This is a genomic window from Nitrospirillum viridazoti CBAmc (genome assembly GCF_000730165.1).
GTDB classification, from domain to species: Bacteria; Pseudomonadota; Alphaproteobacteria; order Azospirillales; family Azospirillaceae; genus Nitrospirillum; species Nitrospirillum viridazoti.
In genome coordinates this window covers 172,375-229,736 of sequence record NZ_CP022111.1, presented here as the reverse complement: position 1 = coordinate 229,736, position 57,362 = coordinate 172,375, and the positions used below count along the sequence as shown (strand labels likewise).

General features: G+C 68.9%; 51 protein-coding genes and 1 tRNA gene. 26 read left to right on the top strand and 26 right to left on the bottom strand.

The window, feature by feature from the left end; genetic code table 11:
* Positions 1-44: 44 nt before the first annotated feature.
* From tnpB to Y958_RS14460, 10 genes are all read right to left on the bottom strand, one after another.
* Complete coding sequence (tnpB, locus tag Y958_RS14505; RefSeq protein ID WP_088870542.1) at positions 45-392, bottom strand: IS66 family insertion sequence element accessory protein TnpB; 348 nt, start codon at positions 390-392, stop codon at positions 45-47.
* Positions 389-823 (bottom strand): IS66-like element accessory protein TnpA, encoded by a 435-nt coding sequence (gene tnpA, locus Y958_RS14500; RefSeq protein WP_088870543.1) that lies wholly within the window; start codon positions 821-823, stop codon positions 389-391. Before tnpA ends, tnpB begins: the two co-directional genes overlap by 4 nt.
* A gap of 36 nt (positions 824-859) precedes the next feature.
* Positions 860-1,144 (bottom strand): hypothetical protein, encoded by a 285-nt coding sequence (locus Y958_RS14495; RefSeq protein WP_088872793.1) that lies wholly within the window; start codon positions 1,142-1,144, stop codon positions 860-862.
* A gap of 84 nt (positions 1,145-1,228) precedes the next feature.
* Positions 1,229-1,304: transfer RNA gene (locus Y958_RS14490), tRNA-Glu, on the bottom strand.
* 133 nt (positions 1,305-1,437) lie between these two features.
* Entirely contained in the window at positions 1,438-2,946 is a 1,509-nt protein-coding gene (locus tag Y958_RS14485) for a hypothetical protein (RefSeq protein ID WP_145727878.1), read from the bottom strand.
* A gap of 615 nt (positions 2,947-3,561) precedes the next feature.
* A complete protein-coding gene (gene recJ, locus Y958_RS14480) occupies positions 3,562-5,412 on the bottom strand; it encodes a single-stranded-DNA-specific exonuclease RecJ (protein WP_088872791.1) in 1,851 nt (616 codons plus the stop codon).
* A gap of 1 nt (position 5,413) precedes the next feature.
* Complete coding sequence (gene glpX, locus Y958_RS14475; RefSeq protein WP_088874000.1) at positions 5,414-6,385, bottom strand: class II fructose-bisphosphatase; 972 nt, start codon at positions 6,383-6,385, stop codon at positions 5,414-5,416.
* A gap of 125 nt (positions 6,386-6,510) precedes the next feature.
* Positions 6,511-7,806: a homoserine dehydrogenase gene (locus Y958_RS14470; protein WP_088873999.1), complete on the bottom strand. Its 1,296-nt coding sequence runs from the start codon at positions 7,804-7,806 to the stop codon at positions 6,511-6,513.
* 32 nt (positions 7,807-7,838) lie between these two features.
* Positions 7,839-9,056, bottom strand: coding sequence for an LL-diaminopimelate aminotransferase (locus tag Y958_RS14465; RefSeq protein WP_088873998.1), 1,218 nt, complete (start codon positions 9,054-9,056; stop codon positions 7,839-7,841).
* Between the two features lie 203 nt (positions 9,057-9,259).
* Positions 9,260-10,006 (bottom strand): hypothetical protein, encoded by a 747-nt coding sequence (locus Y958_RS14460; RefSeq protein WP_145727879.1) that lies wholly within the window; start codon positions 10,004-10,006, stop codon positions 9,260-9,262.
* Between the two features lie 899 nt (positions 10,007-10,905).
* Between Y958_RS14460 and Y958_RS14445 the strand changes: the two genes are divergently transcribed.
* The 3 genes from Y958_RS14445 to Y958_RS32385 all read left to right on the top strand — a co-directional run bounded on the left by Y958_RS14445 (position 10,906) and on the right by Y958_RS32385 (position 13,656).
* Positions 10,906-12,783 carry a PHA/PHB synthase family protein gene (locus Y958_RS14445; RefSeq protein ID WP_088873997.1) on the top strand — a complete coding sequence of 626 codons (1,878 nt, stop codon included), beginning with the start codon at positions 10,906-10,908 and terminating at the stop codon, positions 12,781-12,783.
* 312 nt (positions 12,784-13,095) lie between these two features.
* Positions 13,096-13,350: a hypothetical protein gene (locus Y958_RS32390; RefSeq protein ID WP_244909521.1), complete on the top strand. Its 255-nt coding sequence runs from the start codon at positions 13,096-13,098 to the stop codon at positions 13,348-13,350.
* 123 nt (positions 13,351-13,473) lie between these two features.
* The gene (locus tag Y958_RS32385) at positions 13,474-13,656 is read left to right on the top strand and encodes a hypothetical protein (protein WP_244909520.1); all 183 of its coding nucleotides are present in this window, start codon (positions 13,474-13,476) and stop codon (positions 13,654-13,656) included.
* A gap of 3 nt (positions 13,657-13,659) precedes the next feature.
* Here the strand turns inward: Y958_RS32385 and Y958_RS14435 are convergent, their stop codons facing one another.
* A complete protein-coding gene (locus Y958_RS14435) occupies positions 13,660-14,229 on the bottom strand; it encodes a CGNR zinc finger domain-containing protein (RefSeq protein ID WP_211098653.1) in 570 nt (189 codons plus the stop codon).
* A 135-nt stretch (positions 14,230-14,364) separates the two neighbouring features.
* Between Y958_RS14435 and Y958_RS14430 the strand changes: the two genes are divergently transcribed.
* The 4 genes from Y958_RS14430 to Y958_RS14415 all read left to right on the top strand — a co-directional run bounded on the left by Y958_RS14430 (position 14,365) and on the right by Y958_RS14415 (position 19,390).
* A complete protein-coding gene (locus Y958_RS14430; protein WP_088872786.1) occupies positions 14,365-14,868 on the top strand; it encodes a lipocalin-like domain-containing protein in 504 nt (167 codons plus the stop codon).
* Between the two features lie 75 nt (positions 14,869-14,943).
* A complete protein-coding gene (locus Y958_RS14425; RefSeq protein ID WP_088872785.1) occupies positions 14,944-15,963 on the top strand; it encodes an MraY family glycosyltransferase in 1,020 nt (339 codons plus the stop codon).
* A gap of 533 nt (positions 15,964-16,496) precedes the next feature.
* Positions 16,497-17,852 carry a type III PLP-dependent enzyme gene (locus Y958_RS14420; protein WP_088872784.1) on the top strand — a complete coding sequence of 452 codons (1,356 nt, stop codon included), beginning with the start codon at positions 16,497-16,499 and terminating at the stop codon, positions 17,850-17,852.
* Between the two features lie 116 nt (positions 17,853-17,968).
* Positions 17,969-19,390, top strand: a complete 1,422-nt coding sequence (locus Y958_RS14415) for a homospermidine synthase (protein WP_088873996.1) — start codon at positions 17,969-17,971, stop codon at positions 19,388-19,390.
* A 29-nt stretch (positions 19,391-19,419) separates the two neighbouring features.
* On the opposite strand, the gene Y958_RS14410 is transcribed toward Y958_RS14415, so the two are convergent.
* Positions 19,420-19,845, bottom strand: coding sequence for a putative toxin-antitoxin system toxin component, PIN family (locus Y958_RS14410; RefSeq protein ID WP_088872783.1), 426 nt, complete (start codon positions 19,843-19,845; stop codon positions 19,420-19,422).
* 7 nt (positions 19,846-19,852) lie between these two features.
* Entirely contained in the window at positions 19,853-20,119 is a 267-nt protein-coding gene (locus Y958_RS14405) for a ribbon-helix-helix domain-containing protein (protein WP_088872782.1), read from the bottom strand.
* Positions 20,120-20,354: 235 nt separating this feature from the next.
* Between Y958_RS14405 and Y958_RS14400 the strand changes: the two genes are divergently transcribed.
* From Y958_RS14400 to Y958_RS14355, 10 genes are all read left to right on the top strand, one after another.
* Complete coding sequence (locus Y958_RS14400) at positions 20,355-21,506, top strand: ATP phosphoribosyltransferase regulatory subunit (protein WP_088872781.1); 1,152 nt, start codon at positions 20,355-20,357, stop codon at positions 21,504-21,506.
* An 84-nt stretch (positions 21,507-21,590) separates the two neighbouring features.
* On the top strand, positions 21,591-22,883 hold the full coding sequence (locus Y958_RS14395) for an adenylosuccinate synthase (RefSeq protein WP_040847901.1): 1,293 nt from the start codon (positions 21,591-21,593) through the stop codon (positions 22,881-22,883).
* 120 nt (positions 22,884-23,003) lie between these two features.
* Positions 23,004-24,269 (top strand): 3-phosphoshikimate 1-carboxyvinyltransferase, encoded by a 1,266-nt coding sequence (locus tag Y958_RS14390; protein ID WP_088872780.1) that lies wholly within the window; start codon positions 23,004-23,006, stop codon positions 24,267-24,269.
* Between the two features lie 110 nt (positions 24,270-24,379).
* Positions 24,380-24,676: a hypothetical protein gene (locus tag Y958_RS14385; RefSeq protein WP_088872779.1), complete on the top strand. Its 297-nt coding sequence runs from the start codon at positions 24,380-24,382 to the stop codon at positions 24,674-24,676.
* 43 nt (positions 24,677-24,719) lie between these two features.
* Positions 24,720-25,544, top strand: a complete 825-nt coding sequence (locus Y958_RS14380) for an IclR family transcriptional regulator (RefSeq protein WP_211098652.1) — start codon at positions 24,720-24,722, stop codon at positions 25,542-25,544.
* Positions 25,545-25,631: 87 nt separating this feature from the next.
* On the top strand, positions 25,632-25,961 hold the full coding sequence (locus Y958_RS14375) for a PadR family transcriptional regulator (RefSeq protein ID WP_088872777.1): 330 nt from the start codon (positions 25,632-25,634) through the stop codon (positions 25,959-25,961).
* A 3-nt stretch (positions 25,962-25,964) separates the two neighbouring features.
* Positions 25,965-26,765: a hypothetical protein gene (locus Y958_RS14370; RefSeq protein WP_088872776.1), complete on the top strand. Its 801-nt coding sequence runs from the start codon at positions 25,965-25,967 to the stop codon at positions 26,763-26,765.
* 83 nt (positions 26,766-26,848) lie between these two features.
* Positions 26,849-27,532 carry a hypothetical protein gene (locus Y958_RS14365; protein WP_088872775.1) on the top strand — a complete coding sequence of 228 codons (684 nt, stop codon included), beginning with the start codon at positions 26,849-26,851 and terminating at the stop codon, positions 27,530-27,532.
* A gap of 186 nt (positions 27,533-27,718) precedes the next feature.
* Positions 27,719-29,842, top strand: coding sequence for a 3-hydroxyacyl-CoA dehydrogenase NAD-binding domain-containing protein (locus Y958_RS14360; RefSeq protein ID WP_088872774.1), 2,124 nt, complete (start codon positions 27,719-27,721; stop codon positions 29,840-29,842).
* A gap of 12 nt (positions 29,843-29,854) precedes the next feature.
* On the top strand, positions 29,855-31,015 hold the full coding sequence (locus tag Y958_RS14355) for an acyl-CoA dehydrogenase family protein (protein ID WP_088872773.1): 1,161 nt from the start codon (positions 29,855-29,857) through the stop codon (positions 31,013-31,015).
* 3 nt (positions 31,016-31,018) lie between these two features.
* Here Y958_RS14355 and Y958_RS14350 read toward each other — a convergent pair whose 3' ends face one another.
* Positions 31,019-32,149: a JmjC domain-containing protein gene (locus tag Y958_RS14350; protein ID WP_088872772.1), complete on the bottom strand. Its 1,131-nt coding sequence runs from the start codon at positions 32,147-32,149 to the stop codon at positions 31,019-31,021.
* 57 nt (positions 32,150-32,206) lie between these two features.
* Positions 32,207-35,632 carry a YhdP family protein gene (locus Y958_RS14345; protein WP_186291407.1) on the bottom strand — a complete coding sequence of 1,142 codons (3,426 nt, stop codon included), beginning with the start codon at positions 35,630-35,632 and terminating at the stop codon, positions 32,207-32,209.
* 197 nt (positions 35,633-35,829) lie between these two features.
* Here Y958_RS14345 and Y958_RS14340 point away from each other — a divergent pair, with 197 nt between their 5' ends.
* A complete protein-coding gene (locus Y958_RS14340) occupies positions 35,830-38,805 on the top strand; it encodes a bifunctional [glutamine synthetase] adenylyltransferase/[glutamine synthetase]-adenylyl-L-tyrosine phosphorylase (RefSeq protein WP_088872770.1) in 2,976 nt (991 codons plus the stop codon).
* Between the two features lie 95 nt (positions 38,806-38,900).
* The gene (gene bcp, locus Y958_RS14335; protein ID WP_088872769.1) at positions 38,901-39,365 is read left to right on the top strand and encodes a thioredoxin-dependent thiol peroxidase; all 465 of its coding nucleotides are present in this window, start codon (positions 38,901-38,903) and stop codon (positions 39,363-39,365) included.
* Positions 39,366-39,421: 56 nt separating this feature from the next.
* Here the strand turns inward: bcp and Y958_RS14330 are convergent, their stop codons facing one another.
* From Y958_RS14330 to parA, 5 genes are all read right to left on the bottom strand, one after another.
* The gene (locus tag Y958_RS14330) at positions 39,422-39,847 is read right to left on the bottom strand and encodes a VOC family protein (protein WP_088872768.1); all 426 of its coding nucleotides are present in this window, start codon (positions 39,845-39,847) and stop codon (positions 39,422-39,424) included.
* A gap of 77 nt (positions 39,848-39,924) precedes the next feature.
* Complete coding sequence (locus tag Y958_RS14325; protein WP_088872767.1) at positions 39,925-40,824, bottom strand: helix-turn-helix domain-containing protein; 900 nt, start codon at positions 40,822-40,824, stop codon at positions 39,925-39,927.
* A gap of 76 nt (positions 40,825-40,900) precedes the next feature.
* Positions 40,901-42,190 carry a phytanoyl-CoA dioxygenase family protein gene (locus tag Y958_RS14320; protein WP_244909519.1) on the bottom strand — a complete coding sequence of 430 codons (1,290 nt, stop codon included), beginning with the start codon at positions 42,188-42,190 and terminating at the stop codon, positions 40,901-40,903.
* Positions 42,191-42,221: 31 nt separating this feature from the next.
* The gene (locus Y958_RS14315) at positions 42,222-43,484 is read right to left on the bottom strand and encodes a phytanoyl-CoA dioxygenase family protein (RefSeq protein WP_244909518.1); all 1,263 of its coding nucleotides are present in this window, start codon (positions 43,482-43,484) and stop codon (positions 42,222-42,224) included.
* A 106-nt stretch (positions 43,485-43,590) separates the two neighbouring features.
* Complete coding sequence (gene parA / locus Y958_RS14310) at positions 43,591-44,259, bottom strand: ParA family partition ATPase (protein ID WP_088872766.1); 669 nt, start codon at positions 44,257-44,259, stop codon at positions 43,591-43,593.
* A gap of 209 nt (positions 44,260-44,468) precedes the next feature.
* Between parA and Y958_RS14305 the strand changes: the two genes are divergently transcribed.
* The 5 genes from Y958_RS14305 to Y958_RS14285 all read left to right on the top strand — a co-directional run bounded on the left by Y958_RS14305 (position 44,469) and on the right by Y958_RS14285 (position 49,061).
* Positions 44,469-45,431, top strand: a complete 963-nt coding sequence (locus Y958_RS14305) for an L-threonylcarbamoyladenylate synthase (protein ID WP_088872765.1) — start codon at positions 44,469-44,471, stop codon at positions 45,429-45,431.
* A 100-nt stretch (positions 45,432-45,531) separates the two neighbouring features.
* On the top strand, positions 45,532-46,071 hold the full coding sequence (locus Y958_RS14300) for a DinB family protein (protein WP_088872764.1): 540 nt from the start codon (positions 45,532-45,534) through the stop codon (positions 46,069-46,071).
* Entirely contained in the window at positions 46,068-47,507 is a 1,440-nt protein-coding gene (locus tag Y958_RS14295; protein WP_088872763.1) for an FAD-binding oxidoreductase, read from the top strand. Before Y958_RS14300 ends, Y958_RS14295 begins: the two co-directional genes overlap by 4 nt.
* A 165-nt stretch (positions 47,508-47,672) precedes the next feature.
* Positions 47,673-47,885: a hypothetical protein gene (locus Y958_RS14290; protein ID WP_088872762.1), complete on the top strand. Its 213-nt coding sequence runs from the start codon at positions 47,673-47,675 to the stop codon at positions 47,883-47,885.
* 72 nt (positions 47,886-47,957) lie between these two features.
* Complete coding sequence (locus Y958_RS14285; RefSeq protein ID WP_088872761.1) at positions 47,958-49,061, top strand: sensor histidine kinase; 1,104 nt, start codon at positions 47,958-47,960, stop codon at positions 49,059-49,061.
* On the opposite strand, the gene Y958_RS14280 is transcribed toward Y958_RS14285, so the two are convergent.
* Positions 49,058-49,975 carry a transglycosylase SLT domain-containing protein gene (locus tag Y958_RS14280; protein ID WP_244909517.1) on the bottom strand — a complete coding sequence of 306 codons (918 nt, stop codon included), beginning with the start codon at positions 49,973-49,975 and terminating at the stop codon, positions 49,058-49,060. The genes Y958_RS14285 and Y958_RS14280 overlap by 4 nt on opposite strands.
* 316 nt (positions 49,976-50,291) lie before the next feature.
* Here Y958_RS14280 and Y958_RS14275 point away from each other — a divergent pair, with 316 nt between their 5' ends.
* Complete coding sequence (locus tag Y958_RS14275; protein WP_088872759.1) at positions 50,292-52,079, top strand: acyl-CoA dehydrogenase; 1,788 nt, start codon at positions 50,292-50,294, stop codon at positions 52,077-52,079.
* A 57-nt stretch (positions 52,080-52,136) separates the two neighbouring features.
* Here Y958_RS14275 and Y958_RS14270 read toward each other — a convergent pair whose 3' ends face one another.
* The 4 genes from Y958_RS14270 to Y958_RS14255 all read right to left on the bottom strand — a co-directional run bounded on the left by Y958_RS14270 (position 52,137) and on the right by Y958_RS14255 (position 56,027).
* Positions 52,137-53,249 (bottom strand): L-dopachrome tautomerase-related protein, encoded by a 1,113-nt coding sequence (locus Y958_RS14270; RefSeq protein ID WP_088872758.1) that lies wholly within the window; start codon positions 53,247-53,249, stop codon positions 52,137-52,139.
* A gap of 121 nt (positions 53,250-53,370) precedes the next feature.
* Positions 53,371-54,156: an ABC transporter ATP-binding protein gene (locus Y958_RS14265; protein WP_088872757.1), complete on the bottom strand. Its 786-nt coding sequence runs from the start codon at positions 54,154-54,156 to the stop codon at positions 53,371-53,373.
* Between the two features lies 1 nt (position 54,157).
* Complete coding sequence (locus Y958_RS14260; protein WP_425600682.1) at positions 54,158-54,997, bottom strand: ABC transporter permease; 840 nt, start codon at positions 54,995-54,997, stop codon at positions 54,158-54,160.
* A gap of 10 nt (positions 54,998-55,007) precedes the next feature.
* Positions 55,008-56,027, bottom strand: a complete 1,020-nt coding sequence (locus tag Y958_RS14255) for an ABC transporter substrate-binding protein (RefSeq protein WP_088872756.1) — start codon at positions 56,025-56,027, stop codon at positions 55,008-55,010.
* 824 nt (positions 56,028-56,851) lie between these two features.
* On the opposite strand from Y958_RS14255, the gene Y958_RS14250 reads away from it, so the two are divergent.
* Complete coding sequence (locus tag Y958_RS14250) at positions 56,852-57,169, top strand: hypothetical protein (RefSeq protein ID WP_088872755.1); 318 nt, start codon at positions 56,852-56,854, stop codon at positions 57,167-57,169.
* Here the strand turns inward: Y958_RS14250 and Y958_RS14245 are convergent.
* The gene (locus Y958_RS14245; RefSeq protein ID WP_088872754.1) at positions 57,151-57,354 is read right to left on the bottom strand and encodes a hypothetical protein; all 204 of its coding nucleotides are present in this window, start codon (positions 57,352-57,354) and stop codon (positions 57,151-57,153) included. The two genes, Y958_RS14250 and Y958_RS14245, sit on opposite strands and share 19 nt — an antisense overlap.
* Positions 57,355-57,362 lie beyond the last annotated feature (8 nt).

Here is a 57,362-nt window from a genome sequence, read left to right as displayed (position 1 = left end):
CGAGTCACTATGACGCGCCGGGGGCCGCACGGGACCGAGCGCGCTCAGCAGGCCGCGTCCGGCTGCCAGGTTCGCACCGGCGTCCGCCAATCGATCCCTTCCAGCAGCATGGAAACCTGGGCGGCGGTAAGCGCGACCGAGCCCTCCCGGGCCTGTGGCCAGACGAACCGGCCACGCTCCAGCCGCTTGGAGAACAGGCAGAGGCCCTGGCCGTCCCACCATAAAATCTTGATCAGGTCACCCCGCCGCCCCCGGAAGGCGTAAAGCGCGCCGTCGTGGGGATCAAGCCTCAGCATCGTCTGCACCTGAGCGGCCAGGCTGTCGAACCCACGGCGCATGTCGGTCGCGCCGCACGCCAGGTAGAGGCGGACATTGCCCGGAAGGCCGATCACGACAATGCCGCCAAAACCCGGCGCAAGGCCGCCTCACCGACATCGCCGGTGATCCGCAGGCGCACGCCGGTCGGCAGCTCGACCTCGACCACGCCGACGGCAACGGGCGTCTGCTCCGCCACTTCAGGTACGACAGCCGGTGCGGGCAACGCCGCATCGGCAACAACCGAGACCGGCACGAACCCCGTCAGCTCACCCGACCGGAACTGCTTGCGCCACGTCGATAGCTGACCGGTGCTGATACCGTGCATGCGGCACGTCAGGCTCGGCGACGACCCCGGCGCCACGCTCTGCGCCAGAACCCGCAGCTTCTCTTCGGTACTCCAGCGCCGCCGACGCTCCGGCCCGCTCAAAACTTCGCCGTGCAACTCCGAAGCGCTCGTATGAGCACTTCGAAGCGCCTCCTTGCCGATCACCGTCACGTCATCCATGCGTCCACCACTCAAGCCGAGCGGCAAGCATGCCCATCAATAACGCCATGGGAAGGCGGGGCTGCGCTGACGCTTACGCTTGGTGGGTGTGATCTCCGCCTGATAGCGGCGTATCAGGTCGCCTAGGGTGTTGCGCTCCGCCTCGCTGCGATCGACGAAGACGCCACGGGAGATTTCCGATTCCATCTCGGCGGCCCAACGCTTCGCGTCGGTCCTGGTCTCGAAGGTTTTGGATTGGGTGGGGAAGCCGGTGCGCCGGATCTTCACCTGGTAGCCAATGACCTGGCCTTCCCGGTTCTTCCGGGGAGCGATGGTAGCCATGGGAAAGCTGTCTCCGCTGGATGTCCCGCGGATCCCATTTGTCCCCAGATTGTCCCGCAAAATCCAGCCCAAACGCTGGAAGCGTGGCGTCCCCTACGGGATTCGAACCCGTGTCGCCGCCGTGAAAGGGCGGTGTCCTAGGCCTCTAGACGAAGGGGACAGCGGGGTGGATACATAATGATCCGGCCCCGATAAGGCAAGCGGATAAAAAGTCCCGCCCACCGGTTTTCGCGCATAGGGGGTCTGCCTGTTAGCGCGGCCGGATCGGGCGGGAAAACGGTGATGGTTCCTGGTCAGCGAAAGCGTTCGATGGCGCGTTCCGCCTTCAGGATCAGGTCCAGCATGGGTTCGGTCTTGGGCATGGAGCGCAAGACCTTCTCCAGCGCCTGCAGTTGGGCGGACACGGCCTTGTTCTTGCCGCGCGCCCGCAGATATTCGAAGCGGAAGGTGATGGCCGTCTGGAAGGTGGCCTCCAAATCCGCCTCCTTGGCACGGATGGACCGGTCGAAGCCCTCCTTTTCCGCCACCTTGCGGCAGGCGGTGAATAGGGTGGCGGCCGCCTGGGCCACCGACACCTCGTCATCCGTGGGGCTGTGGGCCATGTCAGGCACCAGCCGCACCTCCAGCTTCTCGCGCACTTCCCTCTGGGGCAGCACCAGGGCCGCGTCGCGAACCGCCACGCTGGCGAACTGGTCGGCCGCCTGCGTCACCTTCTGCCGGGCCTCGACCATCATGGTCTCCCATCCGGCGTTGCCGAACTCCCTCACCTCTTCCGCCATGCCCTGCACCATGGCGCCGGCGTCGGAGATGAGGCGGGCGCAGGTCATCAGCCAGACCCGCCGGGTCATGCCCCGGTCGCCCGCCGCCGTGCGCCCGATCTCCGCCAAGGTGCGGGTAAGGTCGCCGAACAGCTTGGCCGGAATCATCTGCAGGCCGGCGTTGTCGCCGCCGGCACGCAGCAGATCGGCCGACAGGAGGCGCACCAGACGCAGCGACTGCCACGGCTGGGTCAGCAGGCGCAACAGGCCGTGGAAGTAATAGTCGACCACCTCGCGGTCGGCGGCGTGCAGGTGCATGTAGCCGTTCTTGGCGATGACCGTGCCCTGGGGATTGAAGTCGTGCACCCGGCCGTCCGCCGTGCGCGGGCACACCGCGCGGATCTGGTCGAACCAGGGGGTCAGCAGCGGATCCAGGCCCAGGATGCGCGCGATCTCGGCCGCGTCCTCGAACGCGCGCGCGCTGCCCAGCAACACTTCCAGCTCGCGCTTGCGCACGGCGGACTGCGCCGCCTCCGCCAACAGGGTGGTGGTGGCCTCCGCCGCGATGCTGCGGCCGAACTGGACGACAGCGTCGATCTCGTCCTGCCGCTCCGACGCCACGGCGTTGCGATATTCCGCCGTGGCCGCCGCCAGGCGCGGCCGGTAGGGGGACCCCATGAGCAGGCGCCACCAGGGCGCCAGACTGGACCGGGCCACCACCGCCCGACGCGCACCGCCCACGGAGTCGGCATCGATCAGGTAGGGTTCCAGGCAAACGCACAATGCCCGCTGGAAGGTGGGCACGCGCACGGGCCGCAGGCTGCGCAGCATGGGCCGCAAGCAGGTCAGGATCTGTTCATCGGAGGCGGCCCCCGTCTCCGTCGCGCGGGCCTTCTCCACCGCCGCGGCCACACGGACCAGCGACCCCTCATCCAGGGTGCGGAAGTGGGTTTCCAGGCGGCTGAGGGTCGATTCCGGTGCCGCGTCAGCCGAGGCTTCCGGTGCGGCCACAACCACCCGTTTCGTTCCAGGCTGTCCCGACATCAATACCCCCTCATCCCCCCCGGATGTCCTCGTCGGCTGCCCGGGCGGAGCCTTGGAACCTTCCCGCGTTGTAATGATCGGCCCTTTGATTTTTATGGTCGCCGGCCATTCAACAGCCCACCGAGAGTAACGGTAGAACGGAATGACCTTTCACGCGTAAGGATCGTTTAATGCAGCGCCGCTGTCAATCCAGTCCCGCCCACAATCGGAAAATGATGGACCCGTGACAGCCCGGTTACCGCCAAGCATAAACTGACGCCGTCGGACATCGCTACTTCCGATGCGACAGAATAATACGCTCAATAATTTGAACCGACTCGGCAATGGAGATGGGGGAATAGGCCCGCGATTCAGAGCGGATGGAAAGATAGTTTTGGTTAAACTACCCCACGCAATGGCATTTAGCCGACGGTACGCGGGCATAGTTGCGGCTGACACCTAATGCCAACAACGTAACGCTGGCCGACATACATCCGGCTGGAAGCGGAAAATATGGAAATCATCGCCACCGTAGCCCCGGTGGGGCTCCGTGACGGCTTTCTTACTTTCGTATAGTGACCCAACGGCGCAAATCCGCCGCATCGCCCTACCCGACCGGGATAAATGTCGCCGGCTTCACGATGCGCCCGGCAAAGCGGCGTCATCAATGGTGAGCTGCACGCCCTCCGCCCCGTTCCAACGGTCGGCGCGCAGGGTGCCGGCCAGGTGCATGGGCCGGCCGCCATGGTTCAGCAGGGCCGGCCCCAGATCCTCATCCATGGCGCGGAAGGCGATGGCTTTGAGGCGGGCGCCATCGGCCGAGGACAGGATGCAGCGCACATGGTTGCCACCCACCACGTCGGCCCGCACGATGCGGGCGTCGGCCACGGCCAGGCGCGGTTCGGAATTGCCGGTGCCGAAGGGGCCCAGGCGGGTGATGTGGCCCAGCAGGTCGGCGGAGGCGCCGCGCACCGACACCACGCCATCCAGGTGCAGGGTGGGCACCAACGGGCCCTGCCCCGCTGTCTGCTGCGCGATACGGTCGGCCAGGAAGGCGCGCAGGTCGGCCAGCCTGTCCTCCGCCACGGTGAACCCCGCCGCCATGGCGTGGCCGCCGCCGGCCATCAGCAGGCCGGCCTGGCGGGCGGCGATGACGGCCGAGCCCAAATCGATGCCCCGGACCGAGCGGCCCGAGGCCTTGCCGATGCCGCCCTCCAGCGCCACCACGCAGGCCGGCACGCCATAGCGCTCCTTGAGGCGGGAGGCGACGATGCCGATGACGCCGGGATGCCAGCCCGCCCCCGCGATCACCAGCGCCCCGGCGCCGGCCCCAGGGCTGAGCAGGGCGTCGGTGGCGGCCTGCGCCTCCACCATGGCGATGGCCTCTTCCAGCACCAGGGCCTCGATCGCCCGGCGCTCGGCATTCAGGGTGTGCAACTGGGCCGCCAGGTCGCGCGCCTCCACCGGGTCCTCGGTGGACAGCAGGCGGGTGCCGAGGTCGGCGCGGCCCACCCGGCCGCCGGCATTGACGCGCGGCCCCAGGATATAGCCGGCGTGGTAGGCGTCCATGCGTTCATTGATGCCGGCGACGTCGGCCAGGGCGGCCAGACCCACGTTGTTGCGGCGACTCATCACCTTCAGGCCCTGCGCCACCAGGGCGCGGTTCAGGCCCACCAGGGGCACCACGTCGCAAACGGTGCCCAACGCCACCAGGTCCAGCCAGCCCATCAGGTCCGGCTCCGCCCGGTTGGCGTACCAGCCGGTGGCGCGCAGGATCCGGTTGACCGCCACCACCAGCAGGAAGCTGACGCCCACCGCCGCCAGGGTGCCCAGGCGGTCAGTCACGGTCTCGTCGAGGCGGTTGGGGTTCACCACGGCATGGGCCTTGGGCAGGGCCGGTTCCGCCTTGTGATGATCGACGACGATGACCTCCAGCCCGGCCTGCGCGGCGGCGGCCAGGGGCTCGAACGAGGTCACGCCGCAATCGACCGTGATGACCAGGTCCACCCCGGCCTCGCGCAGGCGCAGCAGCGCCGGGGCGTTGGGGCCGTAGCCTTCATTGATGCGGTCGGGGATGTAGGCCTGGATGTCGGCGCCAACGGCGCGGAAGAAGCGCACCAGCAGCGCGGAAGAGGTGGCGCCGTCGACGTCGTAGTCGCCGAAGACAGCCAAGCGCCGGCCGCGCCGGACGGCATCGGCCAGATGCTCCGCCGCGGCCTGCATGTCCAGTAGGGCGTGCGGGTCGGGCAGGAAGCGTTTCAGCGTGGGGCCCAGGAAATCCTCGGCCTGGTCCAGGTCGACACCACGGGCCGCCAGGACCCGGCCCACCAGTTCCGGCAGGCCGCCGCGCTGGGCATGGGCCAGGGCCAGCCGCTCGTCATGCGGACGGGCCAGCCAGCGCCGGCCGGTGGCGGACCGCGAGACCCCCAACAGGGGGCGAGGCTCCCCGGCGGGATTGTCCCCCGCCGGCGAGCTCAAGAACGTCATGTTATTCTGCATCCGGAATGAATTTGGTCTTGGTGCGGAGATTGTGGTGCGCCTCAACATAGCGCACCGTGCCGCTCTTCGACCGCATAATCACTGAATGGGTGTAGGCCCCGCCGGGGAAGCGGCGCACACCGCGCAGCATGGTGCCGGTGGTCACGCCGGTGGCGGCGAACATGACGTTGCCGCTGGCGAGGTCCGTCAGGCCATACTTGCGGTCCAGGTCGGTGACGCCCCAGCGCTTGGCGCGGGCGCGTTCGTCGTCGTTGCGGAACAGCAGGCGGCCCTGCATCTGGCCGCCGATGCAGCGCAGGGCGGCGGCGGCCAGCACGCCTTCCGGCGCGCCGCCGGAACCGACATACAGGTCGATGCCGCTGTCGGGCTGCGCAGTGGAGATGACACCGGACACGTCGCCATCGCCGATCAGCATGATGCGGGCGCCGGCGGCGCGCACGCGGGCGATCAGCTCGCGGTGTCGGGGGCGGTCCAGGATGCAGACCACCAGTTCCTCCACCGTGGCATGCTTGGCCAGGGCCAGGTTCTTCAGGTTGGTCTCGATCTTCTCATCGATGTCGACCACGCCCTCGGGCAGGCCGGCGCCCACGGCGATCTTGTCCATGTAAACATCGGGGGCGTTCAGGAAGCCGCCCGATTCCGCCATGGCGATGACCGCCAGGGCGTTGGGGCCGCCGGTGGCGGTGATGGTGGTGCCTTCCAGTGGGTCGAGCGCGATGTCGATCTTGGGACCATGGCCGCTGCCCACCTTCTCCCCGATGTACAGCATCGGCGCCTCGTCGCGCTCACCCTCGCCGATCACCACGGTGCCGTCGATGGCCAGGCTGTTCAGGGCCTTGCGCATGGCATCCACGGCGGCCTGGTCGGCGGCCTTTTCATCACCGCGGCCCATCAGCAGCGAGGCGGACAAGGCGGCCGCCTCGGTCACGCGCACCGCTTCCAGGGCCAGGTTACGGTCCATAACCAGGCTGATGTCGCCCTTCGGATCGACGGGCGCCTCGATAGCCTTGCTCATAGTCATCTTCCCCTGAGTCTGTTTGCCGTCGGACCCCTTATTATAAGGACGGGGTCCGTGACGGTGGTGTGTCAATAATCCTCGATACGGATCATGCGCGGGGTTTCCTGAACCGCGTCCAGCCCGCCTATGACGGCCAGGGCGCGCAGCATCGCCACTTCTTCCGTATCGTGGGTGGTCAGCACCACCGGAACGGCCTCACCTGGCGCCCGCCCCCGCTGCAGGAACGACTCCATGGAGACGTTCTGGTCGCGCAGGGCCGCGGCGACGTCGGCGATGACGCCCGGACGGTCGACCACCATGAGGCGCACATAATACCGTCCGCGCCGCGCCGACAAGGGGGCAGGAGTCAGGGGTGCCAGTTGGCCGGCGGGTACGGCGAAGGTGGGGGTGCGGCGGCCGATGGCGATATCCACCAGGTCCGCGACCACGGCCGAAGCGGTGGGCCCCGCTCCGGCCCCCCGGCCCACCAGCGCCACCTTGTCGGCGAAATCGCTGTCGGCGACCACGGCGTTGAACACCCCGTCGGTGGCGGCGATGAGGGAACCGACCGGCACCATGCAGGGGTTCACCCGCTGCTCGATGCCGTTTTCCGTCCGGCGCGCGATGCCCAGCAACTTGATGCGGTAGCCCAGCTGCCCGGCGTAGTCGATGTCCAGGGCGGAGATGTGGCGGATGCCCTCGACATGCACATTGGCGAAGTCCACCCGCGTGCCGAAGGCGACGGAGGTCAGGATGGCCAGCTTGTGCGCCGCGTCCACGCCATCGATGTCGAAGCTGGGATCGGCCTCGGCATAGCCCTTGGCCTGGGCCTCGGCCAGGACGTCGCCGAAGTCACGGCCCGTGGTCCGCATCTCGGTCAGGATGTAGTTGCAGGTGCCGTTCAGGATGCCGTGCACCTCGCGCACCTGATTGGCGGCCAGGCCTTCGCGCAGGCCCTTGATGACGGGGATGCCGCCAGCCACCGCCGCCTCGAACGCCAGGGTCAGGCCCTGGGCTTCGGCCTGGGTGGCCAGCGCCGTGCCGTGGTGGGCCAGCAGCGCCTTGTTGGCGGTGACCACATGCTTGCCATGGGCCAGGGCCGTCTCGACGGTGCGGGCGGCGATGCCGTCCGACCCGCCGATCAACTCCACCACCACGTCGACCTGGTCGTCCGACGCCAGGTCGACGGCGTTGTCGTACCAGCGCACGGACGACAGATCGACGCCCCGGTCACGGTTGCGGTCGCGGGCGCTGACGGACGTGACCACCATCGGCCGGCCAACACGCCGGGCCAGCAGGTCGCCTTGGGTGGCGAGCAGCTTCAGGACCCCGGCGCCGACGGTGCCAAGACCCGCAATGCCCACGCGCAGCGGTGCCGTACCCATGCTTTCCCCCTTATCGACCGCAACCATCAGACTTAGATCACTTTCTTGGAGGCAGCGTCGCCACCGTTGCCAGTCCGGTGCAGGAAGCCCCGGATGTTGCGGCAGGCCTGGCGGATGCGCTGGACGTTTTCCACCAGGCCGAAGCGCACATGCTCGTCGCCATACTCGCCAAAGCCGATGCCGGGGGAGACGGCGACCTGCGCCTCCTGCAACAGCAGCTTGGAGAATTCCAGCGAGCCCATGGCGCGGAAGGGCTCGGGAATGCGGGCCCAGACGAACATGGTGGCGGCCGGCGGCGGCACGTCCCAGCCGGCGGACGCCAGGCCATCGATCAGGGCGTCGCGGCGCGCCTTGTACATTTGGCGGATTTCCTCCACGCAGTCCTGCGGCCCGTTCAACGCGGCGGTGGCCGCCACCTGGATGGGGGTGAAGGCGCCATAGTCGACATAGGATTTGAACTTGGCCAGCGCGCCGATGAGCTTCTTGGAGCCCACGCCGAAGCCCACGCGCCAGCCCGGCATGTTGTAGGTCTTGCTGAGGCTGTTGAATTCCACCGTGATGTCGCGCGCCTCGGGGATCTGCAGGATGGACGGCGGCGGGTTGCCGTCGAAATAGATCTCCGCGTACGCGATGTCCGACAGGATGTAGATGCCGTGCTTCAGGCACAGCTCCACGATCGGGCGGTAGAAGTCCAGCGTGACCGTCTGCGTCGTCGGGTTGGCCGGGAAGCTGACGATGACGGCGATGGGCTTGGGCACCGAGTGGCGGATGGCGCGTTCCAGCGTCTCCACGAAATTGTCCACGCCCTCCACCACCGGGATATGCCGCAGGGCCGCCCCCGCCAGCATGAAGCCGAAAGGGTGGATGGGGTATGAGGGATTGGGCACCAGGATGACGTCGCCCGGGCTGGTGATGGCCTGGGCCAGGTTGGCCAGCCCTTCCTTGGAGCCGATGGTGACGCAGGCCTCCGTCTCCGGGTCGATGTCGACGTCGAATCGGCGCTTGTAATAGGCGGAGATCGCCTTGCGCAGGCCGGGGATGCCGCGGGACATGGAATAGCGGTGCGTCTTGGGATTGCGCACGGCCTCCACCAGCTTTTCCACGATGTGGGGCGGGGTGGGCTGGTCGGGGTTGCCCATGCCGAGATCGATGATGTCCTCACCGGCCGCGCGAGCTCGCGCCTTCATCGCGTTCACTTCGGCGAACACATAGGGCGGCAGGCGCTTAATGCGGTGGAACTCTTCGTTCATGGGACGGTCTGTACCGATTTCAGGGTGGATGGGAGGCATGGTGACCGATGGGTTTGTATCGTCCCGGCCGAAGCCGGGCGACAGCAATTTCCACAGGGCGGGCATCCCGTTTCAAGACATTTGCTTACAAGAACACCCGCGCCCAGCTAATTTTCCGCCGCAATCCTGCCCCCACGGGCCATGCGGGCCCGGGATGTGCCGGATCAGTTCTGGGGGGTCTGGCTGGTGCCGTTGGCGGCGGGGGCACCAGCCTGGCTAGCCGCGGCGCCGGTGGCGGCAGGGGCGGCGGCGGTACCGGCAGGCTTGGCTTGCGGGGCGGCGACAGGGACGGCCGGCACGGCGTCGGGCACGCGGCCCGGCACGGCGGGCGGCGCGCTGGGCACCACCGGCATCTTGCTCTGGCTGGGCGCGGCCTGGCCGCCGGCGGACGGGCCGCCGAACAGGGCGTTGGACGAGGTGGCGCGCTGCACGGACTGCTGGTCGGGGGAGGCCTGGTACTTGTTCAGGTCCGTGGCGATGGAGCCCGCCGCCGTCCGGTCCGCCAGCAGGGCGTCCATGTCCTTCTGCCGGGTGGCGGGATCGGGCACGTCCTTCGGTCGTTCCGGCACGGAGGCCAGGTTGGGCCACACATCGGGCGGCGGCCCCACGCGGCGCACGGGGCGCTCACCCAACAACAGGGCCTTGCTGCTGGCGTCATTGGCCATGGGCTCCGGATCCTCGGGGCCATCATGGAACAAGGCCTGGGGCACCAGCTGGCCAGCGCATCCCCCGAGGTTCAACCCGGCGCCCGCCAGGACCAACGCCAGCAGGCCGCGACCGGCAAGGACGCGCGCGCCCGCGACGGCACCGGCGGCGCCCAGGGGCGCCCCCCGGTGGGGCCGGAAACGGTTGGGGTGACCTTCCTGGGTGCTTGCACCCGTGGGCCGTGCGTCAGCGTCGGTGAAAATCATGGCCGGATCGTGTATGAAATCCCCACGGGCCGCAAGCGCCGTGACCAGCCGTAACCCAGCCTTCTTACGGCGGCGGAACGGCCGGGCAGCGGGCGGGCGCCCCCGCCGGACTCGCGCGGAACACCTCGCACGGGCGCCGCTTCATCAGAATAGCCCCCTGGTAATACCCCCTGGTAATCGAGGCGAAGGAACAAGAAAGCATGGCCGATACCCCGCCCAAGCGTACCCGGTCCCCGCGTGTTTCCAAGACTGCCCCCGACACCGTCGCCCCCGCCCCGACTCAGCCGCCCAAGGCCCTTGCCGCCAAAGCCGCCGCTGCGAAGGCACCCGCCGCGAAGACCGCGGCGCCTAAGGCCCAGGTCCGCGGGACCACGCCCCAGCCTGCCACCAAGGCCGCGCCCGTGAAGGCTGCCCCGGCGAAGGCTGCGGCGGCAAAATCCGCCACAGCCAAAGCCACCCCGGCGCCCAAGGCGAAAGCCGCCCCGGCGCCCAAGGCGCCTGCGAAGACCAGCGCCGCGCCCAGGCCGAAGGTGGTGCGCGCCACCCCCATCGCTCCGCCCGTGCCGGGCGCACCGCACCTGAAGGCGCACAAGAACCTGACGCAAGAGCCGCTGGCGCCCATGCCCGTGGCTGGCGTAACGGCGGAAAAGGCCAAGGCCGCCCCAGGAGCGGCCCGGGGGGCCGGGAAGCCGGCCAAGGCCGCCGCCGCCCCCGCCGTGGCCGCCAAGGCGCCGCGCCGCAAGGCCACCCCCCTGCCGCCCAGCGTGGTGATGCCGGCCGCCGCCGTGCCGGACGCGCCGAAGCCGCCCCCCTTCATGCCGGCCCCGGCACCCAAGGCCGAGGCACCCAAGACCGAAGCATCTGGTGCCGAAGCCCCCAAGGCGGCAGCCGCCAAGCCCGTGGCCAAAGATACCGCCAAGGATGGGTCCAATGGCGAGGTCCGCCTGCCCGATCCGGTGGAAATGACGCTGGCCATGAACCGCATCGCGGAGCAGGCGCAGCGGCTGGTGGCCGATTTCGTGGCCCGCCAGGCGCAGACGCCGGCCGACGGCACCGCCGCCGCCGACCCCATGTCCATCGCCGCGCCCTTCAGCAGCCTGCCGGCCAACCTGTCCAACCTGGACCCGTTCAATCTGGGCGGCGCCTTCATGGAGATGACGGCCCGGCTGATGGCCGACCCCAACCGTCTGATCGAGGCGCAACTGGGCCTGTGGCAGGATTATCTGGCCCTTTGGCAGCGCACGGCCCAGCGCCTGATGGGGGAGGAGGCTGAGCCGGTCATCAGCCCCGCCAAGGAGGACAAGCGCTTCAAGGACAAGTCCTGGGAGGAAAGCGCCGTCTTCGACTTCATCAAGCAGTCTTATCTGCTGACCGCCAAGTATGTGCAGACCGCCGTGCGTGGGGTGGAGGGGCTGGAGGGCAAGACCGCCAAGAAGGTGGATTTCTTCACCCGCCAGTTCGTGGACGCGCTGTCGCCCAGCAACTTCCCCCTGACCAATCCCGAGGTGCTGCGCGTCACGCTGGAGACGGGCGGCGACAACCTTCTGAAAGGCTTGGAGAACCTGCTGAGCGACCTGGAACGCGGCCGGGGCCAGTTGGCCATCTCCATGACCGACTATGCGGCGTTCGAGGTGGGACGCAACATCGCCGTCACCCCGGGCAAGGTGGTCTTCCAGAACGAGCTGATGCAGCTGATCCAGTACGCGCCGCTGACGGAGACGGTGCACAAGACGCCGTTGCTGATCATCCCGCCCTGGATCAACAAGTTCTACATCCTGGATCTGAAGCCGGCCAATTCCCTGATCCGCTGGCTGACGGAGCAGGGCTACACCGTCTTCGTCATCTCCTGGGTCAATCCCAATGAGAAGCTGGCCGCCAAGGATTTCGAGGACTACATGGTCGAGGGGCCGCTGGCCGCCCTGGACGCCATCAAGGACGCCACCGGTGAGGAGGGCGTGAACGCCATCGGCTATTGCATCGGCGGCACCCTGCTGTCGGGCACGCTGGCCTACATGGCCGCCAAGAAAGACGCGCGCATCAAGAGCGCCATGTACCTGGTGACCCTGACCGACTTCACCGACGTGGGCGAGCTGTCGGTGTTCATCGACGAGGAACAGCTGGGCGCGCTGGAGTCCCGCATGAAAAGCCGGGGCTACCTGGATGGTCAGTCCATGGCCACCACCTTCAACATGCTGCGCTCGAACGACCTGATCTGGTCCTTCGTGGTCAACAACTACCTGCTGGGGAAGGACCCCTTCCCCTTCGATCTGCTGTACTGGAATTCCGACAGCACCCGCATGCCGCCGGCCATGCACAGCTTCTACCTGCGCAACATGTACCAGAAGAACCTGCTGGTCCGGCCGGGCGGCATCACCCTGAAGGGCGTGCCCATCGATCTGCGGACCATCAAGACGCCCACCTTCATGCTGTCCACCCGCGAGGACCATATCGCGCCGTGGAAAAGCACCTACGCCGCCACCCAGCTCTATGGCGGGCCGGTGAAGTTCGTGCTGGCGGCCTCCGGCCATATCGCCGGCGTGGTCAACCCGCCGGCCGCCAACAAGTACAGCCACTTCCTGAACGACGCGCTGCCGGCCTCGGCCGACGACTGGCTGGCGGGGACCACCCAGGTGCCGGGCAGCTGGTGGCCCGTCTACGCCGACTGGCTGAAGCAATACGCCGGCCCGCAGGTGCCGGCCCGCACGCCCGGTGACGGCAAGCTGAAGCCCATCGAGGACGCCCCCGGCAGCTATGTGAAGGTACGGGTGGTGGAGTGAACTCGGCGATGCCGACACGGGGGCTGAAAATCCCCGTGTCGGTGGCCACTGGACAGCATCAGCTATCCGGGATGATACTGACTGGGTTCTTTACGACCTTAGATCACTAGGATCATGCCGAAACCCGCCGCAGTATCCGCCTCGCAGGCCCCTCTTAGACTGGGGGACGAAGGCTTTTTGCAGGCGCTAGCCCGAGCGGCACCTTCCTATTCCAAGAACCCTGAAGCCGCTCGTCGACAAGCTCTCGATTTCCTGCAACGCGCTGGGATTGTGGATAAGGACGGAAAGCTTTCAGAGCCCTACAAATCGTAAGTGCATAAGCTCAGCTACGGATTTGTGCTGGGCTATCATGGCTGTTCCCAGGCAGTGGCCAAGGCCCTGTTGGCGGGCGCGCCTTTCAAACAATCCGAGAATGACTACGATTGGCTGGGTCACGGCATCTATTTTTGGGAAGCCAATCCCAAGCGCGGCCTCGCCTTCGCCAAAGAAGCGCTGAAACGGAAGAAGTCCAAGAAGCATCCCGCGGTTGTCGGAGCGTCATCGACCTTGGGCACTGCCTGGACTTGACCACTGAAGCCGGCGTGGACGTCCTGAAGACTGCCTATAGAACGTTGAGCATGAGCCTGGATGTGCTGGGCTCACCACTCCCAGCCAATAGCGTCCATCTTAGGCGACTGGATTGCGCCGTCATTGAAGCCGCCCACATCCTCGCAGGCCAAGGCTCCCTTCGACACCGTGAAAGGCGTGTTCGTTGAAGGCGAACAGGCCTATCCAGGCTCAGGCTTCAGCGACAAAACCCATATCCAAATCGCCGTCCGGAATCCGAAAATGATCAAGGGCGTATTCCGGGTCGATCAAGAACTCTTGGCCTAACGCTCATGCCCCCTCGCGCTTGCGCCGTCGGAACTCCGCTACCTTGGCCTTCGTGCCACAGCCTTTCATGGAGCACCAGCGGCGGTCGCCGGCGCGGGACGTGTCGACGAAGAACAGGGTGCAGGCGGGCGACTGGCATTGCCGGATGGGCGCCCCGCTGCCGAACAGATGCACCGCGTCGCGCGCCACCGTGGCGATGAAGGCCGTCATGGGGCCTGAGAGGCGCACGCCCCCCGCCTGGGAGAGGGCGGGTGTCGCCGCCGGCAGGGCGGCCACCTGGTTCAGGACATCCAGCGCCGACTCAACGCTGCCGCCCGGCGGGCCGCTGCCGCCATGCCGATGGACGGCCAGATCGTAAATGGCCTCGCGCAGGCGTCGCGCCAGCGCCAAGTCCCCCTCATCCGCCGGCGGTGCCGTGTCGGTCAGGCCGGCCGCCCCCATCCACCGCCGTACATCCTCCGGCGTCGCCAGCAGTTCGCGCGGCGAGGGCTTCAGCCGCGCCTGCAAGGTGGCCGGCAGATCAATGGCAGGGCAGCCGCCCCGGAAGCGGAAGCCGTCGCGTTCCTCCGCCAAGGGAGGGGCCCCCACTGGAGGAATTGAGTGATGGTCGCCCTGTCGCATGTAACCGTATTGACAGGTTTCACGGATAAGGGCAACCATCGCCCCACTGAAACCTGATTAACCGGTTACATAAGAGAGGAAGCGACCATGCGTTTCGACAAGAGTCTGTCCGCCCTGGCCGTGCTGGCGGCCCTGGGCACCTCCACCGCCGCCCGGGCCGCCGACCTGGCCTCGCTGGAGGGCACCTGGGTGATGGACGCGGCGTATGAGATCCATGCCGACGGCAGCCGCACGACCAACTACGGCGAACACCCGCTGGGCCTGCTGACCGTCGATTCGGCCGGGCGCTACAACATGCAGATCTTCCGGGTGGGCCGGCCCGCCTTCGCCAGCGGCGTGAAGACCCAGGGCACGGCGGAGGAGTACCGGCAGGCCGTTTTGGGCTCCAGCACCCACTTCGGCACCGTCCAGATCGACCGCGAGCATCACCAGCTGGTGTTCGACGTGCAGGCGGCGTCATTCCCCAACTGGGAAGGAAAGCGGCAGGTGCGCGACTACACCTACGACGGCGGGCTGCTGAGCTATGGCGTGCCGGCCAGCGCCTCGGGCGACGGCACCGTGGCCTATTCGGTGTGGCGCAGGGCGCCGTGACCCCCGGCCGCACGACGGCGCGTCAACCGCGGCCGGCCTTGTGAAGCCACTCCGAGTCGCTTAAAAGAGGGGCCCATGTCCATCCTGACCCCCTTCCTCTGCCTGTTCCTGCCCTTCCTGCTGGCCCTTGGCCTGGTGGGGGCGGCCACCTGGTGGCTGAAACGCCGCCAAGTCATGGATCAGCCCAACGAGCGCTCCAGCCACACCCTGCCCACGCCGCGCGGCGGCGGGCTGGGTGTGGTGCCGGCCCTGCTGGGCGCCTGGGCCGTGACCGGCCTGGTGGCGGGGGACATGGACACGCTGTGGCCCACCATCGCCGCCGCGCTGGCCCTGGCTGTCATTTCCTGGGCCGATGATTTGGGTGGCGTGCCGCCCGGCTGGCGCCTGCTGGCCCAGGTGCTGGCCGTGGCCGTGGGCCTATCGGCCCTGCCGTCAGAGGCCCTGGTGTTCCAGGGCTGGCTGCCGCACTGGCTGGACCGCTTCGTGGCCGGCCTGGCCTGGGTGTGGTTCGTCAACCTGTTCAATTTCATGGACGGCATCGACGGCATCAGCGCGGTGGAAACCCTGTGCCTGGGCTTAGGCCTGGCCGCCGCCTACTTCGCCGCCGGCCTGATGGGGTTCATGAGCTCCTACGCCCTGGCCCTGGCCGGCGTGGCGCTGGGCTTCATCGCCTGGAACTGGCACCCGGCCCGCGTCTTCCTGGGCGACGTCGGCAGTGTGCCCTTGGGCTTCCTGTCCGGCTGGCTGCTGCTGCGCGCGGCCGGCGACGGCCTGTGGCTGCCGGCCCTGATCCTGCCGCTGTACTACCTCAGCGACGCCACCCTGACCCTGGCCAAGCGCCTGTGGCGGCGGGAACCGGTGTGGCAGGCCCACCGCCAGCACTTTTACCAGCAGGCCGTGCGCCGCCTGGGCCGGCACGACCTGGTGGCCCTGGCCATCCTGGCCGCCAATGCCGCCCTGGCCGCCAGCGCCATCCTGTCGTTCACCGACCCCAGCTGGGTGGTGGTGGCGCCCATTACCGTCGCGGCCCTGCTGGCCTGGATGGCCCATGCCAAGACGGCGTCCAAAGGCCAGGCGAACGGCGGCGCCGCCTGAGTCCGGTCCTGCTTAACAGGTTCCTTACCCAGCCTTGAGATGAGCGGGAAGCGGACCTTCAAAAATTTAAGTTTGCTTGGGGCGACAAATCGCCTAAATACAGAGTTCGCGACGCACCCGCACGTGCCACTGGCCCCTGGGTTCCGGTCATCGAACATGGCCCGGACCCTTGGATGGTTAAGCAACGACGTTAGGCGTCCTTTTTAAGCAGATCCGGCCGAAGTGACTGGGCCGGGCCTTGAGAGGGAACCAACATCATGCTTTCCACCATAAAACGGGCGGTGAAGCGGTAAGCCCCTTCTGGTCCTGACGCGTCTGTTGACGCTTTGAGGTCTTAAGGTCGACGGATCGACCCGATGGCCCGGCAATCACGGCGCTAGACCAGATCATTCCCCTTCCCACCGATCGCTGACGTTGAACGGCCCCTGGCGCCACCGCCATGCCCGTTTCCCCGCGCGGTCCCTGGTTCAGCCGAATGAAGCCGGCTCCCTGTACGCCCGAGGGCGACGACGGGGCCGGACAGGGGTATTGTTATGGCCTACCGTTTCCGTTCCGCCGTTTCCCCCCTGCGCCGCGTGCGCGCGCAGGCCCGTGCCTCCGCCATTCCCGCGCCCGCCCCCACCGTGGACAGCCTGGTCGCCAGCCTGGCCCCGGCGGAGCCGATGCACTGCCTGCGCCCCCGCCAGGTTGCCGCCAACGCGCGTGACTTCATCGCCGCCTTCCACGACGCCGTGGAGCAAGCCCTGGGCGATGGCACGCGCGGCGCCGTCATGTACGCGGTGAAGTGCAACCCCGACCCCACCATGCTGCGCGCCCTGACCGAGGGCGGCCTGCGCCACTTCGACTGCGCGTCCCCCGCCGAGATCCGCCTGGCACGCCAGATGTATCCGTCGGCCGCCGTGCACTACATGCACCCGGTGAAAAACCGCGCCGCCATCCGGTCCGCCTATTTCGAGCAGTCGGTGCGCGACTTCTCGCTCGATTCGGCCGATGAGTTGGCCAAGATCGTCGAGGTGGTGGCCGAGGGCGTGCCCGGCGCCGACGGCGTGGACGCCCGCCTGGACCCGGTGGCGGCGGATTTGGGCTTGATGATTCGGCTGGGCATGCCCAAGGGCCAGGCCGCCTATGACCTGTCGGCCAAGTTCGGCGCCGCCTTCGACGAGGCGGTGGCCCTGCTGCGCGCCGCCCGGCCGCTGGCCGTGCGCGTGGGCGTCTGCTTCCACGTCGGTTCCCAGTGCATGGACCCTCAGGCCTATACCCGCGCGTTGGCTATCGCCGACGCCGTGGTGAAGGCCGCCGGCGTCGCCATCGACGTGGTGGACGTGGGTGGCGGCTTCCCCGCCCGCTACCCCGACATGGACCCGCCCCCGCTGGCCGACTATATGGCCGCCATCCGCGACGGCCTGGTGGCCATGGATCTGGCGCCGAACGTGCAGGTGTGGTGCGAGCCGGGCCGCGCCCTGGTCGCCACCGGCGCCTCGGTCGTCGTCCAGGTGGAACGCCGCCGTGGTTCGGAGCTTTTCATCAATGACGGCGCGTACGGCAGCCTGGCCGACGCCGGCGCCTTGGGCATGCGGTTCCCCGTGCGCCTGATTCGCCCGACGCGGGCCGAGGCGCTGCAGGAGTTCAGCTTCTGGGGTCCCACCTGCGACAGCGCCGATTACATGCGCGGTCCCTTCCTGCTGCCCGCCGACATCCGCGAGGGCGACTGGATCGAGATCGGTCAGTTGGGTGCCTACGGCGCCGCCTTGCGCACGGCCTTCAACGGCTTCGACCAGGCCCGCCTGGTGGAGGTCCGCGACGCCCCGCTGGTGGCAACCGCAGGACTGGTCTCCGCCCCGGTTCGGCGGAATTCGCGATACGGCATATTGCGTCGCCGCATCGCTTGAGGCAAACACGGCGCTCTTAATTCAACAGAGGGGCCGGCGCCCGTGAAGGAACGCCGGCGAATTCGCGACAGCAACAGACGGTCGGTCAACCGTTGGTAAAGCCCGGAGAGTTTATGATGTCCCATTCCGTGAAACATGCCGCCATCCCCGGGCGACTTTATATCATCGGTTTCGGCAGTATCGGCCAAGGCGTGCTTCCCCTGGTGCTGCGGCACCTGGACATCACCGCCGACCGCATCACCATCATCACGGCCGACGCGCGCGGCCGGGATGAGGCGGCCCATTATCAGGTGGATTTCCAGATCCGCCCCCTGACCCGCGACAATCACCGCGACATTCTGGTGCCGCTGCTGCGCAAGGGCGACTTCGTCCTGAACCTGTCGGTCGATGTCTCCTCCCTGGCGCTGGTGGAGCTGTGCCAGGAGGCCGGCGCCTTCTACCTCGACACCTGCATCGAACCCTGGGTGGGCGGCTACACCGACCCCAGCCTGTCGCCGTCGCTGCGCAGCAACTACGCCCTGCGCGAAGCGGCGCTGGAGCTGAAGACCCGCTATCCCGGTGGCCCTACCGCCGTGCTGACCCACGGCGCCAACCCGGGGCTGGTGTCGCACTTCATGAAGCAGGCGCTGCTGAACATCGCCCAGGACAATGGCCTGGACGTGGCCGTGCCCACCACGCGCGACGGCTGGGCCCGCCTGGCGCAGCGCCTGAACATCAAGACCGTGCATGTGGCCGAGCGCGACACCCAGGTGGCCGACCGCCCGCGCGAGCGGGGCGAGTTCGTCAACACCTGGTCCATCGACGGTTTCGTCAGCGAAGGCTGCCAGCCGGCGGAGCTGGGCTGGGGCACGCATGAGCGCCACTTCCCCGCCGACGGCCAGCGCCACGCGTTCGGCAGCCAGGCGGCCATTTTCCTGAACCGCCCGGGCATCAGCACCAAGGTGCGCACCTGGACGCCGATGGAAGGCCCCTTCCACGGCTTCCTGGTCACGCATAACGAGGCCATCTCCATCGCCGACTATTTCACGGCGCGTAACGAGGACGGCAGCGTGGCCTACCGCCCGACCTGCCACTACGCCTATCACCCCTGCGACGACGCCATCACCTCGATCCACGAATTTGTGGGCAAGGGCTATGTGCAGCAGGAGCGGCAGCGCCTGCTGATGACCGAGATCGTCGACGGCATCGACGAGCTGGGCGTGCTGTTGTGCGGCCACGAGAAGGGCGCCTATTGGTACGGCTCGCAGCTGACCGTGGCCGAGGCGCGCGAGTTGGTGCCCTACAACAACGCCACCAGCCTGCAGGTCTGCGCTACCGTCCTGGGCGGCATGGTCTGGGCCCTGGAGAACCCGACGCAAGGCCCCGTCGAGGCCGACGAGGTCTCGTTCGAGCGGGTCATGGAAATCGCCACGCCCTACCTGGGGCCCGTGGTTGGCGTCTACACCGACTGGACCCCGCTGGACGGCCGCGAAACCCTGTTCCCCGAGGACCTGGACCGCGACGACGCCTGGCAGTTCAAGAACGTGCGGGTTGTGTGAGGGGGCAAAAGCCCCCTCCCTTCTTGGCCTTAAGTTGGCGGCATCAATCCGAATAAGGTCAGAAAGTCACGAACAGTCAGAATTTTAGTGCCCTCGAACCGCCGTAGGCTCAGCAAATCCTGTTTATCGCCGGTAATCAGGAAATCCGCGTCACCTGCCAATGCGGTGGCCAGCAGGTAATTGTCAAAGGGATCGGGTGAGGCGGAGACTGTCGGCAAAGGCTCCACAATCTCCGCAATCTCACGCATGTCATTGATCAACTGACCCGCTATGACCGGCGGCAGACGCGCCCGTATCTTCGGGTAGCGGGTGACACGCATCAACTCGTCCAACTGGGGCGTCGAGACAAGCAGGTTGAAGCGCCCCTCTCGCCAAAGGGTCACCAAGCGAGCCGGCAGTGAGGCTTTTGCCAGCAGCGCGCTAATCAGGACGTTGGTATCAACGACGACGCGCACCGGTCAGTCAGGCTTTGGGCGTGCGATCTTGCCGCGTCGCGGCGACGGCTTCGTTCAGGAGATCATCCAGATCGTCTGGCGACATGTCATCGAACCCGCCACGTGCCTCCGCCATGGTCTGCTCGAACACCCGCCACTTGACCGCCTCCTCAATGAACTTGGAGAGATCGCCTTTCTTCATGCCACGTTGAGCCAGGAAAGTGCGAACGGCGATATCGGTCTTTTTAGAAACCGAAACGCTCCAGCGCGTTGTTTCAGAAGAGGTGTCGGACATGGGCGCGGCCTATAGGCGGATAACCATATAAGAGTATAAGCGCTTACTCGCAGAATACGAGAGCCTTCGCCTTAGTTCCTTCTGCCCTCGGAGGGCAGGCGCACGGCAAGGTTTGGCCCCGCATGCCCCCTCCCCGGCGGGCGCGGGGCTTAAACAATTGCGTGCCGGGCGGCCAGCGATTAAAGACCCGTAACGGGCACTGTCGCCCTTACGACGCCCGGGACCCTTCTGCATTATGACTGACAGCGCCGACGAGGCCATTGCGGCCAAGGCCCTGCTGCCGGCCGGCTTGCGCGACCTTCTGCCGCCCGCCGCCCAGCACGAGGCCCGCATCGTGGAACAGCTGATGGCGGACTTCGGCCGCCATGGGTACGACCGGGTCAAGCCGCCGCTGATCGAGTTCGAGGAGGGTCTGCTGGCCGGGCCCGGCGCCAAGCTGGCGCACCAGACCTTCCGCCTGATGGATCCGGTGTCCCAGCGCATGATGGGCCTGCGGGCCGACATGACGCTGCAGGTCGCCCGCATCGCCCAGACCCGCCTGGGCAAAGCCCCCCGCCCCCTGCGCCTGTCCTATGCCGGCCAGGTGCTGCGCGTGAAGGGCTCGCAACTGCGCCATGAGCGCCAGTTCGGCCAGGTGGGCGTGGAACTGATCGGCAGCCTGCGCGCCGAGGCTGATGCCGAGATCGTGCTGCTGGCGACCGAAGCCCTGACCAACCTGGGTGCCGAGGGCCTGACCGTGGACCTGACGGTGCCCACCCTGGTGCCGGCGTTGTTCCGTTCCCTGGGCCTGGATGAGGCCACTCAGCGCGCCGCGCGCGAGGCCCTGGACCACCGCGACGCCGCCGGCCTGGCCGCCATCGGCGGAGCCGCCGCCGAGCTGCTGGGCCGCGTGATGGCGTGCTGCGGCAACGCCCCCGCCGCAGTGGAGGCCCTGGCCGCCGTCGAACTGCCGGCGGAGGCGGAGCCGGAGCGCCAGCGCCTGGCCACCGTGGTGAACCTGATCGTCAGCGCCGCCCCGCACGTCCAGATCACGATCGACCCCGTGGAACAGCGCGGGTTCGAGTACCAGACCGGCGTCAGCTTCACCATTTTCGCCCGTGGCGTGCGCGGCGAGATCGGGCGCGGCGGCCGCTATCGCACCCTGGCGGGGGAACCGGCCACCGGCTTCACCCTGTTCACCGACACGGTCATTGAGTCCGTGCCCGGCCCGGCGCCGGCCCGCCGCCTGCTGCTGCCCCACGGTACCCCGGCGGCCCAGGCCCAGCGCCTGCGCGAGAAGGGCTGGGACACGGTGGCGGCGCTGGAGCCGCTGGACGATGACGCGGCCGAGGCCAAGCGCCTGGGCTGCAGCCACCTGCTGCGGGACGGCTGGACCGTCGAGGTCTGAGCGTCCACCTGTTTGAAAATCCTGCGGGTGCCGCATCGCCGCCCCGTGCCTGCTATTGAGCGCCGTTTTAGAGGGAGAAGCATCATGGCCAATGTCGCGGTCGTCGGCTCGCAGTGGGGTGACGAAGGCAAGGGCAAGATCGTCGACTGGCTGTCCAGCCGCGCCGACGTCATCGTCCGTTTCCAGGGCGGCCACAACGCCGGCCACACGCTGGTCATCAACGGCGTCACCTACAAGCTGTCGCTGCTGCCCTCCGGCGTCGTCCGCCCCGGCAAGCTGTCGGTCATCGGCAACGGCGTGGTGGTCGATCCCTGGGCCCTGCTGCGTGAGATCGAGAACATCGCCGCCCAGGGCGTGCAGATCACCCCGGAAAGCCTGATCGTGGCCGAGAACGCCACCCTGATCCTGCCGCTGCACAGCGCAGTGGACAAGGCCCGTGAGGAGGCGCGCGGCGCCGGCAAGATCGGCACCACCGGCCGCGGCATCGGCCCGGCGTACGAGGACAAGGTGGCCCGCCGCGCCATCCGCCTGTGCGACCTGGCCGACGAGGCCGTGCTGGAGCACAAGGTCGACCAGCTGCTGTTCCACCATAATGCCCTGCTGCGCGGCCTGAACGCGCCCGAGATCGACCGCGCCGAGCTGCTGGCCCAGCTGCGCGAGATCGCCCCGCGCATCCTGCCCTACAGCGCCGTCGTCTGGCAGCGCCTGGAAGAGGCCCGCGCCCAGGGCAAGCGCATCCTGTTCGAGGGCGCCCAGGGCGCCATGCTGGACGTGGACCACGGCACCTATCCCTTCGTGACCTCCTCCAACACCGTGTCGGGCAACGCCGCCGCCGGCAGCGGCATGGGCCCCGGCGCCGTCGGGCATGTGCTGGGCATCACCAAGGCCTACACCACCCGCGTCGGTTCCGGCCCCTTCCCCACCGAGCTGTTCGACGACATCGGTGAGCTGATCGGCGCCAAGGGCAAGGAGTTCGGCGTGGTCACCGGGCGTAAGCGCCGCTGCGGCTGGTTCGACGCCGTGCTGGTGCGCCAGGCGGTGAAGGTGGGCGGCATCGACGGCATCGCCCTGACCAAGCTGGACGTGCTGGATGGCATCGAGGAGCTGAAGGTCTGCACCGGTTATCGTTACAAGGGTGAGGTCATTCACCACCTGCCGGCCGGCCAGACCGCCCAGGCCGAGGTGGAGCCCATTTACGAGACCTTCCAGGGCTGGACCGAAAGCACCTACGGCGCCCGCTCCTGGGCCGACCTGCCGGCCACGGCCATCAAGTACATCCGCCGCATCGAGGAACTGATCGAAGCGCCGGTGACCCTGCTGTCCACCAGCCCCGAACGCGACGACACCATCCTGATGCGGGATCCGTTCCAGGGTTAAGTTGGCTCCCAGACGAGGAGAGAGCCCGCGACTGCAGGCGCCGGAGCGAGCACCGAAGGGCGCAGAGAGGATAGCCAAGCGGCCGGATGGCCGCGCCGGCGCTTGAGGAACAAGGAAAAAATGGGTACGGGCGCGACAACCATCATTCCGCCGCAGGGTCCGCTGAAGGGCCGGGTGGCGCCGCCGGGGTCCAAGTCCATCACCAACCGCGCCCTGCTGCTGGCGGGTCTGGCGGCCGGCACCAGCCGGCTGACCGGCGCCCTGAAAAGCGACGACACCCGCTATATGGCCCAGGCCCTGCGCGACATGGGTGTCGCGGTGGATGAGCCGGACGACACCACCTTCGTCGTCCATGGCACCGGCCGGCTGAACGCGCCGGCCCAGCCCCTGTTCCTGGGCAACGCCGGCACGGCCACCCGCTTCCTGACGGCGGCGGTGGCCGCCGCTGTGGACGGCACCATGGTGGTGGATGGCGACGCGCATATGCGCAAGCGCCCCATCGCCCCCCTGGTCGCGGCATTGAAGACCCTGGGTATCGCCATCAACGCCCCCACCGGCTGCCCGCCCGTCACCGTGCGCGGCCATGCCGGCGGATACGCCGGCGGCCGGGTGGAGATCGACGGCGGCCTGTCCAGCCAATATGTTTCCGCCCTGCTGATGATGGGCGCGCTGGGGCGCGAGCCCACCGACGTGGTGCTGACCGGCGCCGACATCGGCGCCAAGGGCTATGTGGATCTGACCACCGCCGCCATGGCCGCCTTCGGCGCCCGGGTGACCCACCCCAGCGACACCGTCTGGACCGTCGCCGCCACCGGCTATCAGGCCGCCGATTTCGCGGTGGAGCCCGACGCCTCGGCCGCGACCTACCTGTGGGCGGCCGAAGCCCTGACCGGCGGCGCCATCGACCTGGGCACCCCGGCCGACGCCTTCACCCAGCCGGACGCCCGCGCCTACGACTTCATCCGCCTGTTCCCCCACCTGCCAGCCGTCATCGACGGGTCGCAGATGCAGGACGCCATCCCTACCCTGGCCGTGTTGGCAGCCTTCAACACCACGCCCGTGCGCTTCACCGGCATCACCAACCTGCGGGTGAAGGAATGCGACCGCGTGGCGGCATTGGCGACGGAACTGTCGCGCATCCGCCCCGGCCTGGCGGTCGAGGAGGGCGACGACTTGGCTGTGGCCAGCGACCCCGGCCTGGCGGGCCAGAGCCTGCCCACCCGCATCGAAACCTACGCCGACCACCGCATCGCCATGAGCTTCGCCCTGGCCGGTCTGAAGATCCGCGACATCACCATCCTGGACCCAGGCTGCGTCGCCAAGACCTACCCCGGCTACTGGAAGGCGCTGGCCGGCCTGGGCGTGGAGTTGAAAGACGAGGTCTAACCCGTCGCATAGTGTCTCTTCTTATGGTTGCAACGACACCGTAGTCATCTGACACTGCGACCGGCGCGCGACCGACGATCAACGGTGGCGGCGTTTCCGGGCTATTCAGCATGCACGATGCCGCGTTGTCATCCGGCGCCATGGCGCGCGTGAGGAAAGGGCGGGCTTTCATCGTCCTGCTGATGCCCGTCGTCGGCATCCTGCTGGTCCTGAATCTGGCGGATTTCTGGGGAGTGGCCCCCGTGGTGGCGGAGCGAGGCGTCCTGGCCTGGCTGGGCCTGCCGCCGGCGTCCTGGGAAAGCATCCGCCTCCTGCTGCTGATTGCCTTTTTCGGGGGCGTGTTGCACCGCTATTTCCGCTTCATCGAAAAGTCATTCGCCGTTTCCTCCAGCGGCGGAGACATATAATCAGTCCTGGGGACGCAGGTGGGCGTCCCGGGGAGGAATGGCCTTGAAGAAGCGCGGCGGTGCGGTCACGGACGAGATGGGTGATGAGGCCGGTGGTGACCGGCAGTTCGTCACGGCACTGTCGCGCGGCCTGGACATCCTGCGCTGCTTCGAGCCCACCGACGGCCCCCTGGGCAATGCCGACCTGGCCCAGCGCTGCGGCCTGCCCAAGGCCACGGTTTCGCGCCTGACCTACACCCTGGCCAAGCTGGGCTATCTCGATTACCTGCCCGACAGCGGCAAGTACCGCATGGGCGTCGCCGTGCTGGGCCTGGGCTATGCCTGCCTGGGCGGGCTGAAGATCCGCGAAACGGCGCAGCCCTATCTGCAGGCTCTGGCCGACCATGCCGGCGACGGCGTGCTGACCGCCCTGGCCGGCCGCGACGACCTCAGCATGGTCTACATCGCCTGCGCCCGGGCGCCCGGCATGGTCAGCCTGCAGCAGGATGTCGGATCACGGCTGTCCCTGGGCCGGTCCAGCATCGGCCGCGCCTATCTGGCGGCCCTGGACCAGCCCACCCGCGCCCCGCTGATGGAACGCCTGCGCCAACGGGCGGGCGACGAGTTCTGGCCCATGGTGGAGCGGGGCATCCTGCGCTCCGCCGAGGAAATCCGGGCACGCGGCTTTTGCCTGAACGTGGGCGAATGGGTGCAGGGCGTGAATTCCGTCGCCGTGCCCCTGCGTCCCACCCAACCGGGCCAGCCGCCCCTGGCGTTCAACTGCGGCGGCCCATCCTACCTGCTGACGCCCGAGCGGCTGGAAAGGGAACTGGGCCCCCGCCTGGTGGAACTGGCCAACCGCGTGGCCCTGGTCGGCCGGGCGGTTTGAATCCCCTTCTTCCCCGGCCAACCCCATTGACGCCCTGCGCCGATCGAATATACATTGTAGAAGAAATACGAAGCAGGGCGGGGCGTGATGGGCAGGAACACGTTGGGCACGCTGGAACAGGCAGTGATGATGGTGATCCTGGCCCTGGGCGATGGTGCCTATGGCGTGGCCATCCGCGATGAGCTGAGCCGCCGCACCCGGCGGGAGCATACGCTGGGCGCCGTCTACACCACCCTGGACCGGTTGACGGCCAAGGAGCTGCTGGAGTCCCACCTGGGCGAGCCGACACCGACGCGCGGCGGCCGGGCAAAACGCTATTTCAAGCTGACCGGCGAGGGGCGTCAGGCGCTGGACCATGCCGTCAACAGCCGTCACGAGTTGGAAGTCGGCCTGGACCTGGCGGGCAAGGGGGCCTGAGCCATGACGACGCCGTCCGAAAACAGCATCGCCGTCGTCACCCCAACCGTCCTGCCCCTGTTCCCCCGCCTTTGCCTGATGATGGTGGCCACCCCCGAGGAGGTGGAGGATCGCATGGGCGATCTGGAGGAATCCTACGTCAACGCCTTGGCGTTCCTGGGGCCGGACGCCGCCCTGAGCCGCTATCGCCGCGACATCGCCTCAAGCATCCTGGCCATCGCCAGCCGGCGGCTGGAGAACCTAGTGCTGCTGCGCTTCCTGGACCGGGGCCGGCTGCTGCAATCGCTGGCCACGATCGCCGTGGCCTTCGCCGTCTGCTACGCCATGATGTCGGTGCTGGTGCCCACCCCCTGGTGGATGCGGGCCGGCCTGCACAGCTATCCTGGCCAGTTCAGGGGTTTCAACCTGCCCGATTACCCCGTCTGCCAGGCCTGGACCGACTATCAGGGCCGCAGCCGCCTGGCGCGTGACCTGCGCGGGCCCGGCGTCCACGTGACCGAGGTCACCACCCGGGGCGCGGTGCGCCAAGGCGCGGAGCAGGATCTGGCCATCCTGCTGCCCCAGGCGGCCAAGGTGACCGCCATCTACTGCGGCATCAGCCGGCCGGGCGCAGGGAAAGCGGCCGTCGAAGAGTGTTCCCGTGGCGGCTGCGGCACCGGTGTGTCGGCTTTCGTCGAGGATAGCGCCTACGTCAAAGGCCGTGTCCTGACCTTGGCCATGTCGACCCGCTCCGCCGCCCCCGAAGACGGCGTCACCGGTCATTTCTGGATCGCCTGGCGCGGCGACGACACCAGCGTCCCTTGAATTCCCGCCCTCCTCCTTCGCCCTTCCTGATGGGGCACACCATTTCTTCTACATTGTGTAATAAACTAAAGGAAGCAGCAGCCATGCACGCGAATTTGTCGCTGGAGGCCCAGATGCCGCTGCCCGTCGCGCTCATGAGCCGGCTGCTGGTGTCCCTGATTTCGGCCGCGCTGTCCGTCAGCCTGGTCTATGGCCTGATGACGGCCTCGATACCGGACCCCTGGTGGCGGCAGGCGGGGTTGCCCACCAACCCCGGTTATTTCCGGGGCGCCAACGTCGTGGACTATCCCTTCTGCCAGGCCTGGAACGATTACCAGGGCCGGAACCGCATGGCGCGGGACCTGGGCGCCCCCGGCGTGCGGGTGACGGAGGCGCAGACACGAACGGCCATCCGCCCGGGAGGTGAAGAGAACCTGTTCGTGGAACTGCCCGGGACCGCCCAGGTCGTCGCCATCTATTGCGGCATCTCGCAGGATGGGGCGCCCATGGGCGAATGCGCCCGCTATGTCTGCGGCGACGGGGTCGCCACCTTCGTCGGCGACAGCATGTACACAGGCAGCGAGTACAGCGGCACCCTGCAGGATGGCAACCGGATCCTGACCCTGACCCTCATGAACAAGCGGGCCGAAACGCGGCGGCGGACCACCGTCCGCTTCTGGGTGGCCTGGCAGGACGACACTCCACCACCCGAGGCCACCGCCCCGCAAACGGTCCCTCCGGCCCTCCCCCCAAAAGCCGCGGCGAAGCCGTTTTCCAATCCGACCTGATCCGACCGACAGGGAACGGCGCCCGGAACGGATCGAGAGGGCCAAGGCATTGTAATCCCGCCCGGCGCACCATAAATTCCGTTATACGGAATTATATTCCGCAGATATTGCAATGCATCGGCGCTTTGATACTGTCCTGCCGGATGGCGCCGACCCAACCAGGCGCCTTGAGGGAGGGAGAACCCTATGGACGCCAGCGGCATCGCCACCGACTGCACCCCCGTGCGCTATGAGCGCCAGGGCCGCACCGGCATCATCACCGTCAACCAGCCGCCCGTGAACGCGCTGGGCCAGGCTGTGCGGGCCGGGCTGCTGCGCGCCCTGGCCTTGGGCCAAGCGGATGGTGAGGCCGACCTGCTGGTCCTGCTGGCGGCCGGCCGCACCTTCATGGCCGGCGCCGACATCCGCGAATTCGGCCAGGCGCCGTTAGTGCCCTTCCTGTCCGATGTGGTGGCGGCGCTGGAGGCCAGCCCCAAGCCCGTCATCGCCGTGCTGCACGGCACGGCCTTGGGCGGCGGGCTGGAGGTGGCGCTGGGCTGCCATTTCCGGGTGGCGCTACCGGGAACCAGGCTGGGCCTGCCGGAGGTGAAGCTGGGCCTGCTGCCGGGGGCCGGCGGCACCCAGCGCCTGCCCCGCCTGGTGGGCCCGGCCAAGGCGCTGGAGATGATCGTCAGCGGCGATCCCGTCACGGCCGCCGCCGCCCTGGACATCGGCCTGGTCGATTGGCTGGCGGCGGAGCCTGACCCCCTGGCCGCCGGCCTGGCCTTCGCCAAGCGGGTGCGGGCCAAGGGCCTGATGCCCCGGCGCACCGGCGCGCGCGGCGACCGCATCGCCGCCGTCAGCCCCTTGCTGTTTTCCGCCGCCCGCGACGACCTGGCCCGAAAATCCCCCCACCTCTTCGCCCCCCACCGCTGCGTCGACGCGGTGGAAGCGGCCTGCACCCTGCCCCTGGCGGAGGGGCTGAAACGGGAGCGGGAACTGTTCCTGGCCTGCATGAACAGTCCCCAGCGCGCGGGCCTGATCCATTCCTTCTTCGCCGAGCGCGCGGTGGCCAAGGTGCCGGGGCTGGCGGCTGACGCGACACCCCGCCCGGTGCACCGCGTGGGCGTCATCGGTGCCGGCACCATGGGTGGCGGCATCGCCATGTGCTTCGCCAACGCGCACATCCCCACCGTGCTGCTGGACACGACCCAGGAGGCGCTGGATCGGGGCCTGGCCACCATCCGCCGCAACTATCAGGCCAGCGTGGCCAAGGGCAGGCTGCGCCAGGAGGAGGCGGACGCGCGCCTGACCCTGATTCGTCCCAGCCTGGCATACGACGACCTGGCCGACGCCGACCTGGTGGTCGAGGCCGTGTTCGAGTCCATGGATCTGAAGAAACAGATCTTCACCCGGCTGGACCAGGTGTGCCGGCCGGGCGCCATCCTGGCCACCAACACCAGCACCCTGGACGTCGACGCCATCGCCGCCGTGACCAGCCGGCCGCAGGACGTGGCCGGCCTGCATTTCTTCAGCCCGGCCAACGTCATGCGCCTGCTGGAGGTGGTGCGGGGCCGGGAAACGGCGCCCGACGTGCTGGCGACAGCCATGGACGTGGCGCGGCGCATCGGCAAGGTGGGCGTGGCCGTGGGCGTCTGCTACGGCTTCGTCGGCAACCGCATGCTGCACCAGCGGGCGCGCGAGGCCACGGCCCTGGTGGACGAGGGGGCGGCACCGGACCAGGTGGACCGGGTGCTGACGGACTTCGGCTTCCCCATGGGCCCCTTCGCCATGGGCGATCTGGCCGGGCTGGACGTGGGCTGGCGCATCCGGGAGGAGCGGCGCAAGGCCGGCGACCCCGACACCCCGCCGCCCGGCTGGCTGGACCGCCTGGCCGAACAGGGCCGCTACGGCCAGAAGACGGGGGCCGGCATCTACCGCTATGAGGCCGGCAGCCGCACGCCCCTGCCTGACCCGGTTACCGCCGACCTGATCGCCCGGGACCGTGCCGCCAAAGGCATCACCCCGCGCGCCGTCACCAACCAGGAGATCCTGGAGCGCTGCCTCTACGTCATGGTGAACGAGGCAGCGAAGATCCTGGAGGAAGGGGTGGCCGCCCGCGCCCTGGACGTCGACATGATCTGGGTCCACGGCTACGGCTTTCCCCCCTGGCGCGGCGGTCCCCTGTTCTGGGCCGACCAGGTGGGCCTCGGCACCATCCTGGGCACCATCACCAAATTCCACCAGGCCAGCGGCGCCAAGCAATGGCAACCCTCGCCGTTGCTGGAGCGCCTGGTGCGCGACGGCCACGGCTTCGCCAGCCTGAACTGAGGGGCGATTGCCATGGCCTTGGATCAAGAGACGCTGAGCCAGCTGCTGGACACCGTGGGCCGCTTCGTGCGCGACCGGCTGGTGCCCCTGGAACACCAGGTGGCGGAGGATGACGCCATTCCGCCGCACATCGTGGCCGAAATGCGGGATCTCGGCCTGTTCGGCCTGTCCATCCCCGAAGAGTATGGCGGCCTGGGCCTGACCATGGCGGAAGAGGTGCAGGTGGCCTTCGAACTGGGCCAGACCTCGCCGGCCTTCCGCTCCCTCATCGGCACCAATAACGGCATCGGCTCGCAAGGGCTGGTCATCGACGGGACGGAGGAACAGAAGCGGCACTACCTGCCGAAGCTGGCCGCCGGCGAGATGATCAGCGCCTTCGCCCTGACGGAACCGGAGGCGGGATCCGATGCCGGTTCCCTGCGCACCAGCGCCCGGCGCGACGGCGACCATTACGTGCTGAACGGCACCAAGCGCTTCATCACCAACGCGCCGCATGCCGGCCTGTTCACCGTCTTCGCCCGCACCGACCCCGCCAGCCGCGATGCCAAGGGCGTCACCGCCTTCCTGGTCGAGGCCGGCACCCCGGGCGTCACAGTCGGCCCGGCGGACCGCAAGATGGGGCAGAAGGGCAGTCACACCGCCGACGTGGTGTTCCAGGATGCGCGGGTGTCGGCGGCCAACATCATCGGCGGGCGCGAGGGCCAGGGCTTCCGTACCGCCATGAAGGTGCTGGACCGGGGGCGCCTGCACATCGGCGCTGTCTGCGTGGGCGTAGCCGAGCGCCTGATCCGCGACAGCCTGGCCTACGCCCTGGACCGGCAGCAGTTCGGCCAGCCCATTGCCGAGTTCCAGCTGGTGCAGGCCATGCTGGCCGACAGCCGGACGGAAGCCTACGCCGCCCGCTGCATGGTGTTGGAGACCGCCCGCCAGCGCGACGCGGGCCGCGACGTGGGCACGGAGGCCGCCTGCACCAAGCTGTTCTGTTCCGAGATGGTGGGCCGCGTGGCCGACCGCGCCGTACAGATCCACGGCGGTGCTGGCTACATGGCCGAATACGGGGTGGAACGCTTCTACCGCGACGTCCGCCTGTTCCGCATCTATGAGGGCACCAGCCAGATCCAGCAGCTGGTCATCGCCCGCAGCATGATCCGGGACGCCAAAGGCGGCCGCTGAGGCTCAGTCGTCGAACAGCCAGACCTGGCCGGCGCGGGCCAAGCCGGCGACCGCATCGGCCACCACCGCACCCTCCATATCCGCCAGGACCCGCTTCAGCTCGCCCAGGCGGGCGCCGTCCGTGGCCAGCAGCTGCGTCAGCACCCGCCGCTGATCCGGCGGCAGTCTGGATGGAACCGGCCCCGGGCCGCGCGCGGCGGGATGGATCTCCGTGGTGTCCGATAGGGTGCGATCCAGGCCCAGGTTCATGGGCTGGAACGCTTCCCGCTCCGCATCCAGCTGGGTGAACAGCGCCGCCACGTCCGGCTGTTCCAACGCGCCATGCAGCAGGTCGGCCTGGACCGCCAGTTGTCGGCGCGTGGCCGCCTCATCGGCCAGGGCCATGACCTCTTCCCGGAAGGCGTCTTCGCCGCCCTCCAGCCGGCCGGCCAGGGCCCGCAGCATGTCGCGGGCGCGCAGACCGCCCAGGTTGATGGTCAGGTGGACGGAGTGCCCGCCCTCCGCCACCGTGGCCCAGTGGATGTCGCCGCGCGGGATGTACAGGACGTCACCGGGTCGCAAGGTGTCCTCCCACTCCACGGGCCCCGCCTCCGCCACGGTGGGATAGCTGCGGCTGACCAGGGGATGGACGGCGCGGACGCCATGGCAGTGCCAGCGCTTCTCCCCCCATATCTGCAGGATGATGACGTCGTGGTTGTCCCAGTGGGGCCCCAAGGCGCCCTCACGCTGGAAACTGACATAGGCGTTGGCGCCGCCGCGCACGCGATAGCGCCGCTCCACCGCCGCGACCAGGGAGGCGATGCGGGGGGAAACATGGTGCAGGTGGTTCAGCGCCAGACTGAGACCCCGGCCGATCTGGTCGTGTAGGGCGGCGGTCTTGAGGAACATCTGGCCCGCCTTGTTCCGGCCCACCACCGTCTCATAGGGCAGATCCTGGCCGGAGCGGACCAGGCGCAGGCGGCCGTTGTGCAGGCCGGCCAGCGTCACCTGGGCGTTGATCAGCGACCAGGGCAGCAGCCGGGCGAAAACATCCGCCTGGCCAGTGCGCAGGTGCAGGCGCCGCTTTTCCAGGAAGGCCCGGTCCAGGTCTGCCGGATCATGAGGACGAACCAGCGCCGACACGCCACCAAGCATAAGCCCACCCCAACGCCATGATCCCGCGCCAGGATAGCACCCGGCCGGAAAGTCCTGCTACTTCGGCGTGTCGGGTGTTGCCGAGCCGGGCGATGCCGGGTCGGATGCCGGCTTGGCCGGCTTCTTCCGGGGGGCGGGCTTCGCCTCCGGCTTGCCGTCCTCATCCGTGGGCGACAGGAAGAACAGGTTGCGCAGGAAGCCAGGGGCCAGCACGGCCAGCGGATTGACCGACACGTCCAGGTCGTCCAGCGGGCCCTTCACCCGGTACGTGGCCGACAGCAGGCCCTGCCCCTCCCCCCCCGTCAGCAGGTCGCCGACGATGGGAATGGCGCCCAGCAGCTTGTTGAAGGTGCTGAAGGGCACGATGGTGCCCTGAAGGTCGGCCATGCCGCGGTTGAGGTTGATCTCCCCCTCCATGGTCAGGCCGATGGCGGCGCCGGAGGTACGCACGTCGTGGAAGCTGACGCCGGTGTCGGTCCAGTGGAAGCCGCCTTCCAGCTTGGCAAAGGTGATGGGGGCGCCGCTCATGAAATCGGAGAAGCCCTGGAAGCTGGCCGCCGACAGCAGGCGCGCCATCACCGGCGCCTCCACTACCTGGTAGTCGGTGACATCCAGGGTGCCGTCCACCACCTCATGCGGGTCGCCGGGGGTGCTGTGGCCCTTCACCACCAGCTTGCCGCCGCGCAGATGGTCCAGCACGTCCAGCTGCTGCAGGGCCGCACCCGCGTCGTCGGAGGTGATGGTCAGCGCCATGGCGTTGCCGTCCGGCACATAGCGCAGGGCCAGGTGGCCGGCATTGTCCTTCCCGATGCGGCTGTCCAGCACGACGGAGCGCCAGCTGCGGCCCCGCCTGGCGAACTGGCCCTTGCTGGCGCCGATCTCGCGCCCGCCGTTGGCCGTCACCACCTTGTCGAAGTTGAAATCGATGTCCAGCGGCGGCCGCGCGTCCAGGGCCTTCAGTTCCGCCTCGGTCAGGGGCCGGCCGTTGCTGCCGCCGCTGGCGGAGCGGCGGAAGGGCCGCGCATCCATGGAGGGGCCGGCCGCCTTGATCCGCATGCCGCCCGCATCGTCCACGTCCACGGTCATGGCCACGTCGGTGCGCCCCTGGCGGTAGCGGTCGACCGCGATATGGCCGATGGAGAAGTCGTGCTTCAGGTCCATGCTGCCGGACGCCTCCATCCCATCCGCCTTCAGCTGGAAGCGGGTGACGTGCAGCGGCCGGCCCTGGTCGAAACCCACCTCGACATGGCCGGAGGCCGGCACGCCCGTCACCTTGCGCCAGTCCATCAGGGATACGGCCAGGGCCGACTTGGTCAGGTCCAGGTCGGCCAGGATGGTCTCCTGATGCTGGGCGTCCCTGGTGTAGACCATGTTGACGCCCACGGGGCCGCGCACCCAGTCGGGGAAATCCAGGTGGAACAGCTGGCGGTCGCGGTCGTTGGCCGTGGCCTGCAGGGCGACACGGGTGCCGATGGGCGCCTCCGCCGGGAAGTTCTCGCGCCACAGGATGCGGGCCGGCATGCCGTTCAGGCGGGCGGTGCCGTTGGTGTCCATGCCCTTGTTGTCCAGCACCAGGTTCAGGTCGCCGTCCGACGCCTTGATGTCGGCGACGATGCCGTCGGCCGCCACGTTCTTCAGGTGCGCCTGCACGCCCAGCTTCACCTGGTCCATTTTCAGGGTGGCGACCAACGGGAAGTCGAAGCGCAGGGTCATGTCGGCCGTGCCGGCCACGGTCGCCGGCACCAGCCCCACCTTCTTGGCATAGCCCAGGGGCGGGGTGTCGATGACGGTGAGCGCGGAGGAGATGGGGCCGCTGACGGGCAGCGTCATTTCCATCTTCTGCGCCGTCTTGTCCAAGCCGGTGATATCCAGGCGCGAGGTGCCCAGCGCCAAGTCGAGCAGGCGGCCCCGCGTCAGCTCGATGCCCAGGTGCCCACCGTCGAAGGTGGCGGTGCCGCCCACATCCTTCACCTTGGGCAGGCCGTCCATGTAGTTCACGGTGGCGCCGGAGAAGGTGAAGTTGGCCATCATGCGGCTGGGCACCATGTCCGACAGGTCGGCCGGGGCGTTACCTTCAAAATTGAAGGTGACCTTGTCGAAGGCGCCGTCCGATAGGTTCTGCATGATCCAGGCGCGCGGCTTGGGCAGGGCGTCCAGGGGCCACAGCGCGTCCAGTGCGTTCAGCGGCACGGACTTGACCTCGGTGGCCAGGGTCACGCGATAGCTGCCGTCGTCCCGCTTCACCCCCTTGCCCGTCAGCATGACGGTGGACGCCGGCGCGGGCCCGCCGGACCCGGGCAGGGTCAGGTTCAGGTGGTTCAGGATCAGGCCCCCTGGCTCCAGCCGCGCCTGCAAATCCAGGTTGGCCACCGCCAGCGGCGCCTTCAGCCGGCCCGGCAGGGTGACGGTGCCGGCCGTGCCGCTGAGCGCCACGTCGAAGATGCGGGGGGAGAAGTCGGAGGCGAGGTCCAGCGTCACCGTGCCGGCCAGGGGCATGTCGATGCCGCCCACCGCCGCCAGCACGCCGTCGGACGCGCGGGTGATGCGCGCCAGGTCTGCCGGGCTGACGCCGGAGAAATGGGCCACGGCGCTGACGGTGCCGTCGGCCAGGCGATAGCCCAGGTCGGCCGCCACCTGCGTCATGTGCCCGCCCAGGTCCACCACCAGCTGGGCGTTGCCGCTGATGCCCCGTCGGTCGCGGGTCAGGGAGATGTCGGCCCGGGGGGCGGACCACACCAGGCCCAGCTGGCGGTTATCCACCGACAGCCGCGCCTCGGACACCACCAGCTTGGTGAGCGCGCCCAGGGGTTCCAATGGATCCGGCGGCCGCTTCAGCGCCGTGATCAGGTCCGCCATGAAGTCGTTGCCGTCGTCGGTGTCGTCATCCGACATCAGCGCCAGGCGGAAACGCCCGTCGACCTCGCGGATGGCATTCAGCCGGGGGCGCACCAGCACGATACGGGTGGGCGCCAGGCGGCCGTGCAGCAGCGCCGGCACCGACAGGGCCACGCGGAATTCCGGCAGCGTCGCCACGGTGGCGCCGCCAGTGCCGGTCAGCACCACGTCGTCGGCCAGGATTTCCACCGTGGCGCCCTTGGGCGCCCTGGCCAGCAGCACCTTGTGGACGGAAATGTGGACGGTGCCGCCGGAATTCACCGCCTGCTCAAGATAGGGCGCGAACCAGGAGATGGGCATGGGCCCCCGGCTGAGGCGCCAGGTCAGAAGGCCTGCCGTGACCAGGATCACCAGCAGCAGGCCGGCCGCCAGTTCCAGGATGACCAGGGCGGTGTGGCCGATCATGCCCCGGCGCTTGCGCGGCGGCTTGGGCGGGGGCGGCGCGATGGGGTCGGGCGGGCGCCGCCCCGGCACGCGCAGGCCTACGTCCCCTCGTTCGCCGCCACCCTCGGGGCCGTACGCCTGCGTCCCGGTCGGCGCCTCGGAAGGCACCTCGGCGGGGGGAATGGGCGGGGTCGGACGGGGCAAAGGCTCAAACTTCCGGCATGGCTTGACCGCGTTGCAGCCCCTTGGGCACTCTGCCCCGGGAATCCACAACCGCGAAACGGCGAACAGCGAACGGGGCCCCGCCCCACCCCTTGTCCAGTCCCAGCAACATAGGGTCACGATGGACAGGTTTACACGGGGGCAAGGCCCGTTTCCTGGCATAGCCCGGTCAGACATCCATGTTCAATGCGAAATCCCTACCCCAAGCGGCAGATACCGAACTTCTGGCCCGCGGGCTGGAGTCCTGGCAGCGCCGGGCGGAGGACTCCGGCGACATGGAACTGGCGGAATTCGCCCGAACCTACGCGGCGGATGAGACGGGCGGGGCCTTGCTGCGGGCCATCCTGGGCAACAGCCCCTTCCTGGGCCAGGCCCTGCTGAAGGAACAGGCTTTTTTCCGCCAGGTGGCCACCCTGGGCTTCGACGCCGCCTTCATGGACCTGTTGGAGGGGCTGTGGGCTGAGGTGGGCGGGGCGACCACCACCGACCGGCTGATGAAGGCGTTGCGCGTGGCCAAGCGCCGCGCCGCCCTGCTGATCGCCGCCGCCGACATCGCGGAAGCCTGGACGCTGGAGCAGGTGACTGGCGCGCTGAGCCAGCTGGCGGAGGCGGCCCTGCGCCTGACCGCCCGCCACCTGCTGCGCCAACTGGCCGCCAAGGGCGACATCCGATTGCCCGACGCCGAGAACGATCCGGAGGCCGGCAGCGGCCTGATCGTGCTGGCCATGGGCAAGTTCGGGGCGCTGGAGCTGAACTACTCCAGCGACATCGACCTGATCGTCCTTTACGACGACGGCGTGGTGCAGGCCCGCGACCCGGATGAGATGACCCGCACCTTCGTGCGCCTGGCCCGCGACCTGGTGCGCATCATGGAGGAGCGGACGGTGGACGGTTACGTCTTCCGCACCGACCTGCGCCTGCGCCCCGACCCCGGCGCCACGCCCCTGGCCGTCTCCGTCTCCGCCGCGGAGGCCTATTACGGCAGCCTGGGCCAGAACTGGGAGCGGGCGGCCATGATCAAGGCACGGCCGGTGGCGGGCGACCGCAAGGCCGGCCAGGACTTCATGGGCCTGATCCGCCATTTCATCTGGCGCCGCAGCCTGGATTTCGCCGCCATCCAGGACATCCATTCCATCAAGCGCCAGATCGGCGCGCATAAGGGCCACCGCGACAAGGCGGTGAACGGCCACGACATCAAGCTGGGCCGGGGCGGCATCCGCGAGATCGAGTTCTTCGCCCAGACCCAGCAGCTGATCTATGGCGGGCGCGACCCCCACCTGCGCACGCCCGCCACCATGATGGCGCTGGACGCCCTGGTGGCCGCCGGCCGCGTGGGCGAGGACGCGGCCGAGGATCTGAAGGCTGCCTACCGCTTCCTGCGCCGGGTGGAACACCGGGTGCAGATGGTGGACGACCAGCAGACCCACAAGCTGCCGGTGGACGACAAGGGCGTGGCCAGCATCGCCACCTTCCTCGGCTATGCCGACGCCGATACCTTCCGCACCGAACTGCTGGCCACCCTGGGGCGGGTGGAGGACCGCTACGCCGCCCTGTTCGAGGAGGCGCCACCGCTGTCCGGGCCCGGCAATCTGGTCTTCACCGGGACGGAGGACGATCCCGACACCATCACCACCCTGCGGGGGCTGGGCTTCCAGAACCCCTCGGCCGTCGCCGCCCAAATCCGCGCCTGGCACCACGGCCGCTACCGCGCCACCCGCAGCACCCGGGCGCGGGAGCTGCTGACGGAGCTGGTGCCCACCCTGCTGGCGGCCCTGGGCGGCACGGCCCAGCCCGACCAGGCCTTCCTGAAGTTCGATGAGTTCCTGAGCCGCCTGCCCGCCGGGGTTCAGCTGTTCAGCCTGTTCTACGCCAACCCCAAGCTGCTGGAGCTGGTGGCCCTGATCATGGGCACAGCCCCGCGCCTGGCCGACAGCTTGTCGCGGCGCCCGTCGCAGTTGGATGCCGTGCTGACCCCCGGCTTCTTCGACCATCTGCCGAACGCCCAGGAATTGCGCGAGGGGCTGTTCCGCCAGCTGGCCGATGCCCACCACTTCGAAGAGGTGCTGGACCTGACGCGGCGCTGGACCAGCGACCAGCGCCTGCGCGCCGGCATCCAGATCCTGCGGCACCTGACCGACGGCGACCAGTGCGGCCCCTTCCTGACCGAGGTGGCGGACACGGCGCTGACCGTCCTGCATGAGCGGGTGGAAGCGGAGTTCGCCCTCCGCCATGGTCGTTTCGAAACCGGATCGGATGACGGAACCGGCATGGCCATCCTGGCCATGGGGCGGCTGGGGGCGGGGTCGCTGTCCCTGGGATCGGACCTGGATCTGATCACGGTCTATCAGGTGCCGGATGGGTCGGACCAATCCAATGGCCCCAAGCCGCTGTCGCCCAGCGAATACTTCATCCGCCTGACCCAGCGCCTGATCAACGCCATCACCGTGCCCACGGCAGAGGGCGCGCTGTACGAGGTGGACATGCGCCTGCGCCCCTCCGGCAACAAGGGGCCCCTGGCCGTCAGCCTGGACGCCTTCACCCGCTACCAGCACGAAAGCGCCTGGACGTGGGAGCATATGGCCCTGACGCGCGCCCGGGTACTGACCGGGCCGCCGGCCCTGCGCACGCGACTGGCCGAGGCCATCCACGCCGTGCTGGTGCAGCCGCGCGACCCGGACAAGCTTCTGGCCGACGTGGCCGACATGCGCGTCCGCATGGACAAGGAGCACCACACCAAGGACCCCTGGTCGGTGAAGCATGTGCGCGGCGGCATGGTCGACATCCAGTTCCTGGTGCAATACCTGACCCTACGCCATGCCGCCGACCATCCCGGCATCCTGGACCCCAACACCACCGGCGCCCTGGCCCGCCTGCGGGACACCGGGCTGCTGGATGCAGCGGACGCCGACGCCCTAATCGACATCCACCGGCTGTGGCGCCGGGTGCAGGCCTTCCTGCGCCTGACGGTGGAGGGCGAGGTCAAGGTGGCGGAGGCGCCGCCGGCCCTGCGCCTGGCCCTGGCCGAAGCGGTGGGCCATGGCCTTGACTTCGACGCGGCGGAGGCAAAGATCCGCGCCGCGGCGGCCCAGGCCCACGCCCTGTTCCGGAAGGTGGTGGAGGAACCCGCCGCCCGCCCGCCGGCGCCGGCCCCTTGATCCAACCGGCGGGCTGGACCGTATCCGCCCCGTCATCAGTCCACCGTCGCAAACCTCGGCACGAACCCAGGCCCGAACCAGGAAGGAAAAGCACCATGGCCGTTGAGGTCGGAACCCCCGCCCCGGATTTTACCATGCCCACCGATGGTGGCGGCAGCGTCACCCTGTCTTCGCTGAAAGGCCGTCCGGTGGTGCTGTACTTCTACCCCAAGGACGACACCAGCGGCTGCACGGCCGAGGCCTGCGGCTTCGGCGAGTCCCTGCCACACTTCGAGAAGGTGGACGCCACCATCATCGGCGTGTCCAAGGACAGCGTGGCCAGCCACGACAAGTTCAAGAAGAAGTACAACCTGCCCTTCACCCTGGCGTCCGACGCCGACAACGACGTGTGCGAGCGCTATGGCGTGTGGGTGGAAAAGAACATGTACGGCCGCAAATACATGGGTATCGAGCGCGCCACCTTCCTGATCGGCAAGGACGGCCAGGTGGCCCAGGTCTGGCGCAAGGTCAAGGTGCCCGGCCACGTCGACGCCGTGCTGGCGGCGGTACAGGCGCTGTAAGCAGGGCTAAGGCGGCGGGCCGGATACGCCCGCCGCTGGTCATCGAAGCGTCGACCTCAAAGCGGCGCCCAGGGATCATAGGTGCCGAAGCTCCAGCTGTTTCCTTCCGGGTCGCGGGCGTGGTAGCCCCGGCCGGGGTAGCCTTCATTGTCGTGCGGTGGGGTCACGACCTCCGCCCCGGCGGCGCGGGCGCGGTCGTGGTGGGCGTCCAGGTCGTCGACGACGATGTAGATGCACGCCGTGACGCCCCCCGCCTCCGCCGCCGTTTTCCAGCGATAGGCGTCGGTTGACGGCCCGGGCTGGGCGGATCCCAGCATGACCATGCCGTCGCCCAGCGTCAGCTGGGCGTGGTGGATGAGGTTGGGGTCCTGGTCGTCGGCGTAGACGGCGTGGCGTTGGAAGCCGAAGGCGGCGCACAGGAAGTCGATGGCGGCCGGCGCATCCTGATAACGCAGGCAGGGAATCAGGGAACGGGTGGGCATGGGGCTCAGTCTCCTGTCAGGCGGCGACGATGCCGCTGGCCCGACCATAGGGCCGAACGGCGCGGCCTGGATTGGATCTAAATAACCTCCCCTATCCCGGCCTCCACCAGGCCGCCGCCGTCCGGAAGGGACTGGGCCAGGTATTGCCCCGGCGTCAGCCCGGCGAACTCCCGAAATTCCCGGATCATGTGCGACTGGTCGCAATAGCCGGCATCGATGGCGATGCCGGCCCAGCCGCCGCTGCCCTCATCCGGCGGCCCGGCCCCCAGCCGCTTGGTCAGCGCCTCGAACCGCATCAGGCGGCGGTAGGTGCGCGGCCCCACGCCCAGCGCGTCCTTCACACGATTGGCAAGATGCTTGGCGCTCCACCCGATGTCCCGCGCGATGTCGGCGATGTCCAGGTCGGGCCGGCCACGAAGCAGGGCCAGCGCGTGCGCCTGGGCCCCCGGCAGGGCGGGCGTGGCGGCGAAGCGACGGGTCAGCGCATCGTCCAACGCGGCCATGCGGCCGGTTCCGTCCGGCGCCTCCGCCAGCGCCTGGCCCAGCCGCGTCCCCGCCGGGCCCAGGACAGCGTCCAGGGGCACCGCGCGGTCGACCAGATCCGTCAGCGGACAGCCCAGCAGGCGTCGCAGGCCGGAGAGCGGCAGGAAGACATGCATCCCCGCCTGGGTGCCGCCCGACCGGGACAGCGCCGGGGCCAGGTGGGCACCGGCCACGAAGCCCTCACCGGCCCGCAGGGTGATCGGCCGCCCGTCGCCGCCCACGATGCCGATCGGCTCCGCCAGGTTGACGATCAGGACGGCCTGGGCGTGGGGCAATTCCCGGCGGGTGGTGAAACTGGTCCGCTCGCGATAGTCGGCATACCCATCCACCAGGCCCGACAGCACCGGCGGGGGCGCCAGGCTGGCCACATGCCAGGTGTCCTGCGGGCCGTCATGGCGGCGGATCGACAGTAGGCGAGAGGACGGAACGGTCATGGGCGGGCCCCGACAGCGCGGCTGCCGGCCAGCTTGACACAGATCATCCCGACTGGGGAGGCCCCGGCGCCCGCGCCTACTTTAACGGATAGTCGAACACGGCATAGTACCCGCCATGGTCGAAGCGCCGGTTGGGCATGTCCGGACGATGATTCACGCCCGTGTAGTGGCCGATCAGCGACCGCCGCTCCACCCCCGGGCGGTTCGGCGCCGAGCCGCGGTGCATCAACCGGCCGTGCCAGATCAGCACGTCGCCCTTCTCCCCCAGGAAGCGGCGCGTCTCCACCCCCTGGGCCGCGATCTCCGCCTCGATGGCGGGGGTGACGTAGCGTTGCGTCAGGTGCGGCCAGGAGGCGCTGCCGGTGGTGCCGGTGACGCGGTCGCGCTCCGCCGCCGACATGAACTGCCGCACCCTCTCGCCCTGCAGCAAGGGCCAGCGGTGGGAGCCCGGAACGTATTCGAACGGCCCGGAATCCGGGTCGATGCGGTCCAGGGCGATCCACACAGCGGCGTACCAACCGTTGACGAAGGGCGGGCTGAGATATTCGTCCTGATGCCAGTTGCGCTCGGTCGAGGCCCAGCCGGTGAGGTTCAGATGCAGCATCATCTCCTCCCCGATCAGGCTGTTCATGATGGCCATGAGCGGTGGGTGCAGGCAGATGCGCCGCAACTCCTCCACCTGCATGTAGGGGGTGGGGGTGATCCAGCCCAGCGCCCGGTCCACCTGCTCCCGCCGCTTGATATAGGGGTCCAGCAGGTCATCGCCGAGGAAGCCCTTGAGCAGCACGACACCCTCGCGCCGCCATTGCCGCTGTTCGGGGGTCAGCGCGGCCTCGTCCACCACCGGCTGGTCCAGCGGCGGCAGGCCCTGGGGGTCGGGATGGTCGCTCAACATGGAAAAGCGAATGCCGCCGCTGGTGTCCTGCGGCGTGCCGTAGCAGAGGGCGCCCAGGGGCGGCCGGTCCCCAAGCGTGCCCGCCAGGGCCAACAGCGCGGGCGCCAGCGCCTGGGCGTCCGGCGCCTCCTCCGCCTCGGCCACGAACAGCCAATAGACAGGACCGCACCCCGTGGGGAACGCTGGCACGGTGACGCGGTCACAGCGCAGGTCGCCCTCGAACAGGCCATCCGGCGTGCGTGACACCAGCGGGCCCTGGCGCGCCAGGCCGGTGGCCTCGTCGACCAGCAGGGCGTGCAGCTTCCGCTCCGCCCGGCCGGCCCGGATGTCCCCCGGCACCTCCACGACCTCCAGGTGGGCCACGCGCGTCACCACCCGCTCCACGATCAGCAGTGGCGGAAGCGTCGCCGGCGGCGCGTCGAGGGGTGCGGAAGCCGGCCGGCGGCCGAACAGGCGGGACAGGAAGGTCATCGGGAGGGCCGGCTCATCACGGGGAAAGGGGTCATATCAGGGGGGTGTGGAACACGGCGTATTGTCCGCCAGCCTCGACCCGGCGGTCCGGCATATCGGGGCGGTGGTTCACACCGGTGTAGTGGGCGATCAGTGACCGCCGCTCCAATCCCGGCTGCCGCGCGGGGGAACCGCGATGCATAAGGCGGCCGTGCCAGACCAGCACGTCGCCCTTCTCCGCCAAGAAGGCCCGCTTTTCGACACCGCGCCGGGCGATCTCCGCCTCCACGATGGGCGCGACGTAGGACTGGGTGACGCTGGGCCAGGCGTCATAGCCGCTGTCGGTCACGGCGGCGAGGCGCCGTTCCTCATCCGTCATGAACTGGCGCACGCGCGCGCCGCGCAGCAGGGGCCAGCGGTGGGAACCGGGGATGTATTCGAAGGGGCCGGCGTCGGGATGGATGCGGTCCAGCGCGATCCACACGGCGGCGTACCAGCTGTTCACGAAGGGTGGGCTCAGATACTCATCCTGATGCCAGTCGCGCTCGGTGGACACCCAGCCGGTGAGATTGAGGTGCAGCAGCATCTCCTCCCCCACCAGGCTGTTCAGCACCCCCATCAGGGGCGGGTGCAGGCAGATGCGCCGCAACTCCTCCACGTGCATATAGGGCGTGGGGGAGCGCCAGCCCCCCGGCCGGCTCACCTGCTCGCGCCGGGCGATGTAGGGATCCAGCAGATCGTCGGGCAGGAAGCCCTTGAGGATGGCCACCCCCTCTTCCCGCCATTGCCGCTGTTCCGGCGACAGCGCGCTTCCGTCCACCACCGGCTGGTCCAGGGGCGGCAGGGTGGCGGCCGGCGGCTCGTCGCTGATCATGGCGAAGCTCAGCTGGGCGCGGTCCAGGCGGGGACCTTCGCAGCCCACCGCCAGCAGCGGCCGCTGGCCCAGGCTGACCGCCAAGGCGCGCAGCGCCGGCACCAGGGGGGCTGGATCGGCCTCGCCCAACGGTTCGACCACGAACAGCCAGAAGGCGGGGCCCGTCCCGTCCGGGAACTCCTGGAAGGCGATGCGATCGACGCCGGGAGCGGACTGGGTGATCTGCCCCACCCGGACCTGGGCCCCCGCCTCATCCATGACGATGGCCTGCAGCGCCCGCCCGCCGCGGATGGCACGCAGGTCACCGGGCACGGTGATGGCGTTCAGCCGATGGATGAAGGCATGGAACGGTTCCGCGATGACCACGTCCGGCAGAACCGGCGCCGCCACCTCCACGGTTGCGGGCGAACGGCGCGAAAGCAGGCGCGACAAGATTTGCATGGCAACCCCAACCCAGCGCCGCCCAAGCCCCCCAGGCGGCTGGTCGGGTATACACCGCCGCGCGCACCCCGTGCAATGAAGGCACCCGCGCGGATGCAGCCCAGCCTCAGGCGCTTGCGCTGCGGGTGCCGGACGCCAGGGTGCCGCCCAGTCGGGCCAGGATTTCGCCGGCCAGGGCGGCAATTTCCTCCGACCCCTTGGCGCGGCGATCGGTCTCCTGCAGCGATAGGCCATCCATCATGGCGCCGGCGAAACCGACGCGGTTGCCGATGGCAGCCTCGGCCATGGGCACGCCCAATCCCGCCACCGCCTCTGTCAGGCGATCGGCCAGCTTGGCGCGGGGCGGCACGCGATTCAGCGCCACCAGCACCGCCCGCTTTTCCGCCTTGGCCATCTCCAGCGTGGGGCGGGTGGCCCACAGGTCCATGGGGCTGGGCTGCACCGGCACCACCACCAGATCGGCCACGCGCACGGCGATGCGCGCCTCCGTCTCGGCATGCGGGGGGCTGTCGACCACCACCACGTCATGTTCCCGCGCCAGGCGTTCCACCTCTTTCTGGGTGCGCCAGCCGTTGATCTGCATATGGGTCAGACCGGGATCGTCCAGGGCCTGGACGCGCAGGCCGAACCAGGCGGTCAGGCTGCCCTGGGGGTCGATATCCACCACCGCCACGCGCAGCCCGGCCAGCGACCAGGCGACGGCCAGCTGGATGGCCAGCGTGGTCTTGCCCGCCCCGCCCTTCTGCTGCGCGATGGTGACGACGTGCCCCGCCATGATGGCTCCCCCTTTCAGGAATGACCGTGGCCGGCAGTGTGGACCCGGCGACGGTGGCGGGCAAGTGTGCAGTGCACAATGGGTGATGCCCCAAAAGGCGAGGCCGGCCCTGCGGCCACTACCCTTGGACCGGGCGCACGGGTGGGCTAGATAGGGTGATCCCTTTTGCCAGGTGCCGCCCCGTGACCGAGTCCCATACAGCCCCCGACATGTCCCCGCCCACCCAAGAGGCGCTGGAGCGCGCGTCGCAGGCGCTGGCCGGCGGCAAGCTGGTGGCCTTCCCGACGGAGACGGTCTACGGCCTGGGCGGCGACGCCGGCAACGACCAGGCGGTGGCCGACATCTTCGCCGCCAAGGGCCGCCCCAGCTTCAACCCCCTGATCGTCCATCTGCCGGATGTGGAGGCGGTGGAGCGCTACGCCGTGATGGATGAGCGGGCGCACCAGATGGCCGACCTGTACTGGCCCGGCCCGCTCACCCTGGTCCTGCCCCGGCGGGCGGATGCCGCCCTCTCGCTGCTGGTCAGCGCCGGGCTGGACACGGTGGCGGTGCGGGTGCCGCGCCATCCCACCGCCCGCGCCCTGCTGCAGGCCAGCGGCCGGCCCATCGCCGCCCCCAGCGCCAACCGGTCCGGCCACGTCAGCCCCACCGCACCCATCCATGTGCGCGAGGAATTTCCTGATGGCGGCGGCCGCCGCCTGGCCCTGATCCTGGCGGATGGCCGCTGCCCGGTGGGGGTGGAGTCCACCGTGCTGGACCTGTCGGGCGAGCACCCGGTGCTGCTGCGCCCCGGTTCCATCACGCCGGAGGAAATCGAGGCCGTGCTGGGCCCCATCCAGCGCGCCGCGACCCCGGGCACTGGCATAAAGGCGCCCGGCATGCTGGAAAGCCACTACGCCCCCGGCCTGCCGGTGCGGTTGAACGCGCTGAACGCCGCCAAGGATGAAGCGTTGCTGGGCTTCGGCCCCGACCGCTTCGTCCTGGGCGGGGCGGAGCGGCTGAACCTGTCGCCCACCGGCGATTTGAACGAGGCCGCCGCCAACCTGTTCGCCATGCTGCGCAAGCTGGACAAGCCCGGCCTCAGCGGCATCGCCGTCATGGCCATCCCCGAGGTAGGCCTGGGCCTGGCCATCAATGACCGCCTGCGCCGGGCGGCGGCACCCCGGCCCTAAGACGGAACCGGTTGACGGACCACACCGTTAGGACTTGATCACAGCGGGCGGGAGCGGACACTCTGGCGCCAAACGCCCCTGGCTTCCCGAGGTCCCGCCCATGGCCGATCCCCGGCACATCGTCCTGCTGGCCCAGTACAACGCCTGGATGAACGCCAAGGTGCTGGAGGCGGCGGCGCGCCTGCCGGCCGAGGCCCTGACCGCCGACTGGGGAGCCTTCTTCCGCTCCATCCTGGGCACGCTGAACCATCTGATGGTGGCTGACCTGCTGTGGCTGCGCCGTTTCCGCACCCACCCCGCCGGCTATACCACCCTGGACCCGGTGATGGCTCTGCCGCCCCCCACCCGCCTGGATGAGGCGCTGTATGCCGACCTGGCCAGCCTGGCGGCAGATCGCCAGGTGATGGACACGGCCATCAGCCAGTGGGCCGCCTGCATCCGCCCCTGCGATTTGAACCACGTGCTGGCCTACACCAGCAGCACCGGCACAGCCTGCGCCCGCCGCTTCGGCGACCTGATCGTGCATTTCTTCAACCACCAGACCCATCACCGCGGCCAGGTCACCACCCTGCTGACCCAGGCCGGCCAGGACGTGGGCATCACCGACCTGGTGGCCCTGATTCCGGATGAAGCCCCATGAGCACCCGCCTTTCAGAATCCGCCCAGGCCTGCCTGAAATCCCTGTCCGACTTGCTCGGGCCCGGCGGCTACATCACCGATGCGGACGCGCAAGCCCCCTACCTGACGGAAGCGCGCGGCAACGCCGTCAGCACGCCGCTGGCCCTGCTGCGCCCCTCCAGCACGCAAGAAGTGGCGGCCGTGGTGCGCCTGACGGCGGAGGCAGGCATCGCCCTGGTGCCCCAGGGTGGCAACACCGGCCTGGTGGGCGGCGCCCTGGCGGCCGAGGGCAGCCTGCTGCTGAACCTGGGCCGCCTGAACCGCATCCGCGAGATCGATCCCCTGGACCACACCATGACGGTGGAGGCGGGCGTGATCCTGGCCACGGTGCAGCAGGCCGCCAACGACGTGGACCTGATGTTCCCCCTGAGCCTGGGCGCCGAGGGCAGTTGCACCATCGGCGGCAACCTGTCGACCAATGCCGGCGGCATCCTGACCCTGCGCTACGGCAACGCCCGCGCCCAGGTTCTGGGGCTGGAGGTGGTGTTGCCCGACGGGCAGGTGTGGAACGGCCTGCGCCGCCTGCGCAAGGACAACACCGGCTATGACCTGAAGCACCTGTTCCTGGGTGCAGAGGGCACGCTGGGCATCATCACCGCCGCCACCCTGTCGCTGGTGCCCCGACCGCGCCAGATGGAAACGGCGCTGGTGGCGGTACCCGACGTGACCGCCGCCCTGCGCCTGCTGAAGCGCCTGCGCCAAGCCAGCGGCGACGCCGTCTCGGCCTTCGAGATCATGCCGCGCTTCGCCATCGACGGCGCCGCCCGCTACCTGGGCGAACAGAACGACCCGCTGTCCGAACCATCCCCCTGGTACATCCTGACGGAACTGACGGCCGGCACCCCCGGCGATGCCCTGCGCGACACGGTGGAGGCGGCCCTGGCCGAGGCCATCGACGCGGGGGAGGCGACGGACGCCACCCTGGCCGCCAGCGGCGACCAGCGGCAGAAGCTGTGGCGCCTGCGCGAGGGCCTGCCGGAGATCGGGCGCAAGGTGGGTGGCGCCCTGCACCATGACGTGGCCGTTCCGGTCAGCCGCGTCCCCCAGTTCATCGAGCGGGCCAACCAGGCGGTGGCGGCCTTGTGCCCCGGCGCCCGGCCCTACCCCTTCGGCCACCTGGGGGACGGCAACATCCACTACAACATCGCCCGGCCGGACAGCGACGACCCGGCCGACCGCGACGCCTTCCTAGCCCTGGGCGAGCGGATCATGCGGGCGGTGCACGACGTGGTGCTGGAGCTGGATGGGTCGATCAGCGCCGAGCACGGCATCGGCAACAAGAAACGCAACGAACTGGCACGCGCGCGGTCACCCCTGGAAATCGATCTTATGGCAAGCTTGAAACGCCTGCTGGATCCGCGCGACCTCATGAACCCAGGGAAAATCTTACCCCAATAGGCAGGATTTTTCGGGAAAGCCGGGCCCAGGCATAGGCCAGTACTGACCTTTGGCGTCAATTGACGGCGACTCGGGGGCCATGAGACCCTGGGTTGTAGAGATAAAGGAGCCCGTGGTGCCGCCGCGTAGGAGTCGCCGGCCCACCCCAAGAGAGGGAGAGAGCCTATGCCTGGCAAGACCTCGACCCCCATTGGCCCTCACCCCTCACCCCTGCCCCTTTACCTTAGGCTGCTGCGGGGTGGTACCCTGGTGGGGCAGACCCCGTTGGCCGATGACAGCGATGCCGCCGTATCCGTCCCGCGCCAGATGACGGGTGGCGCGTGCGGCGGCCAGATGATGGCCGGCCGGGCGGAAGATCCGGCCCTGGTCCATTTTTAGCGGCCGTACTCCCAACGATTCTAGCCATCCGCAGTAGTGCGTTCGGCCGAGGCGACTGTATGATCAGCCGCCATGAAGCCGTTCATCACGACCTTCCTGTCCCTGCGACGGCGACCAGCGCCCGTACGCTATGCCGGGGCCGCCCTGCTGGTGTGCCTGGCGTTCGGTGTGCGTATCGCGCTGGACGACGTGCTGGACGGCTATCCCGTCGTGCATTTCTTCCCGGCCCTGGTATTGGGCACGCTGTGGTTCGGGGTCGGGCCCGGCCTGGTGGCCGTGGTCCTGAGCACGACGCTGGCCCTGCCCTTCTTCGCACCGGCCGACGACGGCATACCCTGGACGCAACAGCTGGCCACCCTGCCCGACCGGCTGTCGGCCCTGCCGCCCAAGGGCTGGGCGGGCCCCGCCCTCTTCGTCGTGACCAGCCTGGTGGTGGTTTCCATCATCGCGGCCTTGCATGACGCCCTGGACACCCTGGCGGCGGGGGAACAGCAGCAGGCCATGCTGCTGCGTGAAATCTATCACCGCATCCGCAATGACCTGCAGTCCGTGTCCAGCCTGTTGATGGTGGCGGAAAGCCGGGCGGGCGCCAAGGAGGCGGGGGAACTGGCCAAGGCGGGGGAACGGGTGCGGGTGCTGGGCCTGGTCTATTCCAGCCTGCAGCGGCTGCAGCGCGAGCCCTTCGTGCCGGCCCGCGCCTTCCTGGGCCAGCTGGTGGAAAACCTGGCCGCCGCCCATGTCGCCGGCCGCCCCATCACCTTCACTGTCGAGGTCGAGGATCTGAAGCTGCCGCAGCGGGCCGCCGTGACCCTGGGCCTGGCGGCCAATGAGCTGCTGACCAACGCGCTGAAATACGCCTTCCCCGCCGGGCGGCCCGGCACCGTCGCCGTGCGCCTGGGCACGGAGGGGCAGCGATGGGTGCTGCGGGTGGAGGATGACGGCGTCGGCCTGCCGCCGCCCGCCGCCAACGGCGAAAGCCCGGCAACAACGGCCGGGCCGGCAGAAGATTCCGGCACTAATGGCAACCATCATCCCCGCCCGGCCCGCACCGGCCTGGGCCACCTGCTGCTGGAACAGCTGGCGCGACAGTGCGGCGGCCAGCTGGGGCAGGTCAGCGACGGCGGCGTGAAAGCGTGGATGGCCGTGCCGGCGACGCCGGAGGCCACCGCCCTTTAGGCGCTGGCCATGTAGGCGGCGGCCATGTTGGGCGCGCGGTTGGTGGTCATGCGCTGTTCCTGCTGGCTGTAGCCGTCCTTGTTGTCCTGGTCCTCATCCTCGGTGGGCGCGGCCAGGGCGTTCAGCATCATGATGGTATAGGTGGACAGCGGCATCTTGGACGAACTGGCGCCCCGCACCATGTCCCACGGCTGGGAGGTGCTGTCGGCCGTCTGCACGGTGCCCAGCGTGGTGGACCCGGCATATTTGTCCGCGCTGGCACCGCCCATACCGTCGAACTTCTTGGCGAAGCGGTCGTAGACCTGGCCCAGGGACAGGGCCTTGCCGTTGCCGTCATAGAAGACGGCGTCGTTGGCGTCGGCGGCGTCCGGCACCACGGCGTCGGCCGCCTGGTTGGGGTTTTTCTTCAGCGCGTTCAGGAACTTGGAGGCGCCGCCGGCGCCCAGGAAATGGGCCAGGTACAGCTCGGTCCCGCCGATGGTGCCGCCCACCTGCTGCTGCAGGGTGGTCTTGTTGTCCTGGGCCAATTGGGCCGCCATCATGGCCGAGGTATCGGCATCCTTGCGCAGGTCGAGAATCTTTTGCCGGGTGGCGGGATCGGAAACGTAGGCGCTGCCGTCGCTGCGGGTCTTGATGGCGCTGGCGTACTGCCCCAGGCCGACCTCCGCGCCATGCTGCTGCACCATGTTCAACCACGTGGAGTCGGTGAACTGGTAGAGGCCGGTGGCGCTGCTGGTGCTGGCCTTGGCATTGGTGTTGTAGCCGCTTTCCACCGACGCCTGCTTCAGCAGATAGGAAAAATCTACCCCGGCCCTGGTGCTGGCCTGCTGCACCGCCGCCACGATCCTGGCGGGGGCGGAAGACGCCAAACCCTGTGCTGCAGTCAACTGCGTGGTGGACAGTGCGCTGTTCACGACCGGACCTCACTTACCTGGAAAACGACCGGCCGATGGGGGCCGATCCGATGCTGGCCTGTAGGGAAAGCAAGGGGCGTGCCAGTCCGTCGCGGCGGCGGGATCCGGGCTGGACTTTCGGCGACGCTTGCCCGCCCGCCGCCGTCCCGGCAGGATGGGCCCCGCGTCGACGGGACGTGGCCCTTCCGCTCAATGATCGGGCCCGCCCGCCCAATAACATTGAGCACCCCCGCCGGCCGTGCCGGGCCCCGCCCCCATCCTGAAGCGACGGGCGCCGGCCCCCACCGGCGGGTCCCCCGGGAGGACCCGAGAGACCATGACCTATCAAGCGCCCCTGAAGGAAATCCGTTTCGTCCTGAATTCCGTCGTCGGCCTGGACAAAGTTGCCGCCTACCCCGCATTCGAGGCCGCCACCCCCGACCTGGTGGACGCCGTGCTGGAGGAAGGCGCCAAGCTGGCCGACAACGTGCTGGCGCCCCTGAACGTGGCGGGCGACCGCCAGGGCGCGAAGCTGACGGACACGGGCGTGCGCACCCCCGACGGCTTCAAGGACGCCTACCGCCAGTTCGTCGAGGGCGGCTGGAACAGCGTGCCCTTCGACCCCGACCACGGCGGCCAGGGCCTGCCCTGGACCCTGTTCATCGCGCTGCTGGAAACCTGGACCAGCGCCAACATGTCCTTCGCGCTAGGGCCGCTGCTGACCCAGGGGGCGGTGGAACTGCTGACCGCCCACGGGTCGGATGAGCAGAAGACGCGGTACCTGGAAAAGCTGATCTCCGGCGAATGGGCCGGCACCATGAACCTGACGGAGCCGCAGGCGGGTTCCGATGTGGGCGCCGTGCGCACCCGCGCCGTGCGCCAGGACGACGGCACCTATCGCATCAGCGGGCAGAAGATCTTCATCACCTATGGCGACCATGACTGGACGGACAACATCGTCCACCTGGTGCTGGCCCGCACGCCGGACGCGCCGGCGGGCACCAAGGGCATCTCGCTGTTCATCGTGCCGAAGTTCCTGCTGAACGCCGACGGCACCCCGGGTGAGCGCAACGACGCCTATTGCGTGGGCCTGGAGCACAAGCTGGGCATCCACGCCAGCCCCACCGCCGTCATGAGCTATGGCGACAAGGGGGCCTGCGTGGGCTACCTGGTGGGCGAGGAGAATCGCGGCATCGAGTATATGTTCACCATGATGAACAATGCCCGCTTAGGAGTCGGCCTGCAGGGCGTCTCCATCGGCGACCGCGCCTACCAGCAGGCGCTGGCCTACGCCAAGACCCGGGTGCAGAGCCGCGACGTGGCCGGCGGGCCGCAGCCGGTGACCATCATCCACCACCCCGATGTGCGCCGCATGCTGCTGACCATGCGGTCCAAGGTGGAGGCCGCGCGGGCCATCGTCTATTTCACAGCCGCCTCCCTGGACGGCCGCCACCATCATCCGGACGCGGAGGCCGCCAAACAGGCCGGCCTGCTGAACGACCTGATGACCCCGGTGGCCAAGGCCTGGAGCACCGACATCGGCGTCGAGGTGGCCAGCCTGGGCGTGCAGGTGCACGGCGGCATGGGCTTCATCGAGGAGACGGGGGCCGCCCAGTATTACCGGGACGCCCGCATCGCCCCGATTTACGAGGGCACCAACGGCATCCAGGCCAACGACCTGGTGTTCCGCAAGCTGGGCCGCGACGGCGGCGCCACCGCCCGCGCCCTGTTCGCCCTGATGGCGGAAACGGCCGACGCGGCCGCCGCCCAGCCGGGCGACGACCTGGCCGTCATCGCCCAGGGCCTGAAGCGGGGCATCGCGGCGCTGGAGGACGCGACGTCCTTCCTGGTGGACCATGTGAAGGCGGACGCGCGCGCGGCCGCCGCCGGGGCCGTGCCCTACCTGACCCTGTTCGGCAACGTCGCCGGCGCCTTCCTGCTGGCCCGCGGCGCCATCGCCGCCAACCAGGCGCTGGCCCAGGGCCAGGACGCCGCCTTCCATGAGGGCAAGCTGATCACCGCCCGCTTCTTCGTGGAACAGGTGGTGGGCCCATCGCTGGGCCTGGCCGAGCTGATCCGCACCGGTCACCGCACCCTGATGGCCCTGTCGGAGGAGCAGTTCTGAGCTGAACCGAACTGTTGGGATGGGAAGGCCGGGGTCATCGCCCCGGCCTCTCTGCGCTCAACGGGTCCGGACCGTGAAGATGGTCATGGGGATCCGCACCTGGCTCTTGCCGTGGTGGAACAGGGCCACGCGGTCCATCTGCGCCGCCGGCAGCCACAGGGTACCATCCGCTGCCAGGTAGGGCGCGTCCACCCAGTGCAGGCGCGCGTCATGGGCCACGCTGGTCACACGGCCATCGGGCGCGCGGCGACGCACGGCGTTGGCCGCCAGGTCGGTGTAGTACAGGCTGCCGTCCGGCCCCATGGCGGTGCCGCCCACCGGCGGCAGGTCGATCCAAGGTCGCACCGCGTCGGCCAGGGTGGCGGCGGGCACGGTGGGATCATCCAGCAAGCGGGTGGGCACCCGCGACCAGGGCCCTTCCAGGGGCGCGTAGTACAGCCATTCGCCGTCCGGGCTAACCTCCAGCGGATCGGAATGCACGGCCAGGGGCCTGCCGTCCGGCGCCAGCACCGTTTCCCCATCCACGACTATGGGCCGGTCGGCGGGCGCCACGGTGGACGGGTGACGGTCCAGCACCCGACGGGCGACACCGGTGGCCAGGTCCAGGACGATCAGGCCCGGCTGCCCGGCATCGGTCAGATAGGCGTGCGACCCGTGGAAACGGATGTCATCGACATAGCTGCCGGGGCGGGCGACGTCGGCGCCCAAGGGGATGACGCGATCGACGCGCCCCGTGTTCAGGTCGATGCGCACCAGTTTGGCGCCACGCGGCAGTGGATCGCCGCCGAAGTCGGGGGCGCCGGTATCCACCACCCACAGGCCGCCGGAATCATCACGGTGGATGGCGTTGATGTTCACGAAGGCGCGGGCCGGATCGGCCCCGGGCACCCAGGCATTCCAACCGGCGTCGGGAAAGGGCTTGGGCGCGCCGCCGCCCGCCACCACGACCAGGGGCGGCAACTTCGTCCCCGTCCAGCGCGGTCCGGCCAGGAAGACACGGGCACCCTCCACCGCCACCGCGTTCCACACGGCATCAGGGTTTTGCACGGCGACGGTCAGCGGGGGCGCAGGCGGGGCGGCGACGGCGGGCTGCCCCAGGATCAGCTGCGCCGCAACGACGGCGATGATGCGCAGTGGGGGGCGCAGGCGGGGAAAGGCGGCAACGGGCATGGCGTCAGATCCGTGGCAAGGGATGAGCGGATGCCCAACCCTTACCTATTCAGCCATGCGGGAAAATTCCCCAAGTTCGTAGGCAAACTATTCATCCATGAATGACAACGTCCCGCCCATATCAAATCCCGCCGCCGTCCATCAGGTCCGACAGGCGGTCACGGATGCGGGTCGCCAGGGCGCGGGCGGCGTTGTCGTCGCGGGCGCGGGGGCGGGCGGTGCCTATCCTGTCTTCCGACCGCACGGTGGCGGGCGATCCGGCCAGCAGGATGACGCGGTCGGCCAGATAGACGGCTTCATCGATGTCGTGGGTGACGAACAGGATGGTCTTGGACGTGCGCCGCCATAGGTCCAGCAGTTCGTCCTGCAGAGTCTGCCGGGTGATGGCGTCCAGGGCGCCAAAGGGTTCGTCCATCATCAGCAGGTCGGGATCGACCGCCAGCGCGCGTGCAATGGCCACGCGCTGGCGCTGCCCGCCCGACAGCTGGTGCGGCCAGCGGCCGGCCTTGTCGGCCAGGCCCACCAGGGCCAGCGCCTCCTCCGCCCGCCGGCGGCGTTCGGCACCGGGCAGGCCCAGCCCTTCCAGGCCGAAGGCGACGTTAGCACGCACGGTGCGCCAGGGCAGCAGACGCGCATCCTGGAACACCAGGCCATAGGGCCGGCGGCCTTTCGACGCGCCATTGCGGGCATGGGCCACGGTGCCGCTGTTGGGCGGGACCAGGCCGGCCACGACGCGCAGCAGGGTGGACTTGCCCACTCCCGAGGCGCCGACGATGGCGATGAATTCCCCGGCCGCCACCGACAGGTTGAAGTCGCGCAGCACCAAGGTGCGGCCGTCAGGCGATGCGGGATTGGGAAAGGCCAGGCTGAGATCGCGGATCTCGATCATGGGGGCAGTCTGCGCCATCTTAAGCCTTCCACCGCATCATACGGTCGCGCAGGGCGACGAAGCCCATGTCGACCAGGCCGTAGAACAGGGCCATGGTGGCCATGTAGACGATGACGATGTCGGTCGCCAGCAGGGAACTGGCCTGCATCATGCGCTGGCCCAGGCCCGGCACGCCGAACAGCTCCGCCGCCACCACCGACATCCAGGCCTGGCCCAGGCCGGTGCGCAGGCCCGCCAGGATGGCGCCGGACGCTGCTGGCAGCACGATCTTGACCAGTTTGGCCGGGGTGGAGCGGTGGCCGAAGGCATCGGCCAGCTCCAGAAGGTCACGGTCTACGGCCTGCACCGCGCCCAATGCTGCGAAGTAATTGATCCAGAAAACGCCCAGCACGATGATGAAGATGGCGGCCGTGGGCGTGACACCGAACCAGATGATGGCGAAGGGCACCCAGGCCAGGCCCGGAATGGGGCGCAGCAGGCGCACCACCCAGCTGGTGAAATCCTCAAGCCGCCGGGACATGCCGGTCAGCACGCCGGCGGCGATGCCGCCGACCGAGCCGATGACCAGGCCCCAGAGATAATGCCCCAGGCTTTGCAGGATGGCGGCCGTCCAGGCCCCGCTGCGCACCTCGGCCGCGAAGGCCTGGGGGATGGCGCTGGGCGGCGGCAGCAGGACGGGGCGCACCAAGCCCAGGCGCGGCACCGCCTCCCACACCACCAGAAAGGCGATGACGCCCAGCAATGCCCACAGGCCGCGATACCGCCGGGACGGCTTGGCCAGGAAAGCGGACGGCGGTATGCGTTTACCCGGGGCTGGCAGGGCGGCCCCGGGCTGATCCGGCGGTGTTGGGGAGGTCAAACGACGACGCTCACTTATGGAGTTTTTCGTAATAGCTGGCGTCGAACAGGGTATCCAGCGGCTCCGCCTTCTTCAAGACGCCGGTCTTCACCTGGAAGTCCTGCAGGGTCTTGGTCTTTTCCACGATACGGCGCGGGTCGACCACGAATTGCGAGGCGGGGGAGGTCAGGGCGCGCTGCATGGTCTTCACATCCACGATGCCGCGGCCCAGCACCTTTTCCACGTCCGCCGCCGCGCGCGCCGGATCCTGGGCGATCAAGGTGACGGCCTTGTCCACCAGTTCCACCAGCTTCTGCACCAGTTCCGGATGGTCCTTGGCGAGGGCGCCGGTGACGCCCAGCACGGTGCCCGGCTGGTCCTTGATCATGTCCTTGCCGTAGGCCAGCACCTTCACCGTGGGCAGGCGGTCCTGGATGATGGTCAGCGCCGGCTCGCGCACGGTGGCGGCGTCCACCGCCCCGGCAAGCAGCGCCTGCTGGGTGGCGTCGATGCCCATGGGCACGATCTGCACCTTGGCCGCGTCGACGTGCTCATCCTCCTGCAGCCAGTACTTCAGCACCGTGTCGGGGATGGAGCCCACGGGCTGCGTCGCGATCTTAACCGGCCGGCCCAGCTTGGCGGCCAGGCGGGAAATCGCCTCCGCCTTGGTGCCGCCCTTGGCCGCCTCGGCCGACAGTTCCGGCCCACCGGCCACCACCAGCTCCTCCACCGCGGTGGAGGCCACGACCTTGACCGTGATGCCCTGCGAACCCGCGACCATCAGGGGGCCGATGCCGCCCATGTAGGCCTCCAGCGTGCCCGAGGCCAGGCCCAGGATCATGTTGGGGCCGCTGTCGAATTGCGTCAGCTTCAGCTCGAAGCCCGCCTGCTTGTCCCAGCCTTCCTGGCTGATGATGTAGGCCGGCGCGGCACCCAGCACCGGAATGTAGCCGATGTGGACCACCGGGTCGGCGGCCTGGGAGGCGGGGGCCGCCAGCAGCGCGCCGATCAGCGGCAGGGCCGTCAGCAGGGACGAGTGGGCACGACGCATGGGGGCAATTCCCTTCGAGGGTGGGCAGGCGAATGACGGGGATTAAGCCGGCCGGCATAGGATCAACGAGCGGGGGCAACTGTCAATGCCCGTGCCCGCGTGCGTGATCTACCGTAAATTCAACACGGCAATATGTTGAATTGCCGCATGCCCGAACGGAATAGGGGCGGCGTGACAACCGTCACCGACATCGGCTGGCCCTATCGGCATTCTCCGCCCCGCCATCGCGAGGGGAAGGCCCCAAGGAAAACGGCCGATAGTGACGCCATCCTCAATTCAACATTAAAGATTCGTCATTATTATCATTATTGACAGTGCGGACGACGGATGACAGCCTTGGCATCAAGGAAGGGGCGCTCCCAGCCCTCCTTCCCGGCCAGCGCCGGGCCCTTCGCCGTCCAGGAACAACCGCCCGTTCGTTCCCTTTTTCGGTGGGGGGCCCGGCCAACCGGCCCGCGGCCATTTGACGGAGCAGCTTGCGCCGCGTCACCAACCGCTAAAGCGCCACGAAGCCCCTTCGTGGTTCCTCCGGAACGTGAAGGACCAGCCATGACCCGCACTTTCCCGACCCGACCCCGCTTCCCTGCCAAGGCTGCCGCCCTATCCGGCCGCTCCTTGCTCGTCCAATCCTGGTCCGGCCGTTCCTTGTCCGACCGCTGCCCCCACATGCGCATGGGCTGCCGCTGTTGACGAACCGTCGGGCGCGCGCGTGCACGCCCCGCCCTTGTCCAGCCGCAGCGCTCCTCCCCCTCGGGGTTTGAGCCACAAAACCATCGTGTTGTTTTCACACCCCCGTAATGGCGGAGGTGTAGAGGGAGCTCACCATGAGCCAGCGAATTCAAAATCAGGACATCGCCCGGGCGCCCGCGCCCGCCGCGGTCATCATCGAGACCGCCCGCCACACGGCGGGGCTGGCCGTCCAGGACGGCCGGGACGTCCAGTTCTTCGCCTCGCACAGCCTGTTCCAGGCCCTGGACGGGCAGCGTTTCCGCAGCGTGCGGGCGCTGGAGCGGGCCGTGAGCAGCCTGGAGGCGGCCATCGCCGATCAGCGCCGCACCCGCGACAGCCGCGGCCAGATCTGGCGCAGTTGGGAAGGCCCCCAGCTGGATGGCAACGGCACCGATCAGCCGGAAGCGGCCTGATCCTTAGCGGCCCTGTCCTCGAAATACGTATCTCCGAACTCGGCGATCATCGCCTGGACCTCGTCCACCAGGGCGCGGACCAGGCGGCGGTCGGGATGGGTGCACAGCGTCTCGTTCATCGCCTTGCCCAGCAGGGCTTGCGCTTGGGCCAGCAGCTTCACCGCCAACCGGTCTTCGAGTTCCATGCCGCTCG

Coding starts and splice junctions, on each gene's coding strand:
- Y958_RS14330 (WP_088872768.1), bottom strand. CDS start 39,847: ATGCCCACCCGTTCCCTGATTCCCTGCCTGCGTTATCAGGATGCGCCG.
- Y958_RS14290 (WP_088872762.1), top strand. CDS start 47,673: ATGCCTGGCAAGACCTCGACCCCCATTGGCCCTCACCCCTCACCCCTG.
- Y958_RS14460 (WP_145727879.1), bottom strand. CDS start 10,006: ATGATTTTCACCGACGCTGACGCACGGCCCACGGGTGCAAGCACCCAG.
- Y958_RS14245 (WP_088872754.1), bottom strand. CDS start 57,354: ATGGAACTCGAAGACCGGTTGGCGGTGAAGCTGCTGGCCCAAGCGCAA.
- Y958_RS14275 (WP_088872759.1), top strand. CDS start 50,292: ATGACCTATCAAGCGCCCCTGAAGGAAATCCGTTTCGTCCTGAATTCC.
- Y958_RS14265 (WP_088872757.1), bottom strand. CDS start 54,156: ATGGCGCAGACTGCCCCCATGATCGAGATCCGCGATCTCAGCCTGGCC.
- Y958_RS14360 (WP_088872774.1), top strand. CDS start 27,719: ATGGACGCCAGCGGCATCGCCACCGACTGCACCCCCGTGCGCTATGAG.
- Y958_RS14430 (WP_088872786.1), top strand. CDS start 14,365: ATGCGTTTCGACAAGAGTCTGTCCGCCCTGGCCGTGCTGGCGGCCCTG.
- Y958_RS14355 (WP_088872773.1), top strand. CDS start 29,855: ATGGCCTTGGATCAAGAGACGCTGAGCCAGCTGCTGGACACCGTGGGC.
- Y958_RS14295 (WP_088872763.1), top strand. CDS start 46,068: ATGAGCACCCGCCTTTCAGAATCCGCCCAGGCCTGCCTGAAATCCCTG.
- Y958_RS14420 (WP_088872784.1), top strand. CDS start 16,497: ATGGCCTACCGTTTCCGTTCCGCCGTTTCCCCCCTGCGCCGCGTGCGC.
- Y958_RS14485 (WP_145727878.1), bottom strand. CDS start 2,946: ATGTCGGGACAGCCTGGAACGAAACGGGTGGTTGTGGCCGCACCGGAA.
- Y958_RS14285 (WP_088872761.1), top strand. CDS start 47,958: ATGAAGCCGTTCATCACGACCTTCCTGTCCCTGCGACGGCGACCAGCG.
- Y958_RS14405 (WP_088872782.1), bottom strand. CDS start 20,119: ATGTCCGACACCTCTTCTGAAACAACGCGCTGGAGCGTTTCGGTTTCT.
- Y958_RS14305 (WP_088872765.1), top strand. CDS start 44,469: ATGTCCCCGCCCACCCAAGAGGCGCTGGAGCGCGCGTCGCAGGCGCTG.
- tnpA (WP_088870543.1), bottom strand. CDS start 823: ATGGATGACGTGACGGTGATCGGCAAGGAGGCGCTTCGAAGTGCTCAT.
- Y958_RS14300 (WP_088872764.1), top strand. CDS start 45,532: ATGGCCGATCCCCGGCACATCGTCCTGCTGGCCCAGTACAACGCCTGG.
- Y958_RS14375 (WP_088872777.1), top strand. CDS start 25,632: ATGGGCAGGAACACGTTGGGCACGCTGGAACAGGCAGTGATGATGGTG.
- parA (WP_088872766.1), bottom strand. CDS start 44,259: ATGGCGGGGCACGTCGTCACCATCGCGCAGCAGAAGGGCGGGGCGGGC.
- Y958_RS14270 (WP_088872758.1), bottom strand. CDS start 53,249: ATGCCCGTTGCCGCCTTTCCCCGCCTGCGCCCCCCACTGCGCATCATC.
- Y958_RS14390 (WP_088872780.1), top strand. CDS start 23,004: ATGGGTACGGGCGCGACAACCATCATTCCGCCGCAGGGTCCGCTGAAG.
- Y958_RS14415 (WP_088873996.1), top strand. CDS start 17,969: ATGTCCCATTCCGTGAAACATGCCGCCATCCCCGGGCGACTTTATATC.
- Y958_RS14340 (WP_088872770.1), top strand. CDS start 35,830: ATGTTCAATGCGAAATCCCTACCCCAAGCGGCAGATACCGAACTTCTG.
- Y958_RS14465 (WP_088873998.1), bottom strand. CDS start 9,056: ATGAACGAAGAGTTCCACCGCATTAAGCGCCTGCCGCCCTATGTGTTC.
- Y958_RS14250 (WP_088872755.1), top strand. CDS start 56,852: ATGAGCCAGCGAATTCAAAATCAGGACATCGCCCGGGCGCCCGCGCCC.
- Y958_RS14395 (WP_040847901.1), top strand. CDS start 21,591: ATGGCCAATGTCGCGGTCGTCGGCTCGCAGTGGGGTGACGAAGGCAAG.
- glpX (WP_088874000.1), bottom strand. CDS start 6,385: ATGGACCGTAACCTGGCCCTGGAAGCGGTGCGCGTGACCGAGGCGGCC.
- Y958_RS14325 (WP_088872767.1), bottom strand. CDS start 40,824: ATGACCGTTCCGTCCTCTCGCCTACTGTCGATCCGCCGCCATGACGGC.
- Y958_RS14370 (WP_088872776.1), top strand. CDS start 25,965: ATGACGACGCCGTCCGAAAACAGCATCGCCGTCGTCACCCCAACCGTC.
- Y958_RS14320 (WP_244909519.1), bottom strand. CDS start 42,190: ATGACCTTCCTGTCCCGCCTGTTCGGCCGCCGGCCGGCTTCCGCACCC.
- bcp (WP_088872769.1), top strand. CDS start 38,901: ATGGCCGTTGAGGTCGGAACCCCCGCCCCGGATTTTACCATGCCCACC.
- Y958_RS14495 (WP_088872793.1), bottom strand. CDS start 1,144: ATGGCTACCATCGCTCCCCGGAAGAACCGGGAAGGCCAGGTCATTGGC.
- Y958_RS14255 (WP_088872756.1), bottom strand. CDS start 56,027: ATGCGTCGTGCCCACTCGTCCCTGCTGACGGCCCTGCCGCTGATCGGC.
- Y958_RS14350 (WP_088872772.1), bottom strand. CDS start 32,149: ATGCTTGGTGGCGTGTCGGCGCTGGTTCGTCCTCATGATCCGGCAGAC.
- Y958_RS14400 (WP_088872781.1), top strand. CDS start 20,355: ATGACTGACAGCGCCGACGAGGCCATTGCGGCCAAGGCCCTGCTGCCG.
- Y958_RS14470 (WP_088873999.1), bottom strand. CDS start 7,806: ATGGGTACGGCACCGCTGCGCGTGGGCATTGCGGGTCTTGGCACCGTC.
- Y958_RS14365 (WP_088872775.1), top strand. CDS start 26,849: ATGCACGCGAATTTGTCGCTGGAGGCCCAGATGCCGCTGCCCGTCGCG.
- recJ (WP_088872791.1), bottom strand. CDS start 5,412: ATGACGTTCTTGAGCTCGCCGGCGGGGGACAATCCCGCCGGGGAGCCT.
- Y958_RS14425 (WP_088872785.1), top strand. CDS start 14,944: ATGTCCATCCTGACCCCCTTCCTCTGCCTGTTCCTGCCCTTCCTGCTG.
- Y958_RS14315 (WP_244909518.1), bottom strand. CDS start 43,484: ATGCAAATCTTGTCGCGCCTGCTTTCGCGCCGTTCGCCCGCAACCGTG.
- Y958_RS14385 (WP_088872779.1), top strand. CDS start 24,380: ATGCACGATGCCGCGTTGTCATCCGGCGCCATGGCGCGCGTGAGGAAA.